This is a genomic window from Salinivibrio sp. MA351, from assembly GCF_001996065.1.
In the GTDB taxonomy this organism is placed as follows: domain Bacteria; phylum Pseudomonadota; class Gammaproteobacteria; order Enterobacterales; family Vibrionaceae; genus Salinivibrio; species Salinivibrio costicola.
The window spans coordinates 1-57,671 of sequence record NZ_MUFG01000011.1 but is presented as its reverse complement, the minus strand read 5'-3'; the positions used below and the strand labels follow the sequence as shown (position 1 = coordinate 57,671).

Below are 57,671 nucleotides of genomic sequence, written 5' to 3'. Positions count from 1 at the left end.
TCGCAAGCACAGGCTGAGCTACTTGCCGACCGTGCGGAATACATCTTAGAAAACTCCTCCACGCCTACCGCTGATCTGCAAGACATGGTGTCCGATCTTAAAGGTCGAGACGACATCAGCTACGCAGTGATGATTGATAAAAATATCAAAGCCATTGCTCATAGCGATAGACAGAAAATTGATAAGGTGTACAGCGATAATTATACCGTCGCCGGTGCCGGCCAGGGTCAGCCCCAGCATTCGCGCTGGTACGCCGATGTGCAAGATGTATGGGTGTACGACATCATGATGCCGGTGTATGTCGATGGCCGTCTTTGGGGCGCGTTTGATGTCGGCATTCCCATCACCGAAGTCGATGCTGCCGCCAATGGTATCGCCATCGCCCAGCTTACCGCGATTGGCTTGATTTTTATCGGCTGTACCTTGGTGCTAGTGTGGCTACTCGGCCGTTTATTCGCGCCGCTTAAAGGCTTAGAATATGCGCTGGCAGATATCTCGAAAGGCGATGGTGACCTTACCGTGCGCTTGCCCGTGACCGGCAATAACGAGATCACTCGCATCTCAGAGGCGTTTAACACCTTTGTGGATAAAATCGACCAAATCATCGCTAACGTGGTTGAAACCGGTGAAGAGCTTGGCCGCTCGGCGGGATCATTGCGCGATAAAGCAGCGCAGTCATTAAAGCGCGGTGAGTCACAAAGCGAGCAAGCCTTGCTGGTGGTCACCTCAATGAACGAAATGATCGCCACCATTAATGAGATCTCGCAAAGTGCGTCTAGCGCGGCGGACTCGGCCTCATCGGCGAACAGCGAAACCGAAGCCGGCAAGCAAACCTTGACCGAGGCAACCGCGACGATTAACCAACTCGACACTGAGATGGATAACATGTCAACGGTGATCACCTCGTTGGCCGAGCGAACTCAGTCGATTGTCTCGATTCTGGATGTGATTCGCGGGATCTCTGAGCAAACGAACTTGCTTGCCTTGAACGCAGCGATTGAAGCGGCACGTGCTGGTGAGGCTGGACGTGGCTTTGCGGTGGTCGCCGATGAAGTGCGCAGCCTGGCGACTAAAACCTCACAATCGACCGAAGAAATTCAATCGACCATTGATCAGCTGCAGCAAGAAGCGAAAAATGCCGTTGATGCCATGGATACCAGCAAGGCATTGACCACCGAAGGTAACCGTGCCACTGAGCAAGCACTGACAGCACTAGAAAGCATTGCCACGCAGGTAAGCACCATCTTAGATATGAACACCCATGTTGCGACCGCGACCGAAGAGCAATCGAGCGTAGCGAATGAAATCAACGTCAACATGGATAATGTTAACCAAGCGGCACAAGCCGGTTTGGAAGATAGCCATAGTCTAGAGGCCAGCAGTCAAGACTTAGCCGGTCTGGCACAAACGCTCGACCAGCATGTCGGCGCCTTTAAAATCTCGGCAATTAAACCGACAACAGGTACCTTGCGGGCGTCGCGTCATTAATTCATCTTTGAATGAGCGCGTACAACAATCGCCAGCCCCGTGCTGGCGATTTTTCTATCGTGCGCCCATTGATGCAGACGTGCTTGTACGCAGCTGTTGGTCGGGCAGGTGGTCGGCAAGAAACTCTAACCACGCGGCTACCTTGGGCTGTAACTGGCGTCCGCTGGGGTAGAGCGCCCAAATACCTTCATCGTCTACCCGATAATCCGTTAACACCTCAACCAGTTCGCCGTTTGCCAATGCTGCCTGCACATAATAATGGGGCAGCTGCGCCAAGCCTAGACCATGCTTAGCCGCATCGAGTAAGGCTACACCGGAGTTACAGCGTAACTTTCCCGATACGGTCAGTGTGCGAATTTTACCGCTGCTTTGATAATGCCAATGTTCATTTGATCCCACCAAACAGGCATGGCGACTGAGTGCACTGGGTGAATCAGGAGAGCCATGAGTGGCTAAATAGCCAGGGCTGGCACAAATGGTTAATTGGCGCGATCCCAACCGTTTTGCCTTAAGGCTCGAGTCGGGTAAGTGACCAATACGAATTGCCACATCGGTGCCGGTATCGGTTAGATCTACGCGTCGGTTAGTCAGGTGTAAATCGATCGACACTTGCGGGTAAGCGGTTAAAAATGGCGCAAGCAAGGGGGCAATATATTGCTCACCAAAGTTCACCGGCGCAGTGACGCGGACCAGCCCAGAAGGAAGCGCTTGCGATTGAGTAATGGTTTGCTCAGCATCGACCAAGGCCGCGAGCAGTGGGCGGCAGCGTTGATAATAGAGCTCACCTTCGTCGGTGAGTGACACTTTGCGGGTGGTGCGATGAAACAGCTTCACCCCCAAATACGCCTCAAGCGACGCCACCCGACGACTTACCGACACCACCGTGATGTCCAATTTATTAGCCGCTTGGGTAAAGCTGCCATGCTCGGCTACCGATAAAAATTCGTTTAATCCTTCCCAATGGGGTGCCATTACCGTCTACCCTGTCTATATTCACTGACACATATTATTACGAAAGTGAAATAATGATTTTCAATTTTGCCAGATTATAACTAAAACTAACTTAGTTAGCATAGTCAGGTCGTAATCGTGAACAAAAAGGATTCTCCAATGGCACTAACAATCAAGCCGGGACAAACGCATATCAAATCAAAAGCCGCGGTCGCATGGGGGCCAGGTGAACCCCTGAAAATGGAAGAGGTCGACGTTCAATTACCTAAACCAGGTGAAGTTCTTGTCAGAATCGTCGCCACTGGCGTGTGTCATACCGATGCCTTTACCCTATCGGGTGACGATCCTGAAGGGGTATTTCCTTCTATTCTTGGCCACGAAGGCGGTGGCATTGTTGAAATGGTCGGCGAGGGCGTGACCAGCGTCGAAGTGGGCGATCATGTGATCCCGCTTTACACTGCCGAATGTGGCGAGTGTAAATTCTGTCTATCTGGCAAAACCAACCTATGTGGCGCGGTGCGTGAAACCCAAGGCAAAGGCCTGATGCCTGATGGCACCTCGCGCTTTTCGATTAACGGCGAGACCATTTTCCACTACATGGGCTGCTCGACCTTCTCCGAATACACGGTATTGCCAGAGATCTCATTGGCGAAAGTGAGCAAAGCCGCGCCGCTGGAAGAAGTTTGCTTGCTTGGCTGTGGCGTCACCACCGGCATGGGCGCAGTGATGAACACCGCCAAAGTAGAAAAAGGCGATACCGTAGCGATTTTCGGTTTGGGCGGCATTGGCCTGTCAGCCATCATCGGCGCACGTATGGCCGGCGCAAGCCGCATCATCGGCATTGATATCAATGAAAGCAAATTCACCCTCGCCAAACAGCTGGGCGCCACCGATGTGATTAATCCTAACGATCACGATCAACCTATCCAGCAAGTGATTGTCGAGATGACCGACGGCGGGGTCGATTACTCGTTTGAATGTATCGGTAATGTCGATGTGATGCGCCAAGCCCTAGAATGCTGCCACAAAGGCTGGGGCGAGTCAGTGATCATTGGGGTTGCCGGCGCCGGCCAAGAGATTTCAACCCGTCCATTCCAGCTGGTGACAGGGCGCGTTTGGAAAGGATCGGCGTTTGGTGGCGTAAAAGGCCGCTCAGAGCTGCCCGGCATTGTTGAGCGTTACCTCGATGGTGAGTTTGGCCTGCAAGAATTTATCAGCTATACCATGGGCCTTGATGAAGTGAACCGCGCCTTTGAACTGATGCACGAAGGCAAAAGCATTCGCAGCGTGATCCACATGGACCAATAACAGGACGGCCGCCGTGGCAACACGGCGGCAGAATAACCATGCAACTAGAAAAAATAAGCGAAAACAAAGTCGCAGGCGGTTGGCACCAACGTTGGCAGCATGACTCTAGTGCCACCAACGGCAAAATGACGTTTGCGATCTTTCTGCCTGAGAAAGCCAACACCCAACCGGTGCCCGTGCTCTACTGGCTCTCGGGCCTGACCTGCACCGACGAAAACTTTATGCAAAAGGCCGGCGCGTTTAAACAAGCCGCCACCTTGGGCATGGCGATTGTGGCGCCGGACACCAGCCCGCGCGGCGAGGGTGTGGCGGACGCCAATCAATACGATCTCGGCCAAGGCGCGGGGTTTTATGTTAATGCCACCCAAGCGCCGTGGCAGTCGCACTACCAGATGTACGACTACGTCGCCAATGAGCTGCCCGAGCTGATTGAATCGCACTTTGCGGTCAACAACCAGCGCGCGATTGCCGGACACAGCATGGGCGGCCACGGCGCGCTAGTGATTGGTTTGCGTAATCCCTCACGCTACAGCAGCATTTCGGCGTTCAGCCCCATTTGTCATCCCACCGATTGCCCGTGGGGCAAACAGGCCTTTAGCGCTTATTTAGGCGATGACGAACAAACATGGCAAAGCTACGATGCTACCGTGTTACTCGCCCAACGCCCCACTGCCATGCCGATGCTGGTGGACCAAGGCGACAAAGACGGCTTTTTAGCCGAGCAGCTTAACCCGCAAGCCCTAAAACAAGCGGCAGAGAAACACAACTCCCCGCTCACCTTGCGCATGCAACCCGGCTACGATCACAGCTACTTTTTCATCAGTACCTTTATTGATGAACACCTCGCCTTCCACGCCACCCGCTTTGCGCGGTAGGTACAAACCACGTCGAGACCCCAAGCGGCCACCCAGGCCGCTTTTTTTGCACCCATTTCACAAAACATGGCTTGGCTAACACTTTGGACAATAGCGCACGAAAAGCAAAACAGCGCTTGATACACTACCCGCAAAATAGCCAATAAATGGCGTGTTAGGTGCCGACAACTGATCGGCGGTAGCGTGGTGAGTGGATGGTTCCAGTTTCACGCTTGGGGACAGTGTGAATGCCCGAGCAGCGATAGGCGGCATGCATACTATCGCGGAAAAGAGACATGCATGACATGTAATAAACTCTTTTTATAACAATGGTTTAGTAAGATAATAATGCGTGTAACGATTTTGGGCAATCGCTCATGCGCACTAACTACAATGTTATGTGCTTGCGTAAGCTAAGGGGGTCTTGAAAGCTAGATGTTTCGAGCGAGAAAATTGATCCTTAAGGTTCTATCGAGTAATATTAACTACGTATCGTAATATTGATACATCCGCGAAAGGAACAAAGGTAAATTATTATGACTAACCCAAACTTAGACCTGCTCAGAATGGCAAGTGACATCGGTGATAAACATCGAGGTGTTTCAGTGGTTGGCAAAACTAAAGAAGAAACAATGGCTAATCTTCTTACCATGTTTAAGACTAGTAATGAGCAGCATCAAACAGAAACCAATAACAAGAGCTCTCGTTAATCCTTCCTTTCAAGAAATTAGCGACTATTTCGGCTATGATTCAACGAAGTATGTTCCCGAGATAGCCGCTCTCCTGCAACAGTGGGCCGATCAAGGTTACGTTGAAGTATATCAAACAATTCAAGACCGAGAGTACGGAATGATTAAATCGTCCGAACTTAACAGTAAGGGTGTACTCGCTCCTTACTATATAGGTCTGTATCACGCGCGCTTAGTCGAGGGCGAGCATGATCCATTAGTTGTCGTTAAGTTCTACGAAGATGAAATTCAATATCATACTGAATCTGCTACAGAAGCTGTTGATATGCGCTTTATGATAGATCATGAGGACCTCTTTGGCACAGCTAGTGTTAAAAGAGATCCTGCTGCATTAAGAAAAATGTGGTTGGAGGTAAAGGGTAAAATCGACGAGGGTGATCCTTCATAACTCCAGTCGAGATCGTACATAACAAGTATGTCGTCAATCGTTAAATTTTGGCGAGGTGTTCATCAAGCTCAGCTTGCATGGCTGCTTCAGTGAGTTGCTTGATGAGGGGGTTAAGATACCGTCTTTGCCGGTGAGGTCTTTACCTTCACGCAAAGCTTGCAAGGCGGCATCCATATCGAATGTTGGTTTGGTCATGTGTCATCCCTTTTTGATACAGTCTAACGAAATGACACAGAATTCTGAACACTACCGTACGACTTGAGCACGTCCATCTTGAATCACCTTTTTGCCTTTATATCGCCCACTTTCTTGTGTCACGGGAGCAACACCCAAGAGTGATGCCGCTTGCTGAGGGATCCCCTCATAATTTTCTTTATCGTTCCCACGCTCCCGCGTGGGAACGAGTTAAATTGTGCCCGTGAGAGGCAGCACACCAACCCCAACCACTGAACCAAACCGAACCACGTTCGTACTGGGTATCGTTATTTTTAACCGAATCAATATCTAACGGGGTGAGTGTGAACCAAATCAATCCAGCCAAGTTACGCAATAGCAAGTGGACGGCGGTAAAACCCATTCATCGCGAGAAGCACTTTGTAGTCTCTGACGTTGAGTATGATGAAGACGGTGTGGTGGTGTTATGCGTGCTCGAGTCAGTGCTATCGAAAAAAGAATATTCGATTGACTGGCGAGAGCTCAAAAATGATGAGAAGTGGCGTCAAGGATGGAGATAAGGTCACCCATGAACCGAGCGCAATGTCAGGATTTGGAACTGGCGGTAAGCAGCCTCGACCGTATTCGTGTAAATGGCCTCTATGACGTTGTTGGGGGAGTTGAAGCCGGTGGGTAACATGGCCGTTAAAGAACTGGATATCGTAAATATCAGCCATGTGAATGACATTCACCATGGGGCGTTTTGTGTTTTTTGTTAGAAAAGATCCACCTTCATGGTAATTGAGTTACTTGCTGCTACGCTTAAAACAAATAGCAGTGTAGAGGATTTTGCCATGACAATCAGCCGTAAGATTAAAGCCATGGCGCTTGCCCTTTTGTTGGGGTCATTTCTTACCATTTACCTGGTTATGGAGTGGGTAGCGAAGCCCGTGTTGCAAGAACAGGCAGAGGCTAGCGCTCGACAGACCGTCACCAATATTGAAGGACGTATTGCAACAGTACTGAATGAAGGGGCGGTTTTGACCGACACACTCGCGGCGCTATCGGAAACATTGCCGTTAGATCGCACACAGTTTATTGAACGCCTCGAGCCTGTGGTCGATCATTACGGTAACGTCGCGATTGCGGGCGGTGGTGTTTGGCCTGAACCCGATAAGCTCACGCCGGGAAAAACGCGTGATTCTTTATTTTGGGCGCGTAATGAGCAAGGCTCGCTTGATCTATTAGATGATTACAATGATCCCGCTGGCAGTGGTTATCATAACGAAAGCTGGTATCAAGCCGGGCGTGGCCTACCAGCTGGGCAATGCGCCTGGTCTGCTGCCTATGAAGATGCTATTTCTGGCACACCAATGGTCACCTGTACCGTGGCAATTCGTCGAGATGGACAGTTTTGGGGCGTTGCGACAGTCGATTTGATGCTCTCCGGCCTGTCAGACTTATTGATTAGCCAAAACGAGGCAACTGGAGGCTATGCGTTTGTGCTCGATCAAACCGACCGCATTCTGTCGTTTCCAGGTGTGCGTTCTTCAAGCCTTAGTATGCAAAGCCTGAACGATGCAAGTAGACAATATCCGCTTCTATCCCCGCTTGTATCAGCACTAGATGTCGGCGAGCCGGTTTATCTGCCTGAAGGGTTGGTTGGCGAGAGCCGCTCGCTCCTCGTACAAGTTCCTTTGTCGGAACAGGGCTGGACAGTGGGCATGTTATTGCCTGAACCAAAAGCTTTAGCCGCATTAAATCGAGTAAGCTCGGGCTTATATATAACATTGTTACCGTTGGTGACTGTCTTTGCGCTAGTCGTGGTCCTACTCGGCCAGAGGCTAGTTCGTAGCATTAAAGAAACGACTCAGCAAGTTGACAGCCTATCTAAAGGCGACAAAGGGAGTAAGCTTGAGATTGTTCGCGCTGATGAAATGGGTGAGTTACGGCGTTCAGTCAACGAATATGGCTCTCATCTTGAAAAAATCCTCGAAGATGTAGCGAAAGAAGCCGTTGGCGTCAAAACCAGCGCAAACAGCTTACAGGCGCTGAGCCAAGATTTGAGTGATCAAGCGTCTGCGCAGATGAATGAAAATATTACGCTGGCGGCATCGATCAACCAAATGTCAGCGAGTGCCACTGATGTGTCCAGCAATACCGCGACTGCCGCAGATACTGCCGAGGATGCGTCGAAATTGGTTGCAAAAGGACAGCTAGCCGTGGATGAGAATAGTGATGCTATTGCAAAACTTGCCACCACACTGAAAGAAGCCTCCTCTGTAATTGATAAACTGGCCTCCGACTCACAACAAGTTGGAACAGTGCTTGAGGTCATCAAAAAGATCTCAGAGCAAACCAATCTACTGGCATTGAATGCGGCAATCGAAGCAGCGAGAGCAGGAGAGCAAGGACGCGGGTTTGCAGTCGTTGCCGATGAAGTGCGCTCATTAGCCGCCAAAACGCAGGAATCGGCCGCCGAAATTGATGGCATTATTCATCAGCTTCATTCGGCGGCTAGCCAAGGTGTGGAGGTGATTGAATCAAGTTATCAGTTGTCTCAATCTTCGGTTGAGCGAGCGGGTGTGGTACGTGAGCACTTTGAAGAAATTGTCACAGCGTTTGATAATATCAAAGAGCGCACGGTAAGCATTGCTGCGGCATCTGGGCAGCAAGCGCACGTAACAGAAGAGATCAGCCAACTCGCGGATCGAATCAGAATGTTATCTGAGAAGAATGCTGAAGGTGCGTCTGAACTTAAAGTAATGAGTGCTGATTCGCTAGAACGGTCTGAGCGTCTGACAAAAATCAGTCAATAACAGCAGCCATCCCCATTACATGCCCGCTGACTAAGGGCTGATAAGTCGACGCGCGAAATAATACTTATCAGCCCGATAAAATCATTTACTACGGGACTGGCGTGAGCTCAAAAATGATGAGAAGTGGCGTCAAGGGTGGAAATGAATACACGCGGTGTGAGTATCTAAAATAGGCGAGGTTATCGAGCAGAGTGTGGTACAGTCCGCGCCCTGTTTCCACGCATCTTTGTGATGTTGGCTGCCGCTAAATAAAGGTCTCGTTCATGCCGTTTTCTGCTCTCTCATTGTGTTCTACATTGCTTCACGCGCTGCCCAACACGTTTAAACAACCAACGGCCATTCAAGCGCTGGCGATCCCTGAGCTGTTAGCCGGTAATGATGTATTGGCATTGGCAAACACCGGTAGCGGCAAAACGCTTGCCTACGGTTTGCCTTTGTTGGAAGCGTTAAACGCAAACCCTCAGCATCAAGCGCTGATTTTAGTGCCAACGCGTGAGCTGGCGATGCAGGTCAGTGACGCGATCAACCAAGTGGGTAGCGCCTTAGATCTCAGTGCCATTTGCTTGTGTGGCGGTGTTGATAAAGCGGCGCAACAACAAGCACTGGCGGACAATCCCAACATTCTTGTGGCGACGACAGGGCGCTTGGTAGATTTAGCCAATAATGGTTTGGATTTGAGCACGGTACATTATCTTATTTTGGATGAAGCGGATCGTTTGCTCGATATGGGGTTTTGGCCGGATGTGCAAAATATTGCGATGCAAACTGCACGTAAACGCCAAACTGCGATGTTTTCAGCGACGTTTTCCGATGCGCTCAAGCAAAAAGCCAACCAGCTAATGGTTGCGCCAAAACAGCTCGCCGCGCATCAAGAAAACAGCACCCATCAAGAGGTCACAGAAACACTTTACTTGGTCAACAAAGGCAGCAAAGCGAAAGCCTTGATTGAATGCATCAAGCAAAACGCGTGGTCACAAGTGTTGGTGTTTGTGGGAGCGAAAGAAAATGCCGATGGCTTGGCGAAAAAGCTCAACAAAGCGGGCATCTCGGCCAGTGCACTGCATGGCAATAAAGTTCAAACCGAGCGAGAGCAAGCCCTGGCGCAATTCAAATCTGGCCAAATCAACGTGTTGATCGCCACCGATCTATTAGCGCGTGGCATTCACATTGAACACTTACCGGTGGTGATTAATGTTGAATTGCCCATGCACGCCGAGACCTATATTCACCGCGTGGGGCGCACTGCTCGTGCTGGTGAACAAGGTGTGGCTATGTCTTTGGTGTGTCATGGCGAAATGGACGCACTCAACGCCATTCGTCAACTTACGCAAAGAGCATTGCCGGTGCAAGAGCTGGACGGTTTTCCGGTGACAGACAAACCATCCACAGGGGAAAGTAAACGCGCTCCTCGCGACAAGAAAGCCAACCGACGCACGAATGCGAAAAAGAGCATTAAGCAGTTTCAAACAAAGCCGAAACGCCCAGCGCCGGGGGCAAAGTAAGGCGTGTCAGGGTTGTTATTTGAGGTGGAAGATTTGCTCTGTTTCTAGCGATGTCATCGCGCGTACCTGACGCCAAATGTAATAGAAAATACCGAACATCATCAACATGCTAGGGATAGCAATCATCGGGTAACTGTATAGCGTCATCTTACCCAGCTCTTCATTAAAGGCGGGCGTGCCCGCAGGGCTGGTCACGATCCAAGTCGCCAGGAAGTAATTCATCGCTGATGAAAACGCAAAGGTGCTGGCGAATAGATAGTTAGACCGCATCAGACAACGTTCAAAGGCCGAGGATTGACCATTATCTTTTAAACGCTGATTAATCAACGAGAGGTTGAGCACGGTGTCATTCAATATTAACTTTTGCATCAGTGGGTAGCGGGTAAAGGTTGAGCCCAATACGGTTAAACCGATGAGGCCCGGGATCAGCGCCTCTTTCAAGGCTAACCAACGCGTATCTAGCTCCAACAAGCCAATCCCGCCTGTCAGTAACACGCTGATAAAGCCAAGTGCAGCGATAAAATTGAATTTCTGGTTGCGGACCAGATCCATCCCGCCGTATATGAGAGGAAACGCCAAAGCGACGACCAGTGCCATGGCTGTGCCTAGGTATTCATCTCCGCTCAACTTCATCAGGATGATCGAGGGGATAAAAACGTTGAACAGGATTTCAAACAGGGGACTCGGCTTCTTCGCCGTCGTGTTACTCATAGTATTTTACTGACTCTACGCGACATGAGCTGCCATTGTACTGTGCCACGCAGTGTTCATCTAGTCGCGATTGATGTAAAGCGCAAAAGCGCACCGTTGTGTAACTATGTGTGAAATCAGCAGGTGCTTGGCTCTTAATCGCTTTCACTTTTAAGCATTAAGCGGAGTGCGTCGTATAAACCAGCATGCTGGTGTAACCCACATAGCAGGCGAGCAGTAATACCCCTTCCGCGCGGTTAATTTCGCGTGTCTTGCCAAAGCGAACAGAGACCAAAATCAGCAATACGGTCACAGCCAGCATCACCATCCAATCTCGCCAGAAGACTTCTCTACCAATCTCGTTAATGGGCTCGATAAGGCCGGCGATACCAATCACGGCCAGCGCATTGAACATGTTCGAGCCGACTACATTGCCCACGGCGATATCGTGTTCGCCTTTGCGGGCGGCGATGATAGACGCTGCCAATTCAGGGAGGGAAGTGCCGAGGGCGACGATGGTTAGGCCAACAATCAAATCACTCACGCCAAGTTGTTGCGCGATTTCAACCGCGCCCCATACCAAAATCCGCGAGCTAATAATCAGCAGCACTAGGCCAATCACCAGCCATATCAACGCTTGTTTTCTAGAAAGTGGTTGATTGGTTAGCTCGGCATTCACCTCCTGCGCGAGCGGATCGTCGTTGGTTTGCATAGCATGCTTGATGGACCATCCAACCAGCAGTAAAAATCCACCGATTAAGATCAAGGCTTCGGTAAAGCTAATGGCATAATTCCATAGCATGGCGCCAACCGCCAAAGTGACGACGAGAAGAATCGGTAATTCTTTACGGACAATGGTGGAATGCACCGCAATCGGGGCGATCAGCGTGGTGACCCCGAGAATTAAGGTGATATTGACGATGTTAGAGCCTATCGCATTGCCCAGCGCTAACGCCGGGTTGCCATCCATCGCGGCCATCGCCGAAACCACCATTTCTGGCGCGGATGTGCCAAACCCGACCACCAACATGCCGATTAATAAAGGAGGCACGTTGGCGTACTGAGCACTCGCAGCCGCGCCGTCGACAAATCTGTCGGCACTCCATACCAACAACGCAAATCCAGCGATAATCGCAAGTGTTGCTAGCAGCATAGGTTCCCCTTCATTAATACTGGTTGATGAACGAGGTCTGTGCCCATCAAACGTCGCGTGAGATCGGTATTAATGACATAGTTTTTAAGCTTTGCAACAAAAAAATGTATGGCAACGTTAACCCACACTCGCCTTCTTTAACGCATACCAATCAATCTCCTTTGGTAGGGGGACATCGTGATGATCGCGTGTCACAGCAAGAAAGGTCGCGTCGGTAGCGCTGAAATAACGACTAGTCATTGTCCATTGGCCATTACCGATAAAAAACTCTAATGAGCTGGTATCGGCGAGGACTTGTAGCGGTAACTCTTCCAACTGCTCAGACAAGTGAATACAGCGACGGGTGTCTCCTTCCGTGGCGAGGCTTGTACTTCTATCAAGCGTTAGGGTGCGATTGTTGCCGTCAATGGTGAGGGCACAACCAGACGGCTCCGTCGATGTCGCATGAGAAGCAATGCCACTGCGACTGTGAAAATACAGAGTGTATTGTCCGCTTTTTGGAATGGGTAGATTGGTACTGAGATCAAATTGCTTAGTGCCCAAATCCACGGAGGTCGCGTCGCTCTCGGTGCGAATCACTAAAAGTTGCTGAGGACCTCTGAGGCGTTGCAGTGCGGTCGCTGGACGCTGATAAATTTGCCCATTTTCCCAGCGTAACTCACGCGGGCAAGTTAACTGGTGAAGCCAGCCAGCGGTTTGACTGGGTTGATCCACCTCGTCTGGGAGACCCATCCAAGCTATTAGCATGCGCTTATTGTCAGGGGTCTGAGCTGTCTGTGGCGCATAAAAATCAAACCCATGATCCAGTATCTGCCAATCATCAAGTTTGATGCCGTCTGCTTCTAGTGTGGCTTTGGCGTAACCATTATGGTGAGGCACGTGGTGATCGGGCGTTGGCGCTGTGCTGCCTTGTGGGCAGAGGATACACAGCCATTGGTCGTTTAATGGGAACAGATCGGGACATTCCCACATATAGCCATGGTCGCCGAAGCTGTCGCCACTCAACCCGTCGTAGCGCCAATGCAGGCCATCAATAGAGGAATACTGCGCCAGGCGACCTATTTTGTCTTCACGCTGTGCGCCAAGCAACATCCGGTAGTGTTCGCCATCATGAATGACTTTGGGATCGCGAATATGCTCGGTGACGCCAGCAGGTGGGGCATCAATCACTGGCCCAAGCTTTTCAAAGTGAATGCCATCGGTTGACCGAGCCACACACTGGGTGGTTTGGCGTAGGCGCTCAGGGCCAATACGGGTGTTGCCGGTGTAATAAAGCCATAAGGCGTCGTTTATTACCATGGCGTGACCCGAAAACACCCCGTGACTGTCATACCAATCGCTGGGGGTAAGACCAAGGGGCGCGCTGCGCCATTGCACTCCATCAGGGCTGACTAAATGCACCCAAAATTTGTCTTTGTGCTCGCAGGCAAAAGGATACCACTGATAGAAAAGGTGATAGTGCCCTTGAAAATAGATAAAACCATTGGGGTCATTGAGCAGCCCTTGAGGTGGACTGATATGCCAAGTTGGACGATGGAAGTCTGTCTTGCTGATTGAAGCGTAGCAGGGCGCGGCTTGCTCACGCAGGTTGTGATCGATAAGGCGTCCTAGAGCCGTCAGTGTGTTCTGATTCACGGGGTGAGCAAGTGTGATTTGGCGCAGCGAATGGTCAATCGTATTGATTGAAAGGGCTTCTTGGTTTACGCGCTCAAGCTCAATGAGCTCAATGATTATTTTGCCTTGATGACGCAATACGCGGCGCAGATTATCTGCGCCACCGCACGCATCAACCAAGCTTGCTGGGGTTATTTCCATCTATCCGTACCAATGCTATTTTCGGGAACGTTCCAAAAATAGCGAATAAGAGGGTAAGAGTGCAAGTGGAATTTACCTCTTCTGCTTAACATATCGCCTTTTTAGGGGCAGGTGTCACGGCTAACGTAGTTAAACCCCATCACTAATTTAGAGACATGGCTTTGTCCCGTTTCCAGTAATTCAAGCAACATTTTTGCGCCGCTTTCACCTGCCGCATCAAAGGCATAGTTAAAGGTGGATAGGCTCGGTGATACTACGTGTGCAAGCTCATCATCACCCACACCAATCAGCTTCACAGTGTGACCCGGTGTGATCCCATGTGTTTGTAGGGCTTGGATGGCACCAATAGCAATACGGTCGGTGGCGCAAAAAACGCCGTCTGTCTCTGGATATTGATCGAGCATAGCGGTCATCGCGACATGGCCAGATTGAATCGAGAATTGCCCTTGATAATGGAATAAAGGTTCGGTTTGACTGAGTGTGGTCAACGCATTCTCAAGTCCTTGATAGCGCTGCTGATCAACCGCGATGTCTGCGGCTTGCACACCTAGGAATCCGATACGTTGACAACCGGCTTTAATCAGTTGCTCGCCGGCGCAAAAGCCAACCCGGTAATCATCATGAATCACGCTGGGGATGCTGTAAGGAGAGCCATCTTGACCAATCACCACGACTGGTGCACTCGAGCGCTTAATTGCTTGGACCAAGGCGGGGTTGAGTGTCGATGCAAACAGTAGGATCCCTTCTACGCGTTTTTGGTTGAATAAATCGAGATAATGACAAATACGCTGATCGTCCTGGCGAGTGTTAGCCAAAAGCACTTGTTTCCCTTTTTGATCAAACACATGACTCAGGCCATCGACACTGGCTGACATGGCGTGGGATGACACTCGTGGGACAATGACACCGATAAGGTTAGTTTTATTGGATTTTAAATCCTTAGCGATTTGGTTAACGACATAGCCGCATTGCTCGATGGCGCGGTTCACTTTTTCAATGGTCGCTGGTTTCACGCCATATTCTTGGTTAATTACGCGTGACACGGTTGATTTGGAAACACCCGCCAAACGGGCGACATCATTCAAGCTAGCCATGAGTTCTCCTTTGCTTAGCGCATCATCATCGGTGCATTTAGTGCTCCTTTGCAAACAAATCTATCCAAACTCCCTTTTTTTAGTGATTGATATCACATATATGGCAGGGGGTGCACCATGATTTACTGATCGGTATCACAGCCATAATCCCTGATACTTGATGGATTAAAGGATTCAGCTCATTATTTTCGGGATCGTTCCCGAAAGTGTGGAACGTGTGACGGCCACATTAGAAAAAATAGCGACGGTGGCAAAGACAGTGAGAGCGTGCAGGGGAAGTAGCCATGAACTACCAAAAAATAGCACAACAACTACTCGATAAACTGGGTGGAAAAGAAAATATCGCAGCGGCGGCACATTGTGCCACGCGGCTAAGACTCGCACTTCATGATGATAGCCTCGCGGATTTAAGCGCGATTGAATCAATTGAAGGTGTGAAAGGGCAGTTCCAAGTCAGTGGTCAGTTACAGATCATTTTCGGCTCGGGCATTGTCAATAATGTTTATGCTGAGTTCAGCAAATTGACGGGTCAGTCAGATATGTCGTCGAAAGACGTCGCTGCCGCCGGTGCCGAGAAACAAAATTGGCTACAACGTGCGGTAAAAGGGCTGTCAGACATTTTTGTTCCCATTATTCCAGCCATTGTCGCCGGTGGTCTGTTGATGGGGATTTTCAACATCCTCACCGCGCCAGGTTTGATTATCGATGGCAAGTCCTTGATTGAGGCCTACCCACAAATGGGTGATCTGGCCAGTATGATCAATACGTTCGCTAATGCGCCATTTGTGTTCTTACCTGTACTGCTTGCGTTTTCTGCGAGTAAAAAGTTTGGTGCTAACCCCTTTTTGGGGGCCGCGTTAGGCATGCTAATGGTTCACCCAGACTTGCTTAATGGCTGGGGCTTTGGTGGTGCGGCAGTGTCTGGAGATATCCCGGTGTGGGAAATCTTTGGCTTTGAGATCGAAAAAGTCGGTTATCAAGGGTCGGTGCTGCCGGTGCTGGTTGCCACCTATATTCTCGCACAAGTGGAGCAAGGGTTACGTCGCATTATTCCCTCAGTGTTGGATAACTTGCTGACCCCCTTGCTGGCGATTTTTATTACCGGACTGATCACCTTTACCTTGGTAGGCCCGTTTACACGAGAGCTCGGCTTTTTGCTCGGCGATGGTCTGAACTGGGTCTATGAATCCGCAGGGATGATTGGCGGTGCTTTGTTTGGCTTTGTGTATGCACCTTTTGTGATCACCGGGATGCACCACAGCTTTATCGCGATTGAAACTCAATTATTGGCCGATATTGCAGTCACTGGCGGTACCTTTATTTTCCCTATCGCGGCGATGTCGAATGTGGCGCAAGGTGCAGCCTGTTTAGCGTTTGGGCTAAAAACCGTGGACGTCAAAGCGAAAGGGATTGCGATGCCTGCAGGGGTGACAGCACTGCTCGGGATCACTGAGCCTGCGATGTTTGGTATTAACCTTAAATACCGTTATCCGTTTATTGGTGCGCTTGCAGGTGCGACCTGTGCGGGGGCTTTTGTCACCTTCTTTAAAGTGAAAGCACAAGCGTTGGGCGCAGCGGGTCTACCAGGGATCATCTCCATTCGCCCTGACGGTGTGGTGCCTTATATCATTGGTATGGCGATTGCCTTTGTTGTTGCGTTTTCCGTAACTTATGTATTGGGCGCCCGTAAAAAATACGCACAAGCTGCGGCGGCGTAATCGAGTCTTGAACGAGGAGCAAGCGTAATGAGCAAGGTATGGGTTACCGGTGATGCCGTGGTGGATTTGATCCCTGATGGCGAGCATCACTACCTGAAATGTCCAGGTGGTGCCCCGGCTAACGTCGCCGTGGCAGTCAGTCGACTTGGTGGACAAACAGGCTTTATTGGCCGTGTTGGTGGCGATCCGCTTGGTCGTTTTATGCAGACTACCTTAGCAAATGAAGGTGTGGACATTGCGTTTATGCATCGCGACGAGGCGCAACGTACCTCAACTGTATTAGTCGAGCTGGATGATCATGGTGAACGAAGCTTCACCTTTATGGTTAAGCCCAGTGCCGACCAGTTTGTTCAGTCGTACGACTTCCCATTGTTCGAAGAAGGGCAGTGGTTGCATGCTTGCTCCATTGCCCTTGCGAACGAGCCATCACGCTCTGCCACACTCGGCGCGATGCAAGCATGTCGTGATAATGGTGGCTTTGTCAGCTTTGATCCTAATTTGCGTGATGATCTTTGGCAAAGTGAATCACAGATGTTAGAGATTGTGTGGCAAGCCTTGCCGTTGGCGGATGTGGTTAAGGTGTCTGATGATGAGCTTGTCTTACTCACTAAGCACCTACGAACTGAAAATAACTCTGTGAAAGCAGGGTTAGCCGCATTATCTGAGCGCGCACCGAATGTGTCTTTGTGGGTGGTGACACAGGGCAGTGAAGGTGCCCGCGTCGCGTTCAACCATACTGTTTGGCAGGTGCCGACCACACCGGCAAACGTGGTGGATACCACAGGCGCAGGTGATGCGTTTATGGGCGGTTTGCTTGCTGCGCTCGCCCAGTTGCCTGAGTGGCAGACACCAGAAGCAGTCACCAAGGCAGTGCGCCAAGGCAACCGTTGTGGCGCGCTGGCTACAACAGAAAAAGGGGCAATGACTGCATTACCCACAGCGGATCAGCTCAGCGTTGAATAGCGCCATATCCGCGCAATTCACGACGCGCCCTCACTGTTGGGTAGGGCGCGTTCGGGGGCGATAAGCGGCAGGGTAATGGTGAAGCAGCTACCGTGTTCGGGCTCACTTTGTACCTCAATGCGACCACCGAGGATGCCGGTGACGAGGTTGAAGGTGATATGTAAGCCAAGCCCCGACCCACCTTGCCCGAGTCGGGTAGTGTAAAAGGGATCAAAAATGCGTTTTTGTACCTCGGGCGTCATCCCTGCGCCATCATCATGTACGCGGATACTCACACTCTCGGTTGTCGCCATGGTGGCTGTGATGTGTATGTTCCCGGCATCACGCCCGATAAACGCGTGAATTAACGCATTATTGATTAAGTTGATCAACGTTTGGGTGAGTGCGCCCGGGTAGCTGTTGAGCAGAATGCCTTCTGGAATAGCGACTTCGAGCTGGTGCGGCGCGCGCTGAAGTGTCGGTCGCATAGAGAGCAGGACTTCGTTCATCAACAGATGTAGTTCAAAGTCGCGTCTGTGGTCACTGGTTTGATCCACCGCGAGTTGCTTAAAGGCACGAATTAATTCGGAGGCTCGCAACATATTACGTTCAATAATACGTGTCCCGTCTTCAACATGGTTGAGAAACTGATCGAGGTCGTCGCGGGTGATTGGCTGCTCGAGTTTGTGAACGAATTCGTGTTTGGTATCGAGTATCGAGGTGGAAGACATCCGGGCGTTACCGATGGGAGTATTCAACTCATGCGCTACGCCAGAGACCAACGAGCCGAGTGATGACAACTTTTCATTCTGAACCAATTCCTCTTGAATCGCCTCGAGTCGTCTAAGTAGTGACTTGAGTTTTTCACCGTACGCGTTAACGGCTTGGCGCAATTCGCCTACCTCGTTCATCTTACCTACCGCCAACTCTTGGGTGGTTTCACCCTCAATGAGCTCCCAGATTTGCTGGGTGGTCTGTTGAATTTTACCTAATAGGTTGCGAGCGGTAATCGCAGCGATAATACCCACAACGAGCAACAGCCCGCCAATGGCGAACATCAGGAATAGTCCCATGCTATCGGCAGCCGCTGTCATTTTGCTTTTGGGCACGACGAGGCCGATCACCCAATCGGTTTGAGGGTATTTAATAATATGAACATAAGCGGCTTCGTTTAGCACGCCGTCGTTCTTTATCGTGATCAGTTGACTGTCTTGGAGAGATTGGCTTGCCTGCAACGCTTCTTGTAGCCAAGGGAGCGCTTGCTCTAACTCGGTAACCGTTCGCAGCGTATTTCGATAAGGATTAAATCTTACCGCTACTTCGGGGAAGCTTATCGCTTTGTTATCAGCGTCCAAGGCGAACACATAGCCATCGTTTTCTTTGCCATAACGAGACAGAATGTCGGCAATGCCGCTCAGCTTCATGTCGACCGTTGCCACCCCAACAAAGCGATCGTTTTCTTTCATAGGCACGGTACAGGTAATCATGGATTCTTTGGTAAACGGGTCGATATAAGCGTTGGACCAATGGCAGCGATCGATAGGTGCTTGTTTTCCTGCTAGGTACCAGCGTTCATTGTGGTAGCCCTTGCCATCAGGGTCGTTGTAATCATCATAGTATTCCATATTGGGTCCTGTGCGACCCCAAAAGAAACTACGTCGTTCTACGCCCGGAGTGAAGGTATTGGGCTCCGGCCAGATCCCCCCACCGGCAATCGTGGGATCGCCATGATTGTTAAAGAGCGGGGGAAAGAGGCTGCGGAATAGCGCTTCGTCTTTGGGAAGGTTGGCGCTCTTTAAGGCGATCGTACTGGTTAACAGTTCGATCTGTCCGAGTTTGGCATCGAGCAAGTCCAGGAGGCTATGCTGACTTATGGCGATTTTTTGGTGTCGCTGGTCAATCAGATCGGGCTTTACTTTCCATTCGACCACCGCAAAGATTGTGAGTAGCGCCATGACGAGAACAAGCGCGAGACCGAAAGCGATTTGGTGACGGATCGTAGGAGTGGGCATTGGAGATACATCCTTTCTTCTCGACTGGCTGCCGTGCGCACAGATCGCCTATTACTGCCAGTATTATCTAAGCTCAGCAATGATGATTAAGCCATCTCCCATCATTGTAGCCCTTAGTGCGCATTTATGTGGCGAGAAAAAAGCATATGTGAAAAAGTACACGTAAAAAGCATATAAAAACCCCCTTAGCGATCCATCGCTAAGGGGGAGGCAGGGTTTTCGGTATTGCGAAATAAAGCGTGCGAGCTTTACTTAATATTGACGACCATCTTGCCGAAGTTACGGCCTTCTAGCACATCAATCAGTGCTTGCGGCGCTTGCTCAAAGCCATCCACCGCGTGTTCACGGTAATGGATTTGGCCTTCGCCGACCCATTTGGCCATATCATGCGCGAACTCAGGGTAGCGGTGCGCATAGTCATCAAAGATAATAAAACCTTTGATGGTTAAGCGCTTAACCAAGATGGTGCCCATCAACTGTGAGAGGCGATCTGGGCCATCGGGCAAGGCAGTGTTGTTGTACTGTGACACCAATCCACACACTGGAATGCGAGCACCGGTGTTGAGCAGTGGCATTACACCATCAAACACTTTGCCCCCGACGTTTTCAAAGTAGATATCAATGCCTTGAGGGCAGGCTTCAGCGAGTTGCTCGGCAAAGTTGTCTGCTTTGTGGTCGATACACGCGTCAACGTTGAGGTTTTCACGTGCGTATTGGCATTTTTCTTCGCCACCGGCAATCGCTACTACGTGGCAACCTTTTAGCTTACCAATTTGCGCAACAGTTGCGCCGACGGGACCGGTTGCCGCTGCTACCACGAGGGTTTCACCTTCTTTGGGTTGGCCAATATCTAGTAAACCCATGTAAGCGGTAAAGCCTGGCATCCCTAAGATGCCGAGCGCGTAAGAAACCGGCGCCAGATCCGGATTGAGTTTGATCAGCGTATCGCCGTTTACAACTGAATGCGTTTCCCAGCCTTTGTAAGCGAGTACCCAATCACCCGACTGGTAATCGGCATGGTTAGACTCCAGCACTTTACCCACGGTGGCACCGACCATTAGGCCATCAATTGCCACTGGCTCGGCGTACGATTTTGCATCACTCATACGACCGCGCATGTATGGGTCGATAGATAAGTGGTGGTTTTCAATTAAGACGTCATGGTTGCCGAGAGCAGGAATATCCACTTCTTCTAAGCGAAAGTTCTCTGCAGTAGGCGCCCCTACGGGGCGCGATGCAAGAACAAAACGTTGGTTCATTGGTGATGACATGTGTGTCCTCCCTTATTCAGTACGGGAATTAAAGCGCGGCTTGCAGCACGCGGCGGCAAACATCCGGGGTCACATCGCCGTGCTCACCGAGCTGAGTCATGCCGTGTTGAGTTAAGCTTTCAATCAATGGTTCAATCGCGCTTTCGTCCAAGTCATAGTCGCTCATGCGTGTTTTCACGTTCATGCGCTCAAAGAAATCGCGGGTTTTCTCAATCGCTTGTTGAGCCTTTTCTGCTTCGCTGCCTTGCTCAATATGCCAGACACGCTCAGCAAATTGTGCGAGCTTGGCTTGTTTTTGCTCAAACTTCTCATTCAACATTGCCGGCAACACAACCGCGAGGGTTTGTGCATGGTCCAAACCATGTTGGGCAGTCAGCTCGTGACCAAGCATATGGGTTGACCAATCTTGTGGTACACCCACGCCAATCAAACCATTCAGCGCGAGGGTCGCGGTCCACATCAAGCTGGCACGGATGTTGTAATCTTCCGGGGTTTCCAGCGCTTGTGGGCCAAGCTCGATCAAGGTTTGTAGCAGGCCTTCGGCGAATCTGTCTTGTACCGGCGCGTTAGCTGGATAAGTGAGGTATTGCTCAACCACGTGAACAAACGCATCAACGGCACCGTTGCCGACTTGACGGATAGGTAAGGTATAGGTTTTTACCGGATCCAACACTGAGAATTGTGGAAACACCAATTCGCTCATAAACGGCAATTTCGCTTGCATTGACTCGCGATTGACCACCGAGCCCTTGTTCATTTCTGAGCCAGTAGCAGGCAAGGTGAGCACGGTGCCAAATGGCAGTGCGGCTTCGATTTTGCTGCCCATGCTGGTGAGAATGTCCCATGCATCGCCATCGTATTTCGCTGCTGCTGCAACAAATTTGGTGCCGTCGATCACTGATCCACCGCCGACAGCGAGCAGATAGTCGTAGCCTTCTTCACGCACTTTTTCGACCGCTTTCATTAGCGTGTCGTAGCGTGGGTTAGGCTCAATACCACTGAACAGGCCAAATTGACGCTCGCCAAGTGCTTGTTCAACTTCACCTAAGGTGCCGGTTTTGCGTGCACTCTGGCCACCGAAAAGAACCAAAACTTTTGCTGCGGCTGGGATGAGCCGATCCAGCTCGGCAATTTTACCTTCGCCAAAAACGATACGTGTGGGATTGTAGAACTCAAAGTTGTTCATTACTCATCCTTCCTTTTCATTGTTGTCAGTCAATCAGTCTTCTCGTTTGATTAGACCGGTCGTCTAGTTAGCGTTTATTTAAAACCCGCCTTGGCGGGTTTTATTGAAATACTGGTTTTATCAAAAAACCGGAAATGAAATGCTCATTAGCACCTCATCGTTGTTCCTCGTATGCTGCGTTTGTTCGTTTGACTTTTATACTAGTCAGCCAAGCCGATTTTTTGTTGCGTAATGGTCATCGCCTGCGCTAGATGGCTGTCATTACGGTGCAGTTTTGTTAGCAGTGTTGCCCCTAACCATAGCTGGTAAAGCGTCGTCGCGGTGGTTAAGGCGTTGTCATGGTTAAAGCTGCTTTCGTCGAGCGCGAGTGTACTCGCTAAGCTACCAATCAGTTTGTCGGTGCCATCACGCAACGCAAGCCGCATGGGCTCGGAAAGATCTGCCACCTCAGCGCTTAGCTTAACGACCAAGCAAGTTTGAACGGGATCCATACTGCAGTACTGGGCCTGCCAAAGGGTAAAGTAGCGATGAACTCGCGTAATAGGCGGCAGCGTAGTGTCTGACAGCAAACTGTTTACTTCCGCTAAATAACGCGAAAAATAGTGCTGCAATACCGCCTGACCAAATTGCTCTTTTGAAGCAAAGTAATGGTAAAACGACCCTTTCGGGACGCCGGCTTGTTTCAGTATTGCGCTAAGACCCACACCACTAAAGCCAAACTGCGCCATTACATTAACACCCGTATCCAGTAAATGCTGGTGGGTAGCGTTGTGGCTGGTGTGTTCTAATGTGCTACTTGATTTCATGTGGTGTAGCATAATGAAGATTAGACCGGTCGTCTAGTGTTGTGTGTGATTTTTTTATCAGGGGATACGGCAAGGGGATTTAACGCAACATCACCCAGCCTGAGTGATATTTCCCGTATTTTAAGTCCGAAAAGCACTAAGCTGTTGTGCATTGTCGAATTTTTCTTCTAATCTTGATGGTGAGAGAGAAAAGGCGTAAATACGCAGTAACGGAACGCGGGAGGGCCGATGAATGTACTATCTTGTCAGCATGTCAGTGAGTTGATCGATCAGTCGATTACGCTTATTGACGGAACAGATACTGAATATGCTATGACGCTTGTTCGTGTTGATACCCATCCTGGTCATGGCGATGAAGTAAACGACCATTACGTCGAGAATTTCAGTTTGGTATTAAAAGGTCCAGAAGACACGCGCTTTCCTCAGGGAAATTATTTGCTCAGTCATCCAGAGTTAGGAGAGCAGATCCTCCATATGCTACCTGTAGGTGATGCGACGTATACCATCACCATCAATACCCAAGCCTGAACAGCCATTCTTACTGCTGGTTAAATTACCGCCACTCAACCACTTAGCACTTTCTTTTGATAGATTAGTCGCGCAAATTAAGTAGAATAAAGCGGCTAAGCTAGCAGTAGGGAGGTTATATGTTTGCCTGGCTGAGTGGCTTATTTGAAAAAGAACAGCTGCAAGCGTCTGTCTGGGTGAGAGACATCGTGGCGAGTAATCCGAAAGGGAGCTACGCCAAATACAAAAATTACTATGATCGCCACATCAATCGGATCCTCAAAAGTTATCACAAGGATTTTCTCCGCTTTGAGAAGTTCGCGGTACGTAACTATAAGCACAGCGATCAATCCGTCTTTATGGCAGTTAAAGTCGCTAGCTATGCCTACCAGCTTGGGCAGTTAAAAGTGGCGGCTTGTATTACTGCTGCGGTGATTTCTACCTGCAACCGTGCTAAAAGAGGCGATGCACAAGTTCACCCCAAACTGTATCGCGCGACGATAGTGTTGCATAAAAAAATCCTAGAGACAGGTAAGACGACGAAAAAACAAAAAAGCGCAGAACCAGCTTGATAGGYCACAAGCTGGTGGCTTTTTGTGCATTTAATAAAAATGTCATAAACCTATTCAGCCCCCGCCAAATCTGAATAAGTGATGTCTGTCACGGTTTCTATTCCATCCCTATGAGTCAATTTGTTCTGGTCATTCATTCGCCACACTGATAGAGTCCCATCCCTCACACACCTTGTGAGCGAACTAATGCTTAAATCTACACAAAATAACGACCGACTTGTTGCCGTATTTACTATCGGCTTTGTCGCTGTATTTCTTGCCTTTGCCCTGTTTGACCTAAAACACTTTTCCTCTGTGATCCAGTCTCTATTCTCTGAGTCTGCCAACCTTTTTGGTTATTGGTGGCAGTGGCTAATGGTCATCAATTTCGTATTGGCGCTAGCTATTGGCGGCAGTAAATTTGGTAAATTGAAACTTGGCGCCACCGATACCGTCTCAATGAGCCGTTTTCGTTGGGTTGCGATGATCATGTGTACCCTGCTTGCCGGCGGTGGTGTCTTTTGGTCAGCGGCTGAGCCTATCTATCACTTCATGACGCCACCACCAGCACTGGGTGAGATGGAAGCGGGTGTGATGGAGACCGTCGCCCCTGCGTTAAGCCAAAGCTTTTTCCACTGGGGCTTCTTAGCCTGGGCGGTATTAGGCACCTTGGCGACGATTGTACTGATGTATGCGCACCACCAGGCAGGCGTACGCTTGCGTCCTCGTGCACTCTTGTACCCTTTGCTCGGTGACAAGCTAGAAAATCACTGGCTTGGCTCTGTGATCGACGCTTGTTCGATCATTGCCGTAGCTGCCGGAACCATTGGTCCAATTGGCTTCTTAGCAACCCAGTTGGGTTATAGCTTGGAAAGCTTTGTGGGCATTGAAAATACCATGCCGATGCAAATGCTGATCTTGGCTGCTGTCGTGGCTATTTATTCCATCTCTGCGTTTACCGGTATGGATAAAGGTTTGCAATGGCTGAGCCGTATGAACGTTATCGGCGCCGCAGTGTTACTTGGTGCGGTTATCGTGCTCGGTCCTACCGGCTTTATCTTTGAGCAATTTGGCTCGGGCTTTAGCTACTACCTGAACAACATGCATACTCTCGCACTGAATACCGATAATGGTGGCTGGAACGCATGGTGGACCTGGTTCTTCTGGGGCTGGTTTATTGGTTTTGCTCCGATGATGGCTATCTTCATTGCGCGCATTTCTAAAGGCCGTTCGATTCGTGAGCTAATTTTCGCTGTTGCGATTTGTGCCCCAATTGCCACTAACTTCTGGTTCTCAGTATTGGGCGGTACCGGTATCTTCTATGAGTTGCAATCACCCGGTAGTATTTCTGGGCCCATGGCGGATGCCGGCTTACCCGCGATTTTGATTGCGTCACTGTCACAGCTGCCTTACAGCGTGATTCTGATCCCAGCGTTTATGTTGCTTACCACGACGTTTGTGGCAACCACTGGCGATTCAATGGCGTATTCGATTGCGATGGCTGTGTCTGGTGATAACCAACCAACCCGTAAACATCGCCTGTTCTGGGCGATTGTGATGGGCGTGGTCGCTGGTGTGCTTCTGCTCGCCGGAGACGGTGGTTTGAACGCGCTCCAGTCGTTCATTGTGATCACTGCAGTGCCTGTGTCTTTCTTGATTGCATTTACCTTTATCACCGGCCCAATAGCCGTGATGCGGATGCAAAAAGAAAAAGAAGCGAACCTGGCGCTAGAGCCTGCGACGGCCAATTAATGGCGTCATACATAGCTTAAAGAAAAAGCGCCGAATGTCGGCGCTTTTTTTATATCAGGCCTTCCTCGGGAGGTGCTATTTAGGTTGCCATTGCCCGCTGGTGACCAGTTTATCCATTACCCTATCGACCGCCACTTTGGCTTTTGCGACGATATCGTCCACTTCATTGGGCGTCACCACCAGTGGGGGTGCAAAGCCGAGAATATCGCCATGTGGCATCGCACGCGCAATTAGCCCTTGCTCTAAACACGCAGCCGCCACTTGTGGCCCCACTTTTAGGCTGGGATCAAAGTGACTGCGATGGGCGCGGTCAGGCGAGAATTCCAGCGCATGCAGTAACCCCACTCCGCGGCTATCGCCAATTAATGGGTGATCGGCAAAGGCGGCTTTCATTTTCATTTGCAGATATTCGCCCGTGGTTGCGGCGTTCTGAGTCAGATTCTCGCGTTCAATGATATCAAGATTACACAGTGCTGCCGCGGCGCCCAATGGATGCCCAGAGTAGGTATAGCCATGACCAATGGCGCCCCACGTATCGGTACCATCTTCAAGCACCTCCCAGACGCGATGCCCAACCATAACCCCAGACAGTGGCTGATACGCAGACGTTAGCCCTTTGGCGACTGTGATAAGATCGGGTTTCATGTCGTAATAAATCGATCCAAAATCACTGCCAATTCGGCCAAAGCCACACACCACTTCATCGGCGATCAGCAGTACGTCATATTTATCCAGCACTTTACGAATGGCCGCCCAGTAGCCCTCGGGGGGCGGTACGATACCACCGGTGCCGAGTACAGGTTCGGCAATCATGGCGGCGACGGTATCGGGGCCTTCAGCCAAGATCATTTTTTCCAGTTTATCCGCGCAGTGTTGTGCGAACTCTGGCTCTGTCATACCACTGTCTTCACGGCGATAGTAGTAGGGCGCCATCGTGTGTTTGATGCGTTCAATCGGTAAATCAAAGTGCGCATGGAACAAAGGCAGGCCGGTTAGTGAGCCGGACGCCACACTAGAGCCATGGTAGCCCCGGTCGCGTGAGATAATTTTCTTTTTCTCGGGTTTACCGCGGGCGTTATTGTAATACCAAACAATTTTAAGCTGGGTTTCATTGGCATCACTCCCCGACATACCGTAGTACACCTTACTCATGCCAGGCGCCATGTTGATTAAGCGGTCTGATAAGGTCACCAAAGCCTCATTGGTGTGGCCAACATAGGTATGGTAGTAGGCGAGCTTTTTCGCTTGCTCGTAGATGGCTTCTGCCATTTCTTCACGGCCATAGCCGATATTCACGCAATACAAGCCCGCGAAGCCGTCAATCAGCTCAACGCCTTCAGAATCGGTGATCCGGATCCCTTTACCTGACGCGATCACTCGGCCAGGCATTTCGCCATGCGCATACTGCTTGAGGTGCGTAGAGGGATGGAACACGGTATTTCTGTCTTTTTCTAGCAACGCTTTTGTTTCTGGACGCATGATCAGTCTCCTTATCCGTCAGCAAACCTGAATTAACTGCCGCTTACCGTGGGTAGGCCACCTAAACAGTAGTATTTGATTTCACTAAATTCGTCGATGCCGTAACGGCTTCCTTCTCGGCCTAAGCCCGACTGCTTGACGCCACCAAATGGAATCGGGTGGCCGGTCATTTTCACTGAATTGACACTGACCATCCCGACTTCTAAGCCGCGCAGACAGCGCCAAATATCTCGAATATCATGGCCATACACATACGCTGATAAGCCATATTCGGTATCGTTGCCCATGGCGATGGCTTCGTCTAAGTCATCGTAGGCAATCACAGCAGCGACGGGACAGAAAGTTTCTTCTTGATAGACCAACATCTCCGACGTCACCTTGGTGATAAGCGTAGGCGCAAAGAAGTTCTCACCCAGGTTGGGATTTAATTTGCCGCCCATCACAGTTGCCCCTTTGGCAATGGCATCATCGACGAGCGATTGCGCTTTCTCGACCGCACGGCGTGAAATTAATGGGCCAATGTCTGTGCTTGGCAATAGACCATTGCCTACTTCAAGTTCATCCATCAGTGCGGCAAAGGCATCGACGAACGCTTGATGTTTGTCACGTGGCACTAAAATTTTATTCGCCGCCAGGCAATCTTGGCCTGACGTTTGGAATTTTGCATCGATAGCGGCGCGAGCGGCTTGTTGAATATCCATATCAGGCAGCACGATAAAAGGCGCATTTCCCCCAAGCTCCATGGCGCATTTTTTTACGGTTTGGGCGCTTTGTTCTAGCAGTAGCCGGCCAACACGGGTAGAGCCGGTAAAGCTGAGCGCTTTGACTTTTTCACTTTGACACAATTGTGCTGAGACCATGGGAGGATCGCCTAAAATGACATTAAACACGCCGGCAGGGATCCCCGCACGCTCTGCAAGCTCGGCCAATGCGAGTGCAGAGAAGGGCGTTTCTTCTGCGGGTTTAACTATCACGCTGCAGCCAATGGCGAGTGCGGCAACGGCTTTGCGCGTGATCATGGCATTGGGAAAGTTCCATGGCGTGATCAACGCCGCAACACCGATGGGCTCACGCAATGTGGCTAGATGTGCGTTGGGGATATGGCTAGGCATGGTGTCGCCATATACCCGCTTAGCCTCTTCAGCAAACCAGTGAATGAATGAGGCCCCGTACTCCACCTCGCCCTCGGCATCGCGCAAGGTTTTGCCTTGTTCGAGCACCATGAGGTGAGCAAGATCGTGTTGATTTTCCATGATCAGATCGTGCCACTGCATTAGCCGTTTTGCTCGCGTTTCAGCTGACTCGGCGCGCCACAGGTGAAAAGCCGCTTCGGCATCATCAATGGTTTGGTTCACTTGTGCGGCACTCAAGGCAGCGGTGTAGCCCAATACTTCGCCGGTTGCGGGGTTTAAAACTGGCGTATCGGACTCGCCATTGACCCATTTGCCATTGCAATACGCCAGTTGCCGAAATAGGCGCTGATCGTCAAGATACGCGAGCACATCGGCGCTTGCTTTACCGGTCGCATCGTGACGTAGTGTATTGGCCGCTGATCCTGTGTAGTGAAGATCACGTGATTGGAATACGGTCATACTCCCTCCTCTGACAAAATCGCCACGCTGCCTATCAGCGTTTGCTTACTCTTACTGTATGCAACTTATCGAAAAGAGGTTTTTTGTTAGATGACGATAAAACGGTGTTTTTTTCTGAACCCTACCTTTTACCGAATAAAATTTTCTGCAGGCTTATCCATTCGCGGCGGTGTCAGGAGCCTCGAGCGGGAGCGTGAGGGCGGGATGTTTCACTTGTTTGGTGACGATATAGGTGTAGTACTGTTTAATACCAAGATCATCAGTAAGCCACCGGTCTATCAAGCGTTGATAGTAGTCGATATCGGTGACGCCAAGCCGAACGATATAGTCAATCCCGCCGCCTGTGGCCCAGCATTCTTTGACATCGTCACAAGCTTGCATGGCGCGCTCAAAGCGTTGAAAGCTCTGCACATCATGTTGGCCGAGGGTGATTTCAACTAATACGGTATTGAGCTTGATCACGGCATCAGGGTTAATACGCGCGCCGTAGCCTTCAATGACGCCCGCTTGCTCGAGCCGTTTTACTCTTTCCCAACAAGGGCTTACGGATAGGTTGATGGCGTGCGCGAGGTTCGACTTGGTGATGCGCCCATCTTGCTGCAGTATGTGTAGGATTTTGATGTCAAATTTGTCGAGCTTCATCTCACCTCCGTCATACAGGTTCGGCAATGACTGCAAAGGTATCACCGATATAAATCCGCCCGAGATGGCGTTTGGCCAGTAAAATGCCATCGCGTTCGGCATAGTAGGGAACGGGTTCGGTGCCAGTACGCTCGATATTATGCACTTTACCAATCAAATCCCCTTGCTTGATGCTATCGCCCAAGTGTACACAGAACTCAATAATGCCGGCATGCTCACTTTGTACATAGCAGTGTTTATCGGGCAGTTCGAGCTTGACGGGCGTGGCCGGTGGATGGCGATAGTCGTCTTGTAAAATACCTGAAAACACTAAAAAATTATGAATGCCGCGTTGGGTAAGCGCGATCGATTCAGGGGTACTGGTGCCGCCGCCACCCAGCTCGGTGGTGACAAACACTTTGCCTTGTTGCTCGACGGCAGTGTCGTACATGCTGGTGGCGTCCATTTCGGTGGTTTGCACTTGATACGGCGCCCCAAATAGGCGAGCCCCCTCAGCACAGGCATCGGCTTGTTGCAGGTTTTCTAACCGATGTGAGGCGGCATAGGGAATAAGATCTAAGGTTTTACCGCCTGAGTGAATATCTAAGGCGGTATCACATTGCGGGATCAAATAACGGGTAAAATAGTCCGCAATTTGCTCGGTGACACTGCCGGTCGGGGAGCCTGGGAAGGCACGGTTCATGTTGCCTTGATCCCAAGGTGATGTGCGTGTGCCTGCTGTTACCGCAGGGGCATTCATCATGGGTAAAATAATCACCCGACCTTTAATGTTGCTTGGTATAAGCTGATGGCATGTATTGAGTAATGCCGTAATACCTTCATACTCATCCCCGTGGTTGCCGCCAGTGAGCAACGCAGTTTTACCTTCACCATTTTTAATCACGGTAATGGGAATCGTCACACAGCCCCAAGCGGATTGATCGTGGGAATGGGGCAGTTTGAGAAATCCATGTTGTACACCGTCCGCGTGAAAATCGACTGTGGCTTCAATGGCTGTTGGCTCCATAACTGCTCCTTGCTATAACCGTTGTCACTCTCGCTGCAGTCTTGGACGTGGCGACCGCTTGACGTTTTTCACCGTTGGCGGCCTAGGTGCCAAGTCTATAAGAGTGATTTTAAATCATGATGTTATGAGTGTAGCACCTATCCACGAAACGCCAGTGTTTTACAACTAATGTTTTACAAATAGCTGCCGTGGCAAGTCACACAAGGTTTGTGCCCCTTCTTGAGTGATAATGATGCTCTCGGTCGTTTCTATCCCCCAATCTTTCATCCAAAGCCCAGGCATGAAGTGGAAGGTCATGCCTTCGCGCAGGATCGTTTGATCACTCGGGCGCAAGCTCATGGTGCGCTCGCCCCAGTCAGGAGGATAACTTAGCCCGATAGGATAGCCACAGCGCGCCCCTTCACGATCGAACCCGTACCGCAATAGTGCGTCGTTAAGGGCATTGGCTATGTCGCCACAGGTATTACCCGGTTTGGCAACCGCGAGACCGGCTTCAAGTCCTGCTTGTAGCGCTTCATCAGCGCGTTTGAACTCATCGCCAGGTTCACCCAAAAAGATGGTGCGTGACAACGGGCAGTGATAGCGACGATGCACGCCAGCGATTTCAAAAAATGTCCCCTCACCACGCTTAAATGGGCGGTCATCCCAGGTTAAGTGAGGCGCTGCCGCATCGCCGCCAGATGGCAACATAGGCACAATAGCGGCGTAATCGCCAAAGTGACCATCATGACCGACGACCGCGTGTTTATTGATTTCGGCTACCAATAAATGTTTGGGCAGGCCGGGCTCTATCATCTCAAAGGCCACGCGGTGCATATTCTCCACAATACGTGCAGCGGTGTGCATATACGTGAGTTCTTGATTAGATTTGACCGCGCGACACCAGTTAACTAGCCCAGTGGTGTCCACCAGGGTTGCCATCGGTAGATTTTCTTTGAGGGATTCGAACGCGGTGGCACTGAAGTAATAATTATCTTTTTCTACCCCAATCCGGCCGCGATCCCAGTAGTTTTCTGCCAGGACATAATTGCAAAGGTACTCCATAGGATGGAGCGGTGGATTCATGACATAGTGGTCAGGGTAATAGGTGATGCATTCAGCGCTCATATAAACAGTCCGCAGCGCACCATTGGCGTCTTGGATACGACCAAACCATAACGGATCGCCGGTCGAACCAATCACGACACACTGGGGCACATAAAAAGACCAGCCATCATAGCCTGTCAGCCACGCCATATTCGATGGATCGTGTACCAGCAAGGTATCGATATCGTTCTCTTCCATGGCATAGCGGACCTTGGCTAAACGGGCGCTGTATTCTTCGTATGAAAACTTCAATACAACGTCGCTCATACGCTGACTCCTGTTCAATCCCACGACGGTGGTGCTTATAAAACGTACTACTGACCGGTAATCGAACTTGGATCAAGCACGATTACCGGTGCAGAAAGGTGCCGTTTTTCGGTCACGTTATCGAACAAACGGAGAAGGCTTTCGTTTGGTGCGCAGTCCTAATCTAGGTAGTGTCAGGTTGCCGCGTCCAGCTCTCTTATATGAGCTTTTACCACCAACCGGATAAGGTTTTGTTTCGCCTCTATTTAAGTGTTAAACCATAGAGTGAAATATCGTCAAGTTTTATTGGCAACAAATTTGTCACTTAAAATGACAAATTGTGCGAACAGTGGGGGAGAAAAGAGAGTGAATCGCGGCATTAAGATAGAAAAAACAGCGAGAGCGCGTCATTCTAGGGCTAAAGGAGAAAAAATACGCCCTACCGCTTGTTGTGAGCGATAAGGCGCTCGACGCATTACTGCTTTTTCAATTTGTACATATCAGCGAGATCGCCGTTGATGGTCTCGCCATTCATGTCTTGCATAATAACTTGGTTTTCGGCCACGAAGAATTGATTCGGGCTATCAGTTAAGCCTTCAAGAACCACAACGCTGCCTGTTTGATCCCAGGAAAAAGAACCTTCTTCCTTGAATGCTTCTCCCTGTTTACCCAAGTAAGTTTTGCTAAGAACGTAGGTATTGTCTTGGTTAAGCGTCAGTGTGGTATCAATACCTTCACAATCGGCGCAAGGGATCACGCCTTGGTAGGTACCATCCCAGTCCAGCGAGGTTTTGGCGTTGTGGTGATCGGCCATTTCATAAACCGTGTCCTCAGCGTTGTCGATAGCCGTTTCCGCACTGTCTAATGCTTGTTCGGTGCCTTCTTTTACTGCAGTTTGGGCGTTTTCTACGCTAGATTCGACTTGCGACTTTCCCTCTTGAGGGTCGTTTGTTTGTTGTTCACAGCCAACTAAAACGGCGACGAGTGCGAGAGGGGCGAGTAGGTATGTTTTTTTCATGTTGACCTCATTGTATCGATGTTAAGTCTGAAACGATGCGGGCGATGGCCTGCAATGGATGAAACTATTGTAGGCAATGCGCAGGTTAGGCTGTCATTCCTGAGCTAGTATTAGGTCAGCGTTAGACTAGGAAAGTAAATAAACCGTCAATTGATTGTATTGATCTAAGCGGGTACCCATTACGTTTACCTCTTTGGCCTGTTAGTCTAGCTAATGACAATACAGAGTAAATGAATGAAATATCATCCAAACGCGTGACAAGAAGGAGCGATGATGCAACAACATAAAATTTTGATGGTGCTAACATCCCACGATGCCATGGGCGATACGGGTCACCAGACAGGCTTTTGGCTTGAAGAGTTCACGACCCCTTATTACGCGTTTAAAGATGCCGGCGCAAGCATTGTTGTCGCCAGTCCCAAAGGCGGCAAGGCACCGATTGATCCGAATAGCGAGGCGGAAGATGCGCAGGCTGATTCAACACGTCGTTTTGACGGAGACGCTGAGCTACAAGACATGGTTAATAATACCGTCAAGCTAAGTGATATTAATGCTTACGAATATGACGCCATTTTCTATCCCGGCGGCCATGGTCCATTGTGGGACTTGGCGGAAGATCCAACCTCGCGTCAATTGATCGAAACCTTCTATTACCAGGGCAAACCTGTCGGTGCGGTGTGTCATGGCCCGGCTGTATTCCGCCATACTCGTTCAGATCGCGACGAGCCGTTAGTAAAGGGCAAGCGAGTCACTGGTTTTACCAATGGCGAAGAAGCCGCTGTTGGCTTAACCGAGGTCGTTCCTTTCTTAGTGGAAGATATGCTCAAAGAAAACGGTGGTATGTACGAAAAAGCGGATGATTTTACCTCATTTGTGGTCACCGATGGCAACCTAGTCACTGGGCAAAACCCAGTATCGTCTGAAGCGTGCGTCAATGCGGTATTGGCGTTGTTAAAGTAAGTCATCTCATACTTTCCTGATGAAAGCGCCGAATTGTCGGCGCTTTTTTTTGGCTTTTATAAAGATGATGCGGTTTAATGCAGGCATTGACGCAAAAGCTAAGAGAGCCAGCATGCAAATATGGGTAGATGCGGACGCTTGTCCGGTCGCGATGCGCGAGATGATTGTTCGTGCGGCACACCGAACACAGATTCAAGCCACCTTTGTAGCCAACCAATTTATTCGTTTGCCGCCGTCGCCCTATGCCAGCGCACGTCAGGTAGAAAAGGGCTTTGATGTGGCGGACAACCAAATTGTTGCCGATGCCGTCGCCGGGGATTTGGTGATCACCCAAGATATTCCCTTAGCGGATGAAGTGATTGAAAAAGGCGTCACGGTAATTAACACCCGCGGTGAATTGCTCACCAAAGAAAACATCCGTGCCCGACTCAATATCCGTGATTTTATGGAAACCATGCGTAGTAGCGGCGTGCACACAGGCGGGCCCGCACCGCTTGGCCCGCAGCAAAAACAAGCCTTTGCCAACCAACTTGATAAATGGCTGGTTAAAGCTCAGCGTTATCATGCTGCGCAAGCAAAATCGTCTGATTAAGCCGGCGCGCTTATTCTCTTACTAAATAGCTTTTCTCACTTAACTTTTCTGCTGGCTAAATAGCAACCGGTGCCCACTCGCTATCTGCGAAGTGGGCAATCAGCGCATCTAGCAATGCGCGCACCGCCGGTGGTTGGTTGCGACGTGACGGGTACAAGGCGTAGATATCCATCGCTTTGGGTTGCCAATCGGGGAGCACCACCTCCAGCTGACCTCGCGCAATGGCACTATGGGCCAAATACACTGGCTGCATGCTCACGCCCATGCCCTGAATGGCGGCACTGAGTAAGGTGGTCGCCTCGTTGGCAGACAGCTTACCTTGCACCTCAACTGCGGCGTGTTCCTCACCTTTGTCTAAATGCCAAATTGGCCGATCAAATTGTTTGTAACTGAGACAGCTATGCGCGGTGAGATCGTCTGGTGAGCGGATTGGTGCATGGGCGGCTAAATAATCCGGTGCCGCCACCAAGACGGAATCACACGCGGCGATCGGGCGACCAATTAAGGAAGGGTCGGGGTTGGACGCAATACGGATGGCAATATCAATCCGTTCCGCAATCAAATCGACCGCTTTATCTTGCACCTCAATATCCACATCGACTCCGGGATGAGCGGCCATAAAGGGCTTTACCGCGGGGATTAATTGCGCAAAACCAAACGACATACTGGTTGCTACCCGCACTTTGCCAGTCAAGCCCGCCTCTTGCTGCCATTGCTGTGTCAAGGCATTGGCTTGCTCAACCCATTGCTCCAGTTGTGGCAAGCTTTGCTCGCCAGCGGAGGTTAACGATACTTTGCGCGTGGTGCGCTGCAATAAACGCACGCCTAACCAGTCTTCCAGCGCTTCGACATGGCGAGTCACCATGGGGCGCGACATCTCGAGCCGCTCGGCAGTGGCGGTGAAACTTTGCGTAAGGGCTACATCAATCAATACGCGGGCGGCAGTCAGTGTGTCCATATCAATCTCATCTATGCTTAAGAGCTAGTCGTTCATAACACGATACGATCCGTTTACATGCTCGAATTATGAAATAATGATGTAAATTATTAGCTATATATCTGAACAAGTCGAGCCCGTAAACTGCGCAGCATCTCAACACCGAATGCAACCCAATGGAGCACGACGATGAAATTGATAAAAACCCTAGCCGCCTCTTTATTACTGACCGGTAGCGCAATGGCAGCAAATAATGCTGAACCCTTGAACCTAGACGTGTATAACGCGGATGGTAATAGCTTCCACGTAAACTCAACCTTGGTGTACGGCGAAACCGAAGCCATGGTGGTTGATACTGGCTTTACTAAAGCAGATGCGCTTCGCATTGCCGCCAAAGTACTGGACTCCGGCAAAGCGCTGACCACCATCTTTATCAGCCAAGCCGACCCTGATTACTACTTTGGTGCGGAAGTGCTGCACGGCATGTTCCCTGACGCAAGAGTGATCACCACACCGGCTGTGCGCGCCACCATTGCAGAAAAACTAGACGGAAAAATGGCATTTTGGACCCCAAAAATGGGTGACAATGCCCCGCAAAATCCCGTGGTGCCCGCAGCTTATACCCGTTCATCATTGACACTGGACGGCCGTAAGATTGAAATTCGCGGCGCGAAAGGCGAGTTGGCTCACCGTCCGTATCTTTGGATCCCAGCCAACAAGGCGATCCTGGGTAACGTCGCCGTGTATGGCAATGTTCACCTGTGGATGGCAGACGCACAATCTGATCACGCACGTGAAGGTTGGGCCGCACAACTACAAGAAATGGCAGCACTGAAACCTGAAATGGTGATCCCAGGCCATATGAAAGCAGGCACGGCACTAAACGCTGACACTATTACCTTTGCCCAGCAGTATTTGCAAGACTTTGCCGAGGCGAAAGCCAACAGCAAAGACAGTGCTGAGCTGATTAAAACCATGCAAGCGAAATATCCGAAAGCGGGTTTGCCGATGGCTTTGGAGATTGGTGCGAAAGTGCACATGGGAGAGATGGAATGGTAAACGTCCACTATATATTTGACCCAATGTGTGGCTGGTGCTTCGGCGCCGCCACCTTGATTGAAAGCCTGAGTAACAACCCTGAGATTAACTTGCAGCTTCATCCAGGTGGTATGCGTGAGCGTGCGCCGATTGAAGACAGCTTTCGTCAACACATTTTGAAGGCAGATCAAACCATTGCCGATCAAACCGGACAGACATTTGGTCAAGCCTATCTTGACCGCGTAGCAAGCGACCAGCCGGTAATTTTGGACTCCTTTATGACCGCGCAAGCTATTCTCGCTGCTCAGCAACTTGATAGTCAGGGCGCAGAGATGCTGAAACGCATCCAGCGTGGCCATTATCAGCAAGGTCGCTCCGTCTATGATGCTGACACGCTCGCAGAGCTTGCCAGTGAGATGAGGATAGAGGCAGAGGCTTGGCAACAGGCGATGAATCGCGCCGAAAATGACGTGATGCCCGCGGTGAATCAAACCCGTCAATTGATGGCAGCGCATGGCTTGCGCGGTTTTCCATCCATGCTGGTGGAGCAAAACGGCCAATGGCAAGCCATCACAGTGAGCCAGTACTATCGGCGCCCAGACGCTTGGCAGATACTCTGGCAAACGCTAACTCAGACATAAAGCAAACAAACGAAAACGGCGAGCACCAGGCTCGCCGTTTTTATTGCAATCATTGTATGCGTGCCATTTATTTGGGTGCAGTCAGCGGCACCGGCTTTTTGGGCTCAAAGCCTTCGATGATGCGACGTTCAAGTGGGTGCCCGAGACGTGCTTCAATCATGCGCAAGTTTTTGGTGTTGTCTTTTGATACCAATGAAATCGCTTCGCCTTGAGCACTGGCCCGGCCGGTACGACCAATCCGGTGTACGTACTCGTCGGCTGGGAAGGGTAGATCGTAATTGACTACGCGCTCAAGCGACTCAATATCAATGCCACGAGCAGCGACACCGGTGGCAATTAAAAATTGGATGTCACCATTTTTAAAGTCTTCCAGCAATTGAGTCCGCACGGCTTGGCTGCGTCCACTATGAAACGCTTCAGCGGCAATGCCCCGTTTTTCCAGCTGGGTAGCGAGTTTGGCGGCGCCGTGTTTGGTTTCGATAAAAATCAACGCTTGCGTCCAGCCATTCTCTTTAACCAAATGACTAAGCAGTGCGGATTTCTTATCTTTATCGACTGGAATACACCACTGAGTAATGTTGTCTTTCGAGGCATCTCGTGCGGCAATGCTGATTTCTTTGCCTTCATCGCCAATGGTCGCTTTGGCCAGCTCGCGCACTTTATTAGACAGCGTGGCCGAAAACAGTAAGCACTGCGTGCTTGCCGGCAATCGATCTAGAATATTCTGAATCGCATCAATAAAGCCCATATCGAGCATGCGATCCGCTTCATCCAGCACCAGCACTTCCACCTCATCTAGATAGACGGCACGTTGGCTGAGTAAATCCCGCAGACGTCCTGGGGTAGCGACCAAAATGTCGACGCCCTCGATCAAGGCTTGCTTTTGTGCCTGCTCGTCCATGCCGCCAACCATCGCTAAGGTTTTAAGCGCGGTAAACTGCGTATCTTGGCGGGCGCTTTCGGCGACTTGCAAGGCCAACTCTCTTGTTGGAGCAATCACCAATGCGCGAGCGCGCTTTTTGCGTCCCGCTTCACCGGCACACAACTTATCGATAATGGGCCAGATAAAACTTGAGGTTTTCCCGGTACCTGTTTGCGCAGCGGCAATCAGATCATGGCCTTGTTGGATGATCGGAATGGCTTTGGCTTGAATTGGCGTGGGGATGGTATAGCCGCGTTGGGCAATGGCTTGGCAAAGCGGGGCGCTTAACCCCAGTTTTTTAAATGGCATGGCAAACTCAACAAACAATGAACGCGCGCCCACCCATAAAAAGGGTGGAGACACTGAATGGCGTGGAGTCTAGCACGAACCCCACATCCACACGACGTAAAATCTGCTGGTGTCCTGAGTGCAGTCTGTTTTAAGCCGCGTACTTTCTCAGCTCATGCGGGTAAATACGCATGCCGTTTAATGTATTCTCATACACAGCTTGCTCTCGGAGATAAGACCAAGCATGGGCTTCTGTCCCTGTTTGCGCCGCTAACCGGTCGATAACAGCATCAATGTGTCGACCTGCATAGTCTTTGTGAGGGGTAAACAGTTCCTTAATGGCTGATAACATAACACGCTCCTTATGTGTAACTAAATTACATATCAGTATGTAAAAAGCATAGTTTGTGTTTGAACTGTGATCAAGTTTAAACTTTATATCTGTACTAAATGACATTTTTGTAATTAGTTTTCATCTATGCGCTCTGCTTCGGCTGTTTTGGTCTTTTCTTCTATTTCTATCCCGCGATAGGGCTCGCCCTCATCATCATGCAGTTGGTGGTCATACGCCGCTTGTAGACCGGTGTCCTCGATCACTTCTTCATCCCATTCAGAGCGGCACCGAGAACCGCAAACTTTGTGCTAGATGGGTTGGTCATGGGCCTCCTTAAGCTGTATCTGTACCGCTTAAATATTGCGCGGGTAGGTGATGAGCAAATTGTTGTGGTTATCACCGGTGACGTCCAGCCCTTTGGTTTACTTATGTGTAGCTTGGTCGATAAACCATCAAAATAACCCTACTTTTTGTAGCACATTAAATTGTTTTAGACTTGTTTGACATCAATTGAGAAGCATTCTTTTGTGCTAGGGTGAGAAACTGATTGACTCACGGAGTGCTTGGTTATGTTGTTAAACGTTACGGATAAACAAAAAGAGGATCGGATCCCACCCCTATTTCGACTTGGTTTTCGGCCGTTTTTTCTCTTTGGAGCGCTCTATTCGTGCATTGTCATTACCGTTTGGGCAGGGCTTTATACTGATCCTAACCTTTTTTCGCTGAGCGTACCCTCCCTGTGGTGGCACGCTCATGAGATGCTGTTTGGCTTTTCGATGGCAATTGTCGGTGGGTTCTTAATGACGGCGGTGCAAAACTGGACGGGTGTGCCCGGAACCCGAGGACTGAAGCTTTTCGTCATTTTTTCATTATGGCTGTTGGCGCGGTTGAGCTTCTGGGTGGATGTCCCGATTTGGGCGAGCCTTGTACTTGATACCCTGTTTATGGCCTGCGTGGCATGGTCGTTGGGTTATCGCGTGGTAGTGACTAAACGTCAGCGCAATTACCTATTTATTCCTATTTTAGCGGTGGCGGCCTTACTTAACGCATTGTCTTACGGCGTACAGCTAGGGGAAGTCTCACTACCTATTAATCAAGTTTGGCACAGTACCTTGTTGTGGTTCATGCTGCTTATTAGCGTAATGGGTGGCCGTGTGATCCCGTTTTTTACGGAGAAGAAGTTGGGTATACAGGTGTCCAGCACACCTGTGTGGCTAGAGCGAGCGATTATCGCTCTGTTTGTGCTATTGATTGGCGTCACTTTGGTGTCCGGCACTGATAACATAGTCGCGCGTGGGTTGCTGCTCACAGCGGGTATTGCTCAATGTGTTCGGCTCTATCGCTGGCAAGGCTGGAAAGCCTACCAGGTGCCGATGCTGTTTTCGCTTCATCTATTTTATGTCTTTTTACCACTTGGATTGATATTAAAAGCGTTGGTGATGAACCCTTGGGCATCAAACCTCATTTGGCATCTTTTTGCGATAGGCACTTTAGGTGGGGTGATCCTGGCCATGATTGCACGAGTCACGCTTGGGCATACTGGGCGTAATGTTTATCAGGGCCCCGCTGTTTCTTGGTTGTTTTATGCTTTGTTGATTTCAGCATTAGTGCGTGTGTTTGGCATGTGGTTTTGGCCAGTTTATACCCTAGAGCTGGTCGCTGCATCAGCACTGCTTTGGACGATAAGCTATGGCTGGTTTGCGGTACGATTTGGCCCCATGCTGAGTCAAGCACGCACAGATGGCGCGGCGGGGTAGTCTTATCACATTATTATTAATAAAAGGTAAGCTTGGAGTAGGGTTTAATGCAGGCTATTACTGTTACCATCCTTCTTATGCCTTACCGCTATTATTGCTACTATTTTATAGGTGTAAGGTATGGATTCAAAGTGGTTAACCGGTGAGCTTATAATAGAATTTAAAACTGTTTCATGCATGATACAAATCTATTGTCGTGATCATCATCAGGGCAAGTCGCTCTGTTCAGCGTGCCAACATTTGAGAGACTATGCAGAAGTGAAGTTGGATCGTTGCCCTTATGGTCAAGACAAACCGACTTGCAATCGTTGTCCTATCCACTGCTATAAGAAGGCAGAAAAGCAAGAGATGAAGACGGTCATGCGGTACGCTGGTCCAAGAATGTTACTGTCTCACCCGATCCTTGCGCTTAGACACTTATACCATGAGCGCAAAGCGGTTCCACCGTATCTAATCCCTAAGAATTCTAACCGTCACAAACGACTGGAAAAGCAAAAATCGGGCAACTAAAAATACATCAAGTAAACTCAGTAGAGCGTTGACTTATGGACTTGTGATGGATACCGGGATTATGTGGTGTATCCGATGTTTTACGAACACCTGTACAAGCTTCGTTCTCTCCGTACTTCCTGGTTGGCAAGAAAGGTTGAGGCGGGTGCCTCAAAGCAGCTGCTGCTTCACATCCCTAAAGGGGTTCACGAAAGGCTGATGAAAAATTCGATTCAGCCAGGTCGTGCGAATCCTTGAATGCCTTGGTGACGAATATCATGCCGATGACCTTGCAGCCTGATCGGCCTTTAGCTCTCAATCAGCGACTAGATGGGCGCAGTGCAGGTCTCTGACGGATCGCGTGAAATGTATTAGGTATCGAATACGCCCTCAATCAGAATCTGGTTGCGTCGTAGACTAGGTTGCCATAAGATAGTAATTAATTACTATCTTATATGACTTGTTATGACTCACAAACGAAATTTGACAGCCGAAGAGCGCCGGGAGCTCACTGTCGACGCGGTCATTGACCTGAGCGCGCAGGATGACCCAGCCAATATCACCACCGGCAGCATCGCCAAGCACATGAGGGTCACCCAAGGTGCGTTGTTCCGGCATTTTCCAAGCAAGGATGCGATCTGGGAGGCCGTCATCGGCAGGGTGACCGAACGTGTGATGAAACTGTTAGATAAGGCCGCTGCCTCGGCGAATAGCCCGCTGGCCGCGCTCGAGGCGATATTCCATGGCCATATCACGTTTATCGTCGAGCATCCTGGCGTGCCTCGGCTGATGATGGGGCAGCTGCAGCATGCCCGGCCGACGCCGGCGAGACGTATGGTTCGCTCGCTGCTGTTTCTCTACCGTGAGCGGATCGAGAGATTGTTGAACGAGGCGCAGGAGGCTGACGAACTGCGTCAAGAGCTGAATATCGAAATGGCCGCCACGCAGTTCATCGGCACCATCCAAGGCCTGGTCATGCAGTCGCTGATTTTCGACAATATGAACCATATGGTCGAGCAGGCCGAGGGGGCGTTCCACCTCTACTGTCATGGTATCCAGAAAGCACAAGGGGCGTACCGATGACAGGCCTGAATCAACGCTTGGGGCGTTTTTTGGCGGTAGTCATTGGCCTCGCCATCGGTGCGGCGCTTCTGGTCTTCTTCGTAGTTAATCGGCAGGTTCCCGAGCACAGTGACTCACCACCTGCCCCCAAGGTGGTGGCAGTGATCGAGGCGCAGCCACTGGCGTTTCGCCTTGAGGCACGTGGTCACGGCGTGGCGCGCCCTGCCGAAACCTGGCAATCCGTTGCCAACGTCTCGGGCCGGGTGGTGGAGCGCCACCCGCATCTGGAGAGCGGCACCCTGCTGCACGAAGGTACCTTGCTGCTGGCATTGGACCCTAGTCGCTACGAGCTGGCTATCGCCGAGGCCGAGGCGGAGTTGAATCAGCTCAAGGCAGAAGAGGCCAATACCCGGCGTTTGCTGGATTTGGAACGCCAGGCACTCGATTTTACCGAGCAGGAGCTTTCACGAATAGAGCGGCTGGCGGCCACAGGTGCTGTCTCCATTTCTCAGCGTGATGCTCAACGTCGCAGCGCTGTGGGGCAGCGCCAGGCGGTGGCCATTCTTGAGAATACCTTGGCCTTGCTACCAGCCCAGCGCGAGCGGGTATCGGTGCGGCTTGCCCAAGCTCGCCATGACTTGGAGGATACCCGCTTCGAGGCGCCCTATGACCTGCGTCTCGGTGAGGTGGACGTAGAGCTTCATCAGTTCGTGGGTGTGGGTCAGCGGTTGTTTGAGGCGGATAGCCTGGCGGCTGCCGAGGTGGAGGCACGGCTTCCCTTCAGCATGGTACGACGCCTCCTGGGCAGTGTGGCACTGGTCGAGCTCGATCCCGGCATCCTAGATCTGAGTGAGCGCATCGATCTTGACTCGATCGATGCAGAGCTGGAGCTGGTCGGAGCACCCGGGGTTAGCTGGGAAGGTCGGGTTGTGCGCGTGGCCAGCGGCCTCGACCCGGCCACCCGCGCCGTGCGAGTAGTCGTAAGGGTTGAGGAGCCTTGGCGCGATGCCCGGCCACCTAACCATCCGCCACTACAGCGCGACATGTACACACGAGTGCGCCTGTCGGCACGCAGTCCCGTAGCACAACTCGTGGTCCCCGCATCGGCCCTCCATCAAGGTGAGGTCTACCTTGCTGACGAGCACGCTCGCCTGGTCAGGCGCTCGGTGTCCGTCGCCTTCAAGCAGGGAGACCTGGCAGTGATCGAATCGGGCCTCGCCCCGGGCGAGCGGGTCATCGTCGACGATCTCCAACCAGCCATCGAGGGTATGGCGCTGGCGCCTCGCCGCGACGTGGCCCTAGAGGCACGTCTGACCGCCCAGGCTCTGGGTGAAGTAACGTCAGGAGAACGGCAATGATTCGCTGGTTTGCCGCTCATCCCACCGCCGCTAATCTGCTGCTAATGCTGCTGCTGGCTGCCGGGCTGTTCGCCGCACCCAACCTCAAGCGTGAGACCTTCCCAGATTATCGCCCAGTGGAAGTGTCTGTGGAGGTGGTCTATCGCGGGGCGAGCGCCGCCGACGTCGAGGACGCCGTGTGTCGGCGTCTGCACGATGCCGTTAAAGGTGTGGAATTTCTCGACGAGTTCAGCTGTGTGGCTCAGGACAACCTGGCCAGTGCCACGGCAACCATGTCAGCCGGGGGGGATGCCATTCGCTTCCTCAATGAGATCGACACCGAGGTGAGCGCCATCACCGAGCTGCCGGCCCGCGCCGACTCCCCTGTTGTGCGGGAGCTTCATCGCAGTGACATGGTGGCGGCTGTGGCGGTGTCTGGGGATATGCCGATGCACCAGCTCGAGGATTACGCTCTGCGCTTGGAAGAGCGCATTATGACGCTGCCTGGCGTGGCTGAAGTAGCGATCCACGGGAGGTCCCAGCGCCAGTGGCAGGTCGCAGTGCCACGCGAGGCACTGGGCCAGCACGGCCTCTCGGCGCGGGAGCTGGCACGTCGAGTGGCCAGTCAGAACCTTGACCTACCACTGGGCACCCTGGAAACCGCCGACCGCGATATCCTTATGCGCTTCACCGACCAGCGCCGCTCTCTGGCTGAGCTGGCCGATCTGGTWGTGGTCTCCGATGCCGGGGGCGGCGAGCTGACCCTGGGCGAGCTGGCCACCATCACCGAGACCGGTGAGCAGGCTGAAGAGCGAATCCGCTTCAACGGTGAGCCGGCGCTGGTGCTGGAGGTGAGCAAGGCGCTGCGAGACGACGCCCTGACGGTCAAGGAGTCTTTGGACACGTTGCTTGAGGCGGAACGGCGGCGATTCGACGGGGGTATCTCTCTGACGCTGACCCAAGATGCGACCAGTATCGTTCGCGACCGCCTGCAGATGCTGGTGGATAACGGCTTAATGGGGCTGGTGTTGGTGGTGCTGGTGATGAGCCTCTTCTTCCGTCCGCGCCTAGCTCTGTGGGCCGTTCTGGGCCTGCCTGCGGCCTTCATGGGGGCCTTCATCGTCATGGCCCTGACCGGGCTGTCAATGAATATGATCACCTTGGTGGCACTGCTGATGGCTATCGGCATCGTCATGGATGATGCCATCGTGATCACAGACAGCATTGCCGTCCACGCCCTGAAAGGGACCTCACCGGTGGAGGCGGTGGTAGCGGGTACCCGCCAGGTGTTACCCGGCGTACTTTCGTCGTTTCTTACCACGGTCGCGGTATTCGCCCCGCTCTCCTTCCTGGCCGGCGAGCTGGGCGCGGTGCTTGAAGTGCTGCCGGTGGTGCTGATCGCCGCTCTGGCAGCGAGCCTCATCGAAGCATTCTGGATCTTGCCCCATCATCTTAAGGGCAGCGTGGGGCGACTTGCCAGTGGGCACAACTCGCGCTTCCGTGTCGCATTCGAACGACATTTTGACAGGTTCCGCGAGTCGGTCGGTCGGCTGGCCGACCGGGCGATACGATTTCGCCATGCGGTGTTGGGAATCATTTTCGCCATTATGCTGGGCTCTTTCGGCTTTATGGCTGGAGGGCATGTGGGCAGTGAGGCGATGCCGGATATTGATGGCGATGTCCTGGAGGCCCGTATCCTGATGCCCCAGGGTACCCCCCTAGCACGTACCGAGGCGGTGGCCGAGCGAGTCGAGGCGGCAATCCGTGAGCTTGATTTACGCTACTATCTGGACCAGCCGGGGGGAGCATCCCTGGTCGAGGCGATTCAGGTGCGCTTTAACCACAACCCCAGCGCCAGGGAGGCAGGTCCTCATGTGGCCACCGTCATCGTCGACCTGCTGACTGCGGAGCGTCGCCGGGTGACCCTGGACGAGCTGACCGCCGCCTGGCGTGAGACCATCGGTGAGATCGAGGGGCTTCAGCGATTAATTATCCAGGAGCCCGGCTTCGGCCCCGCCGGGGTGCCCGTGGAAGTGCGCCTGGCCGGAGAGAACTTGGAGGCCATGAAGGCGGCGGCGCTAGAGTTGGGCGACCATCTAGAGAATTATGCAGCCGTCTATAATGTCTTCGACGACCTGCGCTTGGGCAAGCCTCAATTGACCTTCTCGATGGCCGAGGGCGCCCATGGCTTGGGCCTCTCCGCCGAGGAGGTGTCCGGGCAGTTGCGTGCGGCGCTGCTGGGGGAGGTTGCCGATACCCTGCGCATCGGCAATCAGGAAATCGAGGTGCTGATTCGCCTAGCCGAAGCGGACAGGACCTCTCTCGACAACTTGGTTGATTTGACCATTGCCCTGCCGGAAGGAGGCCGGGTGCCGCTGGAGGTGGTGGCCAACGCCGAGGAGCGGCGCGAGTGGGCGCGCATTACCCGCATCGACGGACGGCGTACCGTAACCGTGGAGGCCAACGTGGATGCGCGGCATGCCACCGGCCAGGCAATCGTCGATGATCTCGTCGGCAGCGGCTGGCTCAGCGAGTTCCGCGAGCGTCATCCCGAGGTGGCGCTCACCTTCGAGGGGCAAGTGGCGCGCTCCGCTGAGACCGGCAGCTCCATAGGCCGCGGTCTACTCATCGGGCTGGTGGGAATCTTCGTGATCCTCTCCTTCCAGTTCCGCAGTTACATCGAACCGCTGATCGTCATGCTGTCTATTCCGCTGGCCTTCATCGGCGCCATTTTGGGGCATGTACTCATGGGTTACTACCTCTCTACGCCCTCGCTGATCGGCGCGGCCTCCCTGGCCGGCATCGTGGTCAACAATGCCATCCTGCTGATCCACTTTATCAAGACCCATCGCGAGAGCGGACTGGATGCCGTGGCGGCAGCCGGCCAGGCCAGCCGCGACCGGCTGCGTGCCATCCTGATCTCGTCGACTACAACCATCGCCGGTTTGCTCCCGCTGCTGGCCGAAACCAGTACCCAGGCGGCGGCCATCAAGCCGCTGGTGATTTCGGTGGTGTTCGGACTGCTTAGCGCCACCGTGCTGGTGCTACTGGTGATCCCCGCAGTCTACGTGCTGTTTGACGAGTGGGGCTGGGTTCAGGCGCCCAAGCCATCAAAAGAGTAAGCGGCCCAGAAGAGCATTTATTGATTGTTCATCAAGAGAGAAAAAACATGACGTTAAAAAACTGTAGTGTTAGGACCATCCTACTCATTACCCTGACTGTCCTGCCAACTTGGCTAATAGCGGGAGACAATGACTATCAACACTCAGCGAGAGAACAGGAAAGCACCAGTGAAGAACTAGTGCTCCGCTCCATTATGCGCGATCTTGATGAAAATATGCGCGAAGTTGCTGGGGCCATATCTCGGGAAAACTAGGAAAAGGTAGCTGAACTGAAATCGCACCCCTAATTGCCGATCATGTCGAGCCACCGTTCTTGGAAAAGACACGCATATTGCGCTTTTTCGGAACCGGCGGCGGACGCTTCCGGGGATATGACAGGTGGGTGCATGAAGCCGCCAGGGATATGGGCGACGAGGCGCGTCAAGCGGATGACCAAGCAGTAATCGAAGCGTTTTCGCGGGTGCAGAACCACTGTCTGGCCAGCCATCAGGAGTTTAAGGAAGGGTTCAGAGCCCATTTCTACAGCGAATGAATAGAGTGCTGGAATGAATAGCAGGATGCAAAGAAACACATACAGATGCAGTCTTTGCGCGACTCGATTTTTTCTAGAGCTGGAACAGCTGACCGACATGCCTTGGCTAATTGAAAGTTCGTTAACTACTGAATACACCATTCTGATACAGGAAGGTTTGCCCCGAAATGTCACACTTGCCTGACAACGTATTGCGTCTCCCTGAGTACCAGGTACTAAATGCCATGGAAATGGAAGACGGGTTGCGCTTTCATATAGTTGCTCCCGACCCCATAGCTTGCGAAGGGTGCGGCGCAGAGAATGAGTTTGTCAGGTTCGGCAAGCGTGATGTCGCTTACCGCGACCTCCCGGTCTACGGAAAGCGGGTCATCCCCTGGGTGATCCGCCGACGTTACTCTTGTCGAGCTTGCGGCACGACATTCCGCCCTTCGCTCCCGGACATGGTGGACGACCATCGCATGACTCGGCGGCTGTACAGTCGCGTCGAGAAGGAGTCCTTTAATCATCCCTATGTCTACGTAGCCGACACTACGGGCCTCAACGAGAAGACTATCCGTGAGATATTCAGGAAGAAGACCGAGTTCTTGGCGGCCTGGCACCGCTTCGAGACACCTCTCTCATAAACGATTTGAAAAATAAAAAGCGAATAATAAATACGTCAAAAAATTTCTAATAGGGCGTTAGCTCACGGGGTTGTGTAACTTGCGTTTGTCGCTCTTATTTCAGGCTCAACCGTTTTGCTAGGCGATGTAAATTGCCACCATCGATATCAAGTTGTCTTGCAGTGGCGGCCCAATTACCGTGATTTTGTGATAATGCGTCCGAGATCATTCTTTTCTGAAGATTCTCTGTTTCTGCGCGTAGCCCTAATGTTGGAACTTCAATAGACTCTTTTTTTTGCTGTTTATGGGTAGCACTAACCGCCTTTTCGTCAGAGGTAAAGAGATCAAAATCTTGCAGAGTAAGCTCGAGATCCCTCGACTGCGTTCGAGATTTGGCTAGGACACTGGCTCGTTTGATAGCATGCTCTAGTTCGCGTACGTTACCAGGCCATGCATACTGTGTGAGCTTTTGAAGTAGCGATGCAGACAGGCGAATACTGCTAAGATGAAATTTAGCCTTCATCTGTTCGGCAAAAAATCCGGCTAATAATACGACATCATCGTCTCTTTCTCGAAGAGGTGGAACATGGAGAGGGAATACACTGAGACGATGGTATAGATCGGCTCTAAAACGACCGGCTGTTACTTCCTCATATAAAACGCGATTGGTCGCGGCAATGATGCGCGTATTCACTTGAATATGACGGTCATCGCCGACCCGCTGGATATCACCGAATTGGAGTGCACGCAGTAGCTTGGCTTGCAACTCTAACGATAATTCGCCAACTTCATCTAAAAATAATGTGCCGTTATCGGCTTGCTCGAACTTACCCTTTCGATCACTAATTGCACCGGTAAAGGCCCCTTTAATGTGACCAAATAGTTCACTTTCCGCGACGGATTCCGGTAGCGCGGCGCAGTTAAGATAGACTAATGGCTTAGACGCTCTTGCAGAACGCTGGTGGAGTGCATTAGCGACTAACTCTTTACCAACCCCGGTTTCCCCGGTGATTAATACTGATAACTCCGTATTCGCCACCGCGTCTATTTGTTGTTGTAGCGTCTGCATTGCCGCCGATCGGGAAATAATCTTATCACTAAACGTACGCCGCTCTGTCAATGCCTCATGTGTGACATTGGCTTGTGTTTCTAGTGGCTCTAATAACAAGGCTGTTTGTAGCCCACCTGCTGCCAGTGCGCTGATAAACCGCAAGTCGTGATTGAGGAGGCCATCAAACTGATTTTCGTCAAACGCATCAATAGTTATTGCGCCAATTAGCTGATCGTCCACTAATAGCGGAAGTCCGATACAAGAGTGAACCTGAAGCTTGCCATCATGGTTAGGAATTAATCCATCATAAGGGTCTGGTAAATCGCTGTTAGCCGGAAAACGTACGATATCACCTGCTCGTGCAATGGCTTCCAAACGCGGGTGCTGAGCGAGAGCAAAACGACGACCTAAGACGTCATGCGATAATCCATTAATGGCGAGAGGAATAAAGGTCTGATTCTCATACAAAAGTAGTGTGGATGCATCACAGCGTAGCACTTCTCTTATCGTGGTTAATAATGTATCAAACCGGTCTTTTCGAATCAGTGCAGAATTTAAATCTTGTGTGATGTGCAGCCAATGGGCGAATAATTCAGTCATAATCTAGTATTAGTGTCTTTATGACAATCATATATGTCTAAATGACAATAATCAATGCTGTCATTAAGACAATGTTTTAGGTGGGTTGTTATATAAGTGCTTGATTTTAAATGGTTAGTTATCTTGGCACGACTAATGCATATAGAGTGCATTAGGTTCTCAATGTCATTTAAGGTAGTAATCATGACAATACAGGTAAAAAACAACATTCGCTGGGTGGGTCAACGAGATTGGGAAGTGCAGAACTTTCATGGCACAGAATACAAAATCACCAAAGGAACAAGTTACAACAGCTACTTAATCCAAGAAGAGAAAACAGTACTGATCGATACGGTTGATCACCGTTTTAGCCAACAATTTTTGCAAAACCTTGAAAGGGAAATCGATCTAGAAAGTATCGATTTTATTGTTGTAAATCACGCAGAGGAAGATCATTCCGGCGCAATGTCCGCCTTGATGGAGAGGATCCCTGACACGCCGATATATTGCACTGAAGCGGCGATAGACTCGATAGTGGGCCACCATCACCACCCGGAGTGGAATTTTAATACGGTAAAAACCGGCGATAGTATCGATATTGGGAATGGTAAGCAGCTTATATTTGTTGAAGCGCCCATGCTGCACTGGCCCGATAGCATGATGACTTACTTAACCGAGGACGCCGTCTTATTCAGCAATGACGCCTTTGGTCAGCATTACTGTGATGAACGCTTGTTTAATGATGAAGTTGACCAAAATGAGCTGATGGAACAGTGCTTACGGTATTATTCTAATATTCTTACCCCTTTCAGCCGTTTAGTAACGGCGAAAATAAAGGAAGTTTTAAGTTTTAATTTACCTGTCGATATGATCGCAACCTCTCATGGTGTCGTTTGGCGCGATAACCCTATTCAAATAATCGAGCAGTACCTTGCGTGGGCGGATGACTATCAAGAAGACAGAATCACTATTTTTTATGACTCTATGTCGAATAATACACGAATGATGGCTGATGCTATCGCACAGGGGATCCATGACGTCGATCCGGACGTCGCAGTAAAAGTGTTTAATGTTTCGAAACACGACAAAAATGAAATTCTATCAAATGTATTCCGTTCTAAAGGTGTGTTAGTTGGTTCTTCAACGATGAATAATGTCATGATGCCTAAGATCGCAGGGATGCTGGAGGAAATCACCGGGATGCGTTTTAAAGCGAAAAAGGCGGGCGCTTTTGGTAGTTTTGGTTGGACCGGTGGTGCCGTTGACCGCATCCACACGCGCCTTATGGACGCTGGTTTTGAAACGTCGATGAGCTTGAAAACAAAATGGCGTCCTGATCGCGATGGTATGGAGAAGTGTCGAGAGCATGGTCAGTATATTGCAAAGTTGTGGGCCAACAAACGCCCCTCTCGAATGCTACCGACGGCTGAGTCTTGCGAGAAAAACGACAAGCCACGACCATCGACACTAAGCCCTGAAAAGCCAAAAACACACCCTATCCAAGATGCAGAGCCGCCTCATTCTGCAGACTGTCAGTGCATGATTTGTACTGTTTGTAATTGGGTTTATGATCCTGCTGTGGGAGAGCCTAACCAAGGTATTGAACCTGGGACAGTATGGAGTGATGTTCCGGGATACTTCTTATGTCCTGAGTGCCATCTAGGCAAAGATGTTTTTACAACATACCAAGGTTAGGGAGCGAAAATGACTGAACCAATTATTATTATTGGCAGTGGCTTCGCTGCTTACCAACTGGTAAAAACAATTCGGCGTATGGATCGGGAGATCCCGGTGACCGTATTGACGGCTGATGATGGCCATGAGTACCACAAGCCGGATTTGAGCCACGTATTTAGTAAACAACAAACAGCGGACGATTTAGTGTTAAAATACGCTGATGTGTTCGCAGATGAATACAATATTACTTTATTGACTCAGACTGTCGTTGAGCATGTCGATACACAGGCCCATTGTGTACGCGCAAATGGTCAAAAGTATTTTTATTCAAAGCTGGTTTTTGCAACCGGTGCAACTACTTTTATACCTCCGGTTCAGGGGGATGCGGCGCATCAAGTAATGACAGCTAACTCTTTGACAGAGTTGCGCGCATTAGAGCCTAATGTGCGTCAAGCTCAGCGTGTTGCCATTATAGGGGGTGGATTAATAGGTGTTGAAATTGCGATGGATCTAGCGCGAAGCGGGAAATCCGTTGTGGTTGTTGAGCCTAATACCCACCTTCTTGGGACACTGGTTCCAGAGTTTGTTGCTAGACCGCTTGAGAGCCAGATGCTGCAACTCGGCACGACACTGTGCCTTGGTGAGAGTGTGGTGGAAGTCAATCAACAGGAGCAGTCGCTTTCACTGACGTTGCAGAGTGGCAAGAAGATTGCTGTGGATCTTGTTATATCAGCGGCTGGCCTGACGCCAAATACCAACCTTGCGGCACAAGCAGGCATTCAAGTGAACCAGGGTATTTGCGTTGATACATCGCTGCGGACATCCGCTAGCGACGTATTTGCGCTAGGAGATTGTGCCGAGGTTGAAGGCCAAATTAGGCCTTATCTACAAGCCATTTCTTTAAGTGCTAGTACGCTTGGTAAGCAGCTTCTTGACGTTGATGGCGGTTTAACGTTACCCGCTATTATGGTTAAAGTTAAAACCCCCAATTATCCCATCTACATGGCAGGTGATATCCATTCGGCAATATGCTGGGATATCAATATGGTCAGTTCGGGGATAGTGGTGCGAGCCTCTGATGACGCTCAGCAGCTAACTGGGTTTGTTGTCACAGGGGAGCAAGTGACTCAGGCGTATACGTTGTTTAGACAGTTGTCTAGGGCTATCTAGCCGATATAACTGGGGGAGCGGTTAGTTAATAATCAAAACTAACCGCTTTAACCAGGGCATAGAGCATTTGTCCTGGCTGCAGTTTGAGTCGAGACAACGACCGGCGACTGATCCTCGATAATATCGGTTGACCACTTACGTCCAACCGTAACAAGACGTTGGCGGGGTGCGTGTCGTCGCTCACCTCCATGAGCTGTGCCAATAAGCAATTATTGATACTTGATTGTTGTGGTGCTTCTAAAGCGATTGATACATCTTTTGCGTGTACCCTCGCTTTGATGATGCTGTGTGTTTCGACTTGCTGCAAAGGGACATGCAATTGTTGGTCATTGGATAAGTCTAGCACTGTCATATAGTCGTCTGTATGCTTTTTGACGGTGCAGTGAACCACCGCAGCCGCGTTATCATCTCGCGCTAAAGACAAATTTGTCCTTGTGAGCATATCTTGTGTTGCGCCATGTGCTAATACTTTTCCGTTATCTAACAGCACAATGTGATCGGCAAGTCTTGAGACCTCTTCAATGGCATGGCTGACATAGATGATAGGTATCTTCAGGGTCGATTGTAGTGATTCGATGTAAGGTAAGATCTCGGCTTTACTGGAAAGGTCGAGAGAAGCCATCGGTTCGTCCATAAGCAATAGGCTCGGGCTAGTGAGCAGGGCTCTAGCAATTGCGACTCTTTGTTTTTGTCCACCAGATAACTGGTGAGGGTAGCAGCGACTAATGTCGGTTAGTCCGAGGCTTTTTACCGTTGCTTCAAAACTGACATAGCGTTTTTCCTTGTCTACACGGTTGTAGCTAAATAACAAATTATCTTTGACGTCTAAATGAGGAAATAGGTTCGGTTCTTGGAACACATAACCGATAGGGCGTTGATGGGTGGGTAAACATGCATCTTGGCGCTGCCATGTTTCCCCATTGACAATAACCGTCGCACTATCCAACGTTTCAAGCCCTGCAATACTGCGTAATATGGTCGTTTTCCCAGAGCCTGACCGACCAAAGAGCGCGGTCACCCCCTTTCCCGGCAAATGCAGATTAATATCCAATAGGAACTGGTCTCTGGCCAATTTCAATGCGACTTGAATGGTCATATAAAGCTCACTGGTTTGAATTTTTTATTCATTGTGTAGGTTGTCAATAGTAAAACAAATGACAAAGAGACAAGTATGGCTGCCAGTGTATGCGCGGCGTCGTAATTCATTGACTCGACGTGATTGTAGATAGCAATAGATGCGACTTGGGTTTGCCCTGGAATGTTTCCCCCAATCATTATTATGATCCCGAACTCGCCCAATGAATGTGCAAATGAAAGGACACCCGCGGTTAAAAAACCCCTTCGTGATAAAGGAAGCACAATATTGAAAAAACGATCCATAGGAGAGGCTCTTAATGTTGCGGCAACGTCTAATATGCCACCAGTTGCTGATTGAAAGGATGATAGAAGTGGTTGCATTACGAATGGTAGTGAATAAATCATGGAACCAACCACTAACCCAGAAAATGAAAATGCTAGATGATTGAAGCCCAGCGCCTCTAAACTTCCCCCTATCCATCCATTAGGCCCCAATAGTAGGAGGAGGTAGAAGCCCAACACGGTGGGTGGTAAGACTAAAGGCAGCATCACTAATGCTTCAACGAAGATTTTTACACGTGACTGTGTGTTGACTAGCCACCACGACAGGGGTGTGCAAATTATGAGCAATATGCTGGTGCTCACGAAAGCGAGCTTTAGAGTGATAACCAGTGCAGTGATATCGTTTGGGGAGATCATTGCTCAATAATGCCTTTCTTGGATCGTATCAAGGTCGCTTGGTTTGCGATTAATGGTTGGTTTATTTTGTACCCTGAGTTCTTGATAATGGTTGTAGCTGTTTCACTGTTTCTGACCCAGCTTAGGAATTGAACTGCTGAATCAAAAATATGGGGCGTTTTTTTTGCGTAGTTTAAAATGACAGCTTGTTGCTCGATGGGTTCGTAAAGATGTCGAGGAGGTATCCAGTACGAGCCGCCAATGGCCCCATCACGGTCTTTTACTTGTGATAAAGATAAAAAGCCCAGTTCCGCAGCTTCTGATGCTATCTGGCCATAAGCTTGGCCGATGGACTGCGCCTTCACGATTTGTGTATTGCTATTTAAGTCCTCCCAGAGCTCAAGGCGTTGCATGATTTGTTTGGCTGCAAGGCCGTATGGAGCGACACGAGGATCTGCCATGGCGAGATGTTTGAAGGAATGTGTTTCAAGGACTTTATCTCCGGCGCTAGTGAGCAGATCGGTGTCTTGTGACCACAAAACAGGTATGCCAATCGCGTAGGTAAAGCGAGAGTTCTCAACCACTAATCCAGCTTTCTCCAACAAGATAGGACGTACTTTATCTGCGGAAAAAAATAGATGGTAGGGTGCTGCGTGTTTGATTTTTGCGAATAGAGAACCCGAAGAGCCAGAACTAATCAGAAAAGGTTGATTAAACTCTCGTTGATAGGCATGGGCGAGCTCATTGAAAGTACCATTAAAATTTGCTGACACAGCAACGCGAAGGGGAGCGGTGTCTGCCATCGTCGTACCAGAAAGAAAACAAAGTAGAGTTAACGTAATTGTACGTAAAGTCTTGTTCAAGTGCATATTTTGGGTTCCATCATCAACACTCCTATTTCTAATGTGACAAGCTTTGCTGAACCTTAACTATCCACAGGTTTTGCATGCGGGAGCGGGCTTTACTTTGTATGGTATCCATTCCATTGATAGTCCGTCGAAATAGTAAAAAGCGTTGGTGACCACCGAGTTTGGGGCGACAATACTGTTAACGGCGATAAGTGCTTGCATTAATCCTATGATGCCAACAACAGGCGGGAGGATCCCAGACATGACACAGCTAGAGGGAGCGTCGCTAAACTGTGAGCTTATACATTGATAACAGGCTTCATTCTTATTGGCAGTAAAAACACCTACCTGTCCCTCGGTACGAATGGCAGAGCCTGAAATTAGTAAGGTTTTTTGCTGCCAACAGATTTCATTGATGAGCTCTCGCGTAGGCTTGTTGTCGGTACAGTCAAGGACGATATCATGCTCGATAATCGTTTCAGTTAATAGTTGCGAGGACTGCTTCGACGTTATGGGTACACAAGAAATATGACTATTATTAGCAAGCAGACGATCGCACATCGCTTCAGATTTATAACGGCCGATATCATTTTCAATAAAGCAGGTTTGTCGGTGTAGGTTAGACAGTTCCACTTTATCAAAATCAGATATTGTAATGTGGCCCACTCCAGAGGAGGCGAGATATGGAGCCGCGGCGGATCCCAAGCCGCCAGCGCCTATAACCAAAATGCGAGTCGCTTTGAGCCGCTCTTGGCCTTCGATATCCACACATTTGAGAGCAATTTGGCGATCATAGCGTTGATACTCATGTTCATCTAGCATTATAGTTTTTACCTTGTTAAGCCGGGTTGAGGGAAATTAAATCTCCGTTTCTATTTGCCGTAATAAACATGCCGATTTTTCCTTCATTTATTTGATTCAGCATCATTCTTAGTGGCTGTTGCGCCTGATCGCTATTGGGTGGGTAGCCACCTCGTCCATCGAGTGCAGAAATGAATACCACATCCCAATCGAAACCGGTTGTGAGGGATTCAGCAACCAGTGTAGAAAAGGTTTCTACTTCTTTTGGAAGCTTGTCCACACAAAGGACAGGGGTGAGCGCTCCTCCTTTTCCTGATTGAAAAACACTCTTTTGCTCTGTTGTATGCCCTTCTGGTAATTCGGCTTTCGCAAACACAAAAAGTAATCTCTGTGACTCTGACTGCATGCTGGCGGCAGCAATTAAATCTTTGTAGCTGGCTATTTGCATTTTAAACCTACTTAGTTGAGGGCAGCCTTGGCTGCCCACATATTTGACTATAAAACATTGACAAGTGCGTGGACGCTATGGGTTATAGTATTCACCTTTCTTTCTAAGGTAAAACAACCAGTTAACGACAAAACAGCTTGCGTAGAAGATAGCAAATCCGATCAGTGCATTTTCTGGTGTTGTGGCTTTGATTTGCTCACCAAACACCATTGGAATGTAGAACGCACCGTATGCGGCAACGGCTGATGTCCATCCTAAAACAGGACCCGCTTCTGACTTGGGGAAAATGATCGCAATACTGCGGAATACCGAACCGTTCGCTACTCCGGATGCGGTAAACAAGAATAAGAACAGTACGAAGAAAGGCAGAAAATACTCTTGCGGTGTTTCTGATTCATATGCCTGCGCCATATAGTAGGCTGCACCAAGTGCAGATAGTGTCATGACAGCAGCACACACTTGAGTCACTTTTGAGCCGCCAAACTTGTCACCTAACCAGCCGCCAATAGGTCGCACGAGTGCGCCAATAAAAGGAGCCATCCAAGCATAAGTAAGTGCACTCGGTCCGGCAGGGTTAGGGGTTGAGTGGGTCATCACACCATCCACGACGATATGCTGATAGCCAAAGATCAGTTGAATTGCCAATGGAAACGCAGCGGAAAAGCCAATAAATGAACCAAATGTCATGGTATAAATGACACTCATGATCCATGTATGCTTGTTTTTGAAGATACGATACTGATGGGTAAGGCTATCACCAATCGCACCAGGCAATGCTTTGAGAAGTAGCAATGTTGACACCAACACAAGCACTAACGCCGCTTCTTTCGGAACATTCCACCCACTTCCATTAGCCTCAGTAGGTAACATAAGCCAAAGTCCTGCCCCTGATGTAACTAATCCAATTAGTAGCATCATGCCTATCATAGTAAAGGCTTTTGGGGGAGAGGGGAGATCCGGCGTGACTTCTTGTGTGGCTATGTTATCCATTCCAAACCAACTGGCGATAGCAAGTGGTACTAAAAACAACAGCCAAACAAACGCGCCATTTTGAATCCAAGTGGGGGTGCCAGCCTTGATCTTGCCAACAATTGTCCCTGAATCGATAATGAGTTGAGTCGGATCGCCACTAAAAGCCCCAAAGGCGGCAAAGGTCATCACTATCGGTATAACGACCTGCATGGTCGTGACGCCGAAGTTACCTAGGCCTGCATTGAGGCCTAAGGCTAAGCCCTGTTTTTGCTTTGGGTAGAAAAAGCTAATATTGGACATTGACGACGCGAAGTTCCCCCCTCCAATGCCTGACAAGAGGGCAAGTAACTGATATTGCCATAGTGGTGTATTAGGATCTTGTAGCGCTAGCCCGGTGAATAGTGAAGGAATGATCAGCAACGATGTGGTAAAGAAAATGGTATTTCTTCCCCCACAAAAACGTATAAAGAAGCTACTTGGTATTCGTAGTGTCGCGCCTGAGAGACCGGCAATCGCTGTCAGTGTAAATAGTTCTTCTGGCTTGAAATCATAACCAGCATTAATCATTTGTACGGTTAATATGCCCCAGTATAACCAAACCGCAAATCCGGAAAGGAGACTAGGGATAGAGATCCATAGATTTCGGTTAGCTATTCGCTTACCTGACTGTTCCCAGAATTCATTGTCTTCTGGCTCCCAACGATAAATATTTCCCATTTACTCCCCCATGATTCAAACGGAAAAGGATTTCTTACCTTCTTTTAATAAAGCACTCAATGAAAAAGAAAACAATGACTAGCAGGAGGTACTCGGCCACCATTGTTTGGTGCAGAGTGAGTATCTAATAGTGGGTAATCAATCTCATTTTATTCATGATTTTCAGTTGCTTATGCATAGAGCTGTCATGTTGTTTTAGTCTGATTTATTTTAAATTTAGTTTGGTTTCTATTATTATCTCTCTATATGTAGAATTATATGA

Annotated in this window: 50 protein-coding genes and 3 pseudogenes (1 of these 53 running past the window's edge); 25 read left to right on the top strand and 28 right to left on the bottom strand. The window is 50.3% G+C overall.

All coding sequences use genetic code 11. The features are described from left to right. Positions 1-1,488: the 3' portion of a methyl-accepting chemotaxis protein gene (locus BZG78_RS07710; protein WP_077577348.1), read on the top strand. It extends 117 nt beyond the left edge of the window; only the last 1,488 of its 1,605 coding nucleotides appear in the window; its start codon lies off the left edge, out of view; the stop codon is at positions 1,486-1,488. Positions 1,489-1,542: 54 nt separating this feature from the next. Here the strand turns inward: BZG78_RS07710 and BZG78_RS07705 are convergent, their stop codons facing one another. Further along, positions 1,543-2,460, bottom strand: coding sequence for a LysR family transcriptional regulator (locus BZG78_RS07705; protein ID WP_077660848.1), 918 nt, complete (start codon positions 2,458-2,460; stop codon positions 1,543-1,545). Positions 2,461-2,598: 138 nt separating this feature from the next. On the opposite strand from BZG78_RS07705, the gene BZG78_RS07700 reads away from it, so the two are divergent. The 3 genes from BZG78_RS07700 to BZG78_RS07690 all read left to right on the top strand — a co-directional run bounded on the left by BZG78_RS07700 (position 2,599) and on the right by BZG78_RS07690 (position 5,738). After that, positions 2,599-3,747 (top strand): S-(hydroxymethyl)glutathione dehydrogenase/class III alcohol dehydrogenase, encoded by a 1,149-nt coding sequence (locus tag BZG78_RS07700; RefSeq protein ID WP_077577350.1) that lies wholly within the window; start codon positions 2,599-2,601, stop codon positions 3,745-3,747. Between the two features lie 38 nt (positions 3,748-3,785). Beyond that, positions 3,786-4,622 carry an S-formylglutathione hydrolase gene (gene fghA / locus BZG78_RS07695; RefSeq protein WP_077660847.1) on the top strand — a complete coding sequence of 279 codons (837 nt, stop codon included), beginning with the start codon at positions 3,786-3,788 and terminating at the stop codon, positions 4,620-4,622. A 645-nt stretch (positions 4,623-5,267) separates the two neighbouring features. Then, positions 5,268-5,738 carry a hypothetical protein gene (locus tag BZG78_RS07690; protein ID WP_131826074.1) on the top strand — a complete coding sequence of 157 codons (471 nt, stop codon included), beginning with the start codon at positions 5,268-5,270 and terminating at the stop codon, positions 5,736-5,738. Between the two features lie 49 nt (positions 5,739-5,787). Here the strand turns inward: BZG78_RS07690 and BZG78_RS07685 are convergent. Both BZG78_RS07685 and BZG78_RS15305 read right to left on the bottom strand, forming a co-directional pair. After that, positions 5,788-5,933 (bottom strand): annotated as a pseudogene (locus BZG78_RS07685) (IS256 family transposase); the annotation flags it as partial. 60 nt (positions 5,934-5,993) lie between these two features. Continuing rightward, positions 5,994-6,086, bottom strand: a pseudogene (locus tag BZG78_RS15305) (transposase); the annotation flags it as partial. A 170-nt stretch (positions 6,087-6,256) separates the two neighbouring features. On the opposite strand from BZG78_RS15305, the gene BZG78_RS07680 reads away from it, so the two are divergent. The 3 genes from BZG78_RS07680 to BZG78_RS07670 all read left to right on the top strand — a co-directional run bounded on the left by BZG78_RS07680 (position 6,257) and on the right by BZG78_RS07670 (position 10,212). After that, on the top strand, positions 6,257-6,472 hold the full coding sequence (locus BZG78_RS07680; protein ID WP_077660845.1) for a TIGR02450 family Trp-rich protein: 216 nt from the start codon (positions 6,257-6,259) through the stop codon (positions 6,470-6,472). Positions 6,473-6,745: 273 nt separating this feature from the next. Further along, positions 6,746-8,710, top strand: a complete 1,965-nt coding sequence (locus BZG78_RS07675; RefSeq protein WP_199877172.1) for a methyl-accepting chemotaxis protein — start codon at positions 6,746-6,748, stop codon at positions 8,708-8,710. Between the two features lie 263 nt (positions 8,711-8,973). Next, positions 8,974-10,212 (top strand): DEAD/DEAH box helicase, encoded by a 1,239-nt coding sequence (locus tag BZG78_RS07670; RefSeq protein WP_077660843.1) that lies wholly within the window; start codon positions 8,974-8,976, stop codon positions 10,210-10,212. Positions 10,213-10,227: 15 nt separating this feature from the next. Here the strand turns inward: BZG78_RS07670 and BZG78_RS07665 are convergent, their stop codons facing one another. The 4 genes from BZG78_RS07665 to BZG78_RS07650 all read right to left on the bottom strand — a co-directional run bounded on the left by BZG78_RS07665 (position 10,228) and on the right by BZG78_RS07650 (position 14,964). Further along, a complete protein-coding gene (locus tag BZG78_RS07665) occupies positions 10,228-10,923 on the bottom strand; it encodes a VC0807 family protein (RefSeq protein ID WP_077660842.1) in 696 nt (231 codons plus the stop codon). 157 nt (positions 10,924-11,080) lie between these two features. Beyond that, complete coding sequence (locus tag BZG78_RS07660) at positions 11,081-12,055, bottom strand: calcium/sodium antiporter (protein ID WP_077660841.1); 975 nt, start codon at positions 12,053-12,055, stop codon at positions 11,081-11,083. Positions 12,056-12,172: 117 nt separating this feature from the next. Then, the gene (locus BZG78_RS07655; RefSeq protein ID WP_077660840.1) at positions 12,173-13,870 is read right to left on the bottom strand and encodes a glycoside hydrolase family 32 protein; all 1,698 of its coding nucleotides are present in this window, start codon (positions 13,868-13,870) and stop codon (positions 12,173-12,175) included. A 101-nt stretch (positions 13,871-13,971) separates the two neighbouring features. Next, a complete protein-coding gene (locus BZG78_RS07650) occupies positions 13,972-14,964 on the bottom strand; it encodes a LacI family DNA-binding transcriptional regulator (protein WP_077460941.1) in 993 nt (330 codons plus the stop codon). A 284-nt stretch (positions 14,965-15,248) separates the two neighbouring features. Between BZG78_RS07650 and BZG78_RS07645 the strand changes: the two genes are divergently transcribed. Next, positions 15,249-16,682 carry a sucrose-specific PTS transporter subunit IIBC gene (locus tag BZG78_RS07645; protein WP_021023418.1) on the top strand — a complete coding sequence of 478 codons (1,434 nt, stop codon included), beginning with the start codon at positions 15,249-15,251 and terminating at the stop codon, positions 16,680-16,682. Positions 16,683-16,709: 27 nt separating this feature from the next. After that, positions 16,710-17,645, top strand: coding sequence for an aminoimidazole riboside kinase (locus BZG78_RS07640; protein WP_077660839.1), 936 nt, complete (start codon positions 16,710-16,712; stop codon positions 17,643-17,645). A 17-nt stretch (positions 17,646-17,662) separates the two neighbouring features. Here BZG78_RS07640 and BZG78_RS07635 read toward each other — a convergent pair whose 3' ends face one another. The 4 genes from BZG78_RS07635 to BZG78_RS07620 all read right to left on the bottom strand — a co-directional run bounded on the left by BZG78_RS07635 (position 17,663) and on the right by BZG78_RS07620 (position 22,899). After that, positions 17,663-19,636, bottom strand: coding sequence for a sensor histidine kinase (locus BZG78_RS07635; protein WP_077660838.1), 1,974 nt, complete (start codon positions 19,634-19,636; stop codon positions 17,663-17,665). Positions 19,637-19,884: 248 nt separating this feature from the next. Next, a complete protein-coding gene (locus tag BZG78_RS07630; RefSeq protein WP_021023421.1) occupies positions 19,885-20,907 on the bottom strand; it encodes an NADP-dependent oxidoreductase in 1,023 nt (340 codons plus the stop codon). Positions 20,908-20,935: 28 nt separating this feature from the next. Continuing rightward, a complete protein-coding gene (locus BZG78_RS07625; RefSeq protein WP_021023422.1) occupies positions 20,936-22,093 on the bottom strand; it encodes an iron-containing alcohol dehydrogenase in 1,158 nt (385 codons plus the stop codon). A 200-nt stretch (positions 22,094-22,293) separates the two neighbouring features. Then, positions 22,294-22,899: a TetR/AcrR family transcriptional regulator gene (locus BZG78_RS07620; RefSeq protein ID WP_108743367.1), complete on the bottom strand. Its 606-nt coding sequence runs from the start codon at positions 22,897-22,899 to the stop codon at positions 22,294-22,296. A 228-nt stretch (positions 22,900-23,127) separates the two neighbouring features. Between BZG78_RS07620 and BZG78_RS07615 the strand changes: the two genes are divergently transcribed. From BZG78_RS07615 to BZG78_RS07605, 3 genes are all read left to right on the top strand, one after another. Beyond that, complete coding sequence (locus BZG78_RS07615) at positions 23,128-23,427, top strand: hypothetical protein (RefSeq protein ID WP_021023424.1); 300 nt, start codon at positions 23,128-23,130, stop codon at positions 23,425-23,427. A 119-nt stretch (positions 23,428-23,546) separates the two neighbouring features. Continuing rightward, entirely contained in the window at positions 23,547-23,978 is a 432-nt protein-coding gene (locus tag BZG78_RS07610) for a hypothetical protein (protein WP_077460673.1), read from the top strand. A gap of 186 nt (positions 23,979-24,164) precedes the next feature. Next, positions 24,165-25,709 (top strand): BCCT family transporter, encoded by a 1,545-nt coding sequence (locus tag BZG78_RS07605; protein WP_021023426.1) that lies wholly within the window; start codon positions 24,165-24,167, stop codon positions 25,707-25,709. 75 nt (positions 25,710-25,784) lie between these two features. Here BZG78_RS07605 and BZG78_RS07600 read toward each other — a convergent pair whose 3' ends face one another. The 6 genes from BZG78_RS07600 to BZG78_RS07575 form a co-directional block, all read right to left on the bottom strand. Then, complete coding sequence (locus BZG78_RS07600; RefSeq protein ID WP_077660836.1) at positions 25,785-27,188, bottom strand: aspartate aminotransferase family protein; 1,404 nt, start codon at positions 27,186-27,188, stop codon at positions 25,785-25,787. A gap of 32 nt (positions 27,189-27,220) precedes the next feature. Beyond that, a complete protein-coding gene (locus BZG78_RS07595; RefSeq protein ID WP_077660835.1) occupies positions 27,221-28,780 on the bottom strand; it encodes an NAD-dependent succinate-semialdehyde dehydrogenase in 1,560 nt (519 codons plus the stop codon). A 153-nt stretch (positions 28,781-28,933) separates the two neighbouring features. Further along, complete coding sequence (locus BZG78_RS07590) at positions 28,934-29,422, bottom strand: Lrp/AsnC family transcriptional regulator (protein WP_077660834.1); 489 nt, start codon at positions 29,420-29,422, stop codon at positions 28,934-28,936. A 10-nt stretch (positions 29,423-29,432) separates the two neighbouring features. Continuing rightward, a complete protein-coding gene (gene doeB, locus BZG78_RS07585; protein ID WP_077660833.1) occupies positions 29,433-30,428 on the bottom strand; it encodes a N(2)-acetyl-L-2,4-diaminobutanoate deacetylase DoeB in 996 nt (331 codons plus the stop codon). A 165-nt stretch (positions 30,429-30,593) separates the two neighbouring features. Continuing rightward, positions 30,594-31,781 (bottom strand): M24 family metallopeptidase, encoded by a 1,188-nt coding sequence (locus tag BZG78_RS07580; protein ID WP_021023431.1) that lies wholly within the window; start codon positions 31,779-31,781, stop codon positions 30,594-30,596. Between the two features lie 454 nt (positions 31,782-32,235). Continuing rightward, positions 32,236-32,778, bottom strand: a complete 543-nt coding sequence (locus BZG78_RS07575) for a copper resistance protein NlpE (protein WP_077576749.1) — start codon at positions 32,776-32,778, stop codon at positions 32,236-32,238. A 273-nt stretch (positions 32,779-33,051) separates the two neighbouring features. Here BZG78_RS07575 and BZG78_RS07570 point away from each other — a divergent pair, with 273 nt between their 5' ends. Then, positions 33,052-33,738 carry a type 1 glutamine amidotransferase domain-containing protein gene (locus BZG78_RS07570; RefSeq protein ID WP_077460678.1) on the top strand — a complete coding sequence of 229 codons (687 nt, stop codon included), beginning with the start codon at positions 33,052-33,054 and terminating at the stop codon, positions 33,736-33,738. A gap of 112 nt (positions 33,739-33,850) precedes the next feature. Next, positions 33,851-34,330 (top strand): YaiI/YqxD family protein, encoded by a 480-nt coding sequence (locus tag BZG78_RS07565; protein WP_021023434.1) that lies wholly within the window; start codon positions 33,851-33,853, stop codon positions 34,328-34,330. Between the two features lie 55 nt (positions 34,331-34,385). Here the strand turns inward: BZG78_RS07565 and BZG78_RS07560 are convergent, their stop codons facing one another. Then, a complete protein-coding gene (locus tag BZG78_RS07560) occupies positions 34,386-35,288 on the bottom strand; it encodes a LysR family transcriptional regulator (protein WP_077660832.1) in 903 nt (300 codons plus the stop codon). A gap of 168 nt (positions 35,289-35,456) precedes the next feature. On the opposite strand from BZG78_RS07560, the gene BZG78_RS07555 reads away from it, so the two are divergent. Next, positions 35,457-36,326: an MBL fold metallo-hydrolase gene (locus BZG78_RS07555; RefSeq protein WP_077660831.1), complete on the top strand. Its 870-nt coding sequence runs from the start codon at positions 35,457-35,459 to the stop codon at positions 36,324-36,326. Beyond that, on the top strand, positions 36,320-36,946 hold the full coding sequence (locus BZG78_RS07550; RefSeq protein ID WP_077660830.1) for a DsbA family protein: 627 nt from the start codon (positions 36,320-36,322) through the stop codon (positions 36,944-36,946). The genes BZG78_RS07555 and BZG78_RS07550 overlap by 7 nt, the downstream gene beginning before the upstream one ends. A gap of 67 nt (positions 36,947-37,013) precedes the next feature. On the opposite strand, the gene BZG78_RS07545 is transcribed toward BZG78_RS07550, so the two are convergent. The 3 genes from BZG78_RS07545 to BZG78_RS15650 all read right to left on the bottom strand — a co-directional run bounded on the left by BZG78_RS07545 (position 37,014) and on the right by BZG78_RS15650 (position 38,753). Continuing rightward, positions 37,014-38,177: a DEAD/DEAH box helicase gene (locus tag BZG78_RS07545; RefSeq protein ID WP_077660905.1), complete on the bottom strand. Its 1,164-nt coding sequence runs from the start codon at positions 38,175-38,177 to the stop codon at positions 37,014-37,016. A gap of 130 nt (positions 38,178-38,307) precedes the next feature. Continuing rightward, on the bottom strand, positions 38,308-38,508 hold the full coding sequence (locus tag BZG78_RS07540; protein ID WP_021023438.1) for a hypothetical protein: 201 nt from the start codon (positions 38,506-38,508) through the stop codon (positions 38,308-38,310). Positions 38,509-38,621: 113 nt separating this feature from the next. After that, positions 38,622-38,753: a hypothetical protein gene (locus BZG78_RS15650; protein WP_021023439.1), complete on the bottom strand. Its 132-nt coding sequence runs from the start codon at positions 38,751-38,753 to the stop codon at positions 38,622-38,624. Positions 38,754-39,059: 306 nt separating this feature from the next. Here BZG78_RS15650 and BZG78_RS07535 point away from each other — a divergent pair, with 306 nt between their 5' ends. The 7 genes and pseudogenes from BZG78_RS07535 to BZG78_RS07505 all read left to right on the top strand — a co-directional run. Continuing rightward, positions 39,060-40,247, top strand: coding sequence for an NnrS family protein (locus tag BZG78_RS07535; RefSeq protein ID WP_077660829.1), 1,188 nt, complete (start codon positions 39,060-39,062; stop codon positions 40,245-40,247). Positions 40,248-40,367: 120 nt separating this feature from the next. Next, positions 40,368-40,757: a nitrous oxide-stimulated promoter family protein gene (locus BZG78_RS07530; protein ID WP_077660828.1), complete on the top strand. Its 390-nt coding sequence runs from the start codon at positions 40,368-40,370 to the stop codon at positions 40,755-40,757. A gap of 444 nt (positions 40,758-41,201) precedes the next feature. Continuing rightward, positions 41,202-41,819, top strand: a complete 618-nt coding sequence (locus BZG78_RS07525) for a TetR/AcrR family transcriptional regulator C-terminal domain-containing protein (RefSeq protein WP_077660827.1) — start codon at positions 41,202-41,204, stop codon at positions 41,817-41,819. Beyond that, on the top strand, positions 41,816-43,156 hold the full coding sequence (locus BZG78_RS07520) for an efflux RND transporter periplasmic adaptor subunit (protein ID WP_077660826.1): 1,341 nt from the start codon (positions 41,816-41,818) through the stop codon (positions 43,154-43,156). Before BZG78_RS07525 ends, BZG78_RS07520 begins: the two co-directional genes overlap by 4 nt. Next, on the top strand, positions 43,153-46,257 hold the full coding sequence (locus BZG78_RS07515; protein WP_021023444.1) for an efflux RND transporter permease subunit: 3,105 nt from the start codon (positions 43,153-43,155) through the stop codon (positions 46,255-46,257). The genes BZG78_RS07520 and BZG78_RS07515 overlap by 4 nt, the downstream gene beginning before the upstream one ends. Positions 46,258-46,304: 47 nt before the next feature. Continuing rightward, a complete protein-coding gene (locus BZG78_RS15480) occupies positions 46,305-46,511 on the top strand; it encodes a hypothetical protein (RefSeq protein WP_021023445.1) in 207 nt (68 codons plus the stop codon). A 445-nt stretch (positions 46,512-46,956) separates the two neighbouring features. Beyond that, positions 46,957-47,403 (top strand): annotated as a pseudogene (locus BZG78_RS07505) (transposase family protein); the annotation flags it as partial. A gap of 103 nt (positions 47,404-47,506) precedes the next feature. On the opposite strand, the gene norR reads toward BZG78_RS07505, so the two are convergent. Then, a complete protein-coding gene (norR, locus tag BZG78_RS07500; RefSeq protein WP_077660825.1) occupies positions 47,507-49,042 on the bottom strand; it encodes a nitric oxide reductase transcriptional regulator NorR in 1,536 nt (511 codons plus the stop codon). Between the two features lie 183 nt (positions 49,043-49,225). Between norR and norV the strand changes: the two genes are divergently transcribed. Next, complete coding sequence (gene norV, locus BZG78_RS07495) at positions 49,226-50,716, top strand: anaerobic nitric oxide reductase flavorubredoxin (protein ID WP_077660824.1); 1,491 nt, start codon at positions 49,226-49,228, stop codon at positions 50,714-50,716. 9 nt (positions 50,717-50,725) lie between these two features. After that, positions 50,726-51,868 carry an NADH:flavorubredoxin reductase NorW gene (norW, locus tag BZG78_RS07490; RefSeq protein WP_021023450.1) on the top strand — a complete coding sequence of 381 codons (1,143 nt, stop codon included), beginning with the start codon at positions 50,726-50,728 and terminating at the stop codon, positions 51,866-51,868. Between the two features lie 25 nt (positions 51,869-51,893). Here norW and modC read toward each other — a convergent pair whose 3' ends face one another. The 6 genes from modC to BZG78_RS07460 form a co-directional block, all read right to left on the bottom strand. Next, positions 51,894-52,964: a molybdenum ABC transporter ATP-binding protein gene (gene modC / locus BZG78_RS07485; protein WP_021023451.1), complete on the bottom strand. Its 1,071-nt coding sequence runs from the start codon at positions 52,962-52,964 to the stop codon at positions 51,894-51,896. Continuing rightward, complete coding sequence (gene modB / locus BZG78_RS07480) at positions 52,961-53,644, bottom strand: molybdate ABC transporter permease subunit (protein ID WP_077660823.1); 684 nt, start codon at positions 53,642-53,644, stop codon at positions 52,961-52,963. The genes modC and modB overlap by 4 nt, the downstream gene beginning before the upstream one ends. After that, positions 53,641-54,426, bottom strand: coding sequence for a molybdate ABC transporter substrate-binding protein (modA, locus tag BZG78_RS07475; RefSeq protein ID WP_025744426.1), 786 nt, complete (start codon positions 54,424-54,426; stop codon positions 53,641-53,643). The genes modB and modA overlap by 4 nt, the downstream gene beginning before the upstream one ends. 126 nt (positions 54,427-54,552) lie before the next feature. Next, positions 54,553-55,293: a ThiF family adenylyltransferase gene (locus BZG78_RS07470; RefSeq protein ID WP_077660822.1), complete on the bottom strand. Its 741-nt coding sequence runs from the start codon at positions 55,291-55,293 to the stop codon at positions 54,553-54,555. Positions 55,294-55,309: 16 nt separating this feature from the next. After that, positions 55,310-55,720 carry a ribonucleotide reductase subunit alpha gene (locus BZG78_RS07465; RefSeq protein WP_077660821.1) on the bottom strand — a complete coding sequence of 137 codons (411 nt, stop codon included), beginning with the start codon at positions 55,718-55,720 and terminating at the stop codon, positions 55,310-55,312. Positions 55,721-55,795: 75 nt separating this feature from the next. Then, positions 55,796-57,409: an MFS transporter gene (locus tag BZG78_RS07460; protein WP_077660820.1), complete on the bottom strand. Its 1,614-nt coding sequence runs from the start codon at positions 57,407-57,409 to the stop codon at positions 55,796-55,798. Between the last annotated feature and the right edge of the window lie 262 nt (positions 57,410-57,671).

Coding starts and splice junctions, on each gene's coding strand:
- norV (WP_077660824.1), top strand. CDS start 49,226: ATGACAATACAGGTAAAAAACAACATTCGCTGGGTGGGTCAACGAGAT.
- BZG78_RS07520 (WP_077660826.1), top strand. CDS start 41,816: ATGACAGGCCTGAATCAACGCTTGGGGCGTTTTTTGGCGGTAGTCATT.
- doeB (WP_077660833.1), bottom strand. CDS start 30,428: ATGGAGCCAACAGCCATTGAAGCCACAGTCGATTTTCACGCGGACGGT.
- BZG78_RS07565 (WP_021023434.1), top strand. CDS start 33,851: ATGCAAATATGGGTAGATGCGGACGCTTGTCCGGTCGCGATGCGCGAG.
- BZG78_RS07670 (WP_077660843.1), top strand. CDS start 8,974: ATGCCGTTTTCTGCTCTCTCATTGTGTTCTACATTGCTTCACGCGCTG.
- BZG78_RS07655 (WP_077660840.1), bottom strand. CDS start 13,870: ATGGAAATAACCCCAGCAAGCTTGGTTGATGCGTGCGGTGGCGCAGAT.
- BZG78_RS07595 (WP_077660835.1), bottom strand. CDS start 28,780: ATGACCGTATTCCAATCACGTGATCTTCACTACACAGGATCAGCGGCC.
- modA (WP_025744426.1), bottom strand. CDS start 54,426: ATGGCAGACACCGCTCCCCTTCGCGTTGCTGTGTCAGCAAATTTTAAT.
- BZG78_RS07700 (WP_077577350.1), top strand. CDS start 2,599: ATGGCACTAACAATCAAGCCGGGACAAACGCATATCAAATCAAAAGCC.
- BZG78_RS07570 (WP_077460678.1), top strand. CDS start 33,052: ATGCAACAACATAAAATTTTGATGGTGCTAACATCCCACGATGCCATG.
- BZG78_RS07630 (WP_021023421.1), bottom strand. CDS start 20,907: ATGTCATCACCAATGAACCAACGTTTTGTTCTTGCATCGCGCCCCGTA.
- BZG78_RS07530 (WP_077660828.1), top strand. CDS start 40,368: ATGGATTCAAAGTGGTTAACCGGTGAGCTTATAATAGAATTTAAAACT.
- BZG78_RS07665 (WP_077660842.1), bottom strand. CDS start 10,923: ATGAGTAACACGACGGCGAAGAAGCCGAGTCCCCTGTTTGAAATCCTG.
- norW (WP_021023450.1), top strand. CDS start 50,726: ATGACTGAACCAATTATTATTATTGGCAGTGGCTTCGCTGCTTACCAA.
- BZG78_RS07625 (WP_021023422.1), bottom strand. CDS start 22,093: ATGAACAACTTTGAGTTCTACAATCCCACACGTATCGTTTTTGGCGAA.
- modC (WP_021023451.1), bottom strand. CDS start 52,964: ATGACCATTCAAGTCGCATTGAAATTGGCCAGAGACCAGTTCCTATTG.
- BZG78_RS07525 (WP_077660827.1), top strand. CDS start 41,202: ATGACTCACAAACGAAATTTGACAGCCGAAGAGCGCCGGGAGCTCACT.
- BZG78_RS07535 (WP_077660829.1), top strand. CDS start 39,060: ATGTTGTTAAACGTTACGGATAAACAAAAAGAGGATCGGATCCCACCC.
- BZG78_RS07605 (WP_021023426.1), top strand. CDS start 24,165: ATGCTTAAATCTACACAAAATAACGACCGACTTGTTGCCGTATTTACT.
- BZG78_RS07675 (WP_199877172.1), top strand. CDS start 6,746: ATGACAATCAGCCGTAAGATTAAAGCCATGGCGCTTGCCCTTTTGTTG.
- BZG78_RS07650 (WP_077460941.1), bottom strand. CDS start 14,964: ATGGCTAGCTTGAATGATGTCGCCCGTTTGGCGGGTGTTTCCAAATCA.
- BZG78_RS07575 (WP_077576749.1), bottom strand. CDS start 32,778: ATGAAAAAAACATACCTACTCGCCCCTCTCGCACTCGTCGCCGTTTTA.
- BZG78_RS07620 (WP_108743367.1), bottom strand. CDS start 22,899: ATGAAATCAAGTAGCACATTAGAACACACCAGCCACAACGCTACCCAC.
- BZG78_RS07545 (WP_077660905.1), bottom strand. CDS start 38,177: ATGCCATTTAAAAAACTGGGGTTAAGCGCCCCGCTTTGCCAAGCCATT.
- modB (WP_077660823.1), bottom strand. CDS start 53,644: ATGATCTCCCCAAACGATATCACTGCACTGGTTATCACTCTAAAGCTC.
- BZG78_RS07540 (WP_021023438.1), bottom strand. CDS start 38,508: ATGTTATCAGCCATTAAGGAACTGTTTACCCCTCACAAAGACTATGCA.
- BZG78_RS07705 (WP_077660848.1), bottom strand. CDS start 2,460: ATGGCACCCCATTGGGAAGGATTAAACGAATTTTTATCGGTAGCCGAG.
- BZG78_RS07660 (WP_077660841.1), bottom strand. CDS start 12,055: ATGCTGCTAGCAACACTTGCGATTATCGCTGGATTTGCGTTGTTGGTA.
- BZG78_RS07465 (WP_077660821.1), bottom strand. CDS start 55,720: ATGCAAATAGCCAGCTACAAAGATTTAATTGCTGCCGCCAGCATGCAG.
- BZG78_RS07460 (WP_077660820.1), bottom strand. CDS start 57,409: ATGGGAAATATTTATCGTTGGGAGCCAGAAGACAATGAATTCTGGGAA.
- BZG78_RS07610 (WP_077460673.1), top strand. CDS start 23,547: ATGTTTGCCTGGCTGAGTGGCTTATTTGAAAAAGAACAGCTGCAAGCG.
- BZG78_RS07600 (WP_077660836.1), bottom strand. CDS start 27,188: ATGCGTCCAGAAACAAAAGCGTTGCTAGAAAAAGACAGAAATACCGTG.
- BZG78_RS07645 (WP_021023418.1), top strand. CDS start 15,249: ATGAACTACCAAAAAATAGCACAACAACTACTCGATAAACTGGGTGGA.
- BZG78_RS07635 (WP_077660838.1), bottom strand. CDS start 19,636: ATGCCCACTCCTACGATCCGTCACCAAATCGCTTTCGGTCTCGCGCTT.
- BZG78_RS07690 (WP_131826074.1), top strand. CDS start 5,268: ATGAGCAGCATCAAACAGAAACCAATAACAAGAGCTCTCGTTAATCCT.
- BZG78_RS07640 (WP_077660839.1), top strand. CDS start 16,710: ATGAGCAAGGTATGGGTTACCGGTGATGCCGTGGTGGATTTGATCCCT.
- fghA (WP_077660847.1), top strand. CDS start 3,786: ATGCAACTAGAAAAAATAAGCGAAAACAAAGTCGCAGGCGGTTGGCAC.
- BZG78_RS07550 (WP_077660830.1), top strand. CDS start 36,320: ATGGTAAACGTCCACTATATATTTGACCCAATGTGTGGCTGGTGCTTC.
- BZG78_RS07555 (WP_077660831.1), top strand. CDS start 35,457: ATGAAATTGATAAAAACCCTAGCCGCCTCTTTATTACTGACCGGTAGC.
- BZG78_RS07615 (WP_021023424.1), top strand. CDS start 23,128: ATGAATGTACTATCTTGTCAGCATGTCAGTGAGTTGATCGATCAGTCG.
- BZG78_RS07470 (WP_077660822.1), bottom strand. CDS start 55,293: ATGCTAGATGAACATGAGTATCAACGCTATGATCGCCAAATTGCTCTC.
- norR (WP_077660825.1), bottom strand. CDS start 49,042: ATGACTGAATTATTCGCCCATTGGCTGCACATCACACAAGATTTAAAT.
- BZG78_RS15480 (WP_021023445.1), top strand. CDS start 46,305: ATGACGTTAAAAAACTGTAGTGTTAGGACCATCCTACTCATTACCCTG.
- BZG78_RS07580 (WP_021023431.1), bottom strand. CDS start 31,781: ATGAGCGACGTTGTATTGAAGTTTTCATACGAAGAATACAGCGCCCGT.
- BZG78_RS07560 (WP_077660832.1), bottom strand. CDS start 35,288: ATGGACACACTGACTGCCGCCCGCGTATTGATTGATGTAGCCCTTACG.
- BZG78_RS07590 (WP_077660834.1), bottom strand. CDS start 29,422: ATGAAGCTCGACAAATTTGACATCAAAATCCTACACATACTGCAGCAA.